The 57,671-nt window shown below is 44.8% G+C and carries 52 protein-coding genes and 1 pseudogene (1 of these 53 running past the window's edge); 32 read left to right on the top strand and 21 right to left on the bottom strand.

What is annotated here, in order from left to right; translation table 11 throughout:
• A partial coding sequence (locus tag ACVA53_RS16550; protein ID WP_446505695.1) for a TIM barrel protein occupies positions 1-521 on the bottom strand: 521 nt, incomplete at its 3' end.
• 568 nt (positions 522-1,089) lie between these two features.
• Here ACVA53_RS16550 and ACVA53_RS16555 point away from each other — a divergent pair.
• The 4 genes from ACVA53_RS16555 to ACVA53_RS16570 all read left to right on the top strand — a co-directional run bounded on the left by ACVA53_RS16555 (position 1,090) and on the right by ACVA53_RS16570 (position 4,669).
• Complete coding sequence (locus tag ACVA53_RS16555; RefSeq protein ID WP_446505696.1) at positions 1,090-2,541, top strand: sugar porter family MFS transporter; 1,452 nt, start codon at positions 1,090-1,092, stop codon at positions 2,539-2,541.
• 69 nt (positions 2,542-2,610) lie between these two features.
• On the top strand, positions 2,611-3,498 hold the full coding sequence (locus ACVA53_RS16560) for a LysR family transcriptional regulator (protein ID WP_255045339.1): 888 nt from the start codon (positions 2,611-2,613) through the stop codon (positions 3,496-3,498).
• A 260-nt stretch (positions 3,499-3,758) separates the two neighbouring features.
• Positions 3,759-4,238: a hypothetical protein gene (locus ACVA53_RS16565; protein WP_446505697.1), complete on the top strand. Its 480-nt coding sequence runs from the start codon at positions 3,759-3,761 to the stop codon at positions 4,236-4,238.
• On the top strand, positions 4,202-4,669 hold the full coding sequence (locus ACVA53_RS16570) for a GGDEF domain-containing protein (RefSeq protein WP_446505698.1): 468 nt from the start codon (positions 4,202-4,204) through the stop codon (positions 4,667-4,669). Before ACVA53_RS16565 ends, ACVA53_RS16570 begins: the two co-directional genes overlap by 37 nt.
• Positions 4,670-4,763: 94 nt before the next feature.
• Here the strand turns inward: ACVA53_RS16570 and ACVA53_RS16575 are convergent.
• Positions 4,764-4,899 (bottom strand): annotated as a pseudogene (locus tag ACVA53_RS16575) (IS6 family transposase); the annotation flags it as partial.
• Positions 4,900-5,882: 983 nt separating this feature from the next.
• On the opposite strand from ACVA53_RS16575, the gene mbhE reads away from it, so the two are divergent.
• From mbhE to mnhG, 6 genes are read left to right on the top strand one after another with little or no spacing between them, the layout of a single operon-like run.
• Positions 5,883-8,513 (top strand): hydrogen gas-evolving membrane-bound hydrogenase subunit E, encoded by a 2,631-nt coding sequence (mbhE, locus tag ACVA53_RS16580; protein ID WP_446505725.1) that lies wholly within the window; start codon positions 5,883-5,885, stop codon positions 8,511-8,513.
• Complete coding sequence (locus tag ACVA53_RS16585; RefSeq protein ID WP_446505699.1) at positions 8,513-8,866, top strand: Na+/H+ antiporter subunit C; 354 nt, start codon at positions 8,513-8,515, stop codon at positions 8,864-8,866. Before mbhE ends, ACVA53_RS16585 begins: the two co-directional genes overlap by 1 nt.
• Positions 8,863-10,356 (top strand): proton-conducting transporter transmembrane domain-containing protein, encoded by a 1,494-nt coding sequence (locus ACVA53_RS16590; protein ID WP_446505700.1) that lies wholly within the window; start codon positions 8,863-8,865, stop codon positions 10,354-10,356. The genes ACVA53_RS16585 and ACVA53_RS16590 overlap by 4 nt, the downstream gene beginning before the upstream one ends.
• 18 nt (positions 10,357-10,374) lie before the next feature.
• Entirely contained in the window at positions 10,375-10,851 is a 477-nt protein-coding gene (locus tag ACVA53_RS16595; protein ID WP_255045333.1) for a Na+/H+ antiporter subunit E, read from the top strand.
• Complete coding sequence (locus ACVA53_RS16600; RefSeq protein ID WP_373689596.1) at positions 10,802-11,125, top strand: cation:proton antiporter; 324 nt, start codon at positions 10,802-10,804, stop codon at positions 11,123-11,125. Before ACVA53_RS16595 ends, ACVA53_RS16600 begins: the two co-directional genes overlap by 50 nt.
• A 2-nt stretch (positions 11,126-11,127) precedes the next feature.
• The gene (mnhG, locus tag ACVA53_RS16605; protein ID WP_446505701.1) at positions 11,128-11,424 is read left to right on the top strand and encodes a monovalent cation/H(+) antiporter subunit G; all 297 of its coding nucleotides are present in this window, start codon (positions 11,128-11,130) and stop codon (positions 11,422-11,424) included.
• Positions 11,425-11,541: 117 nt separating this feature from the next.
• Here mnhG and ACVA53_RS16610 read toward each other — a convergent pair whose 3' ends face one another.
• Positions 11,542-11,991, bottom strand: coding sequence for a hypothetical protein (locus ACVA53_RS16610; protein WP_446505702.1), 450 nt, complete (start codon positions 11,989-11,991; stop codon positions 11,542-11,544).
• A 362-nt stretch (positions 11,992-12,353) separates the two neighbouring features.
• Between ACVA53_RS16610 and ACVA53_RS16615 the strand changes: the two genes are divergently transcribed.
• Together ACVA53_RS16615 and arsB are read left to right on the top strand one after the other, a co-directional pair.
• Positions 12,354-12,665, top strand: coding sequence for an ArsR/SmtB family transcription factor (locus tag ACVA53_RS16615; RefSeq protein WP_255045489.1), 312 nt, complete (start codon positions 12,354-12,356; stop codon positions 12,663-12,665).
• A 95-nt stretch (positions 12,666-12,760) separates the two neighbouring features.
• On the top strand, positions 12,761-13,792 hold the full coding sequence (arsB, locus tag ACVA53_RS16620; protein WP_255045488.1) for an ACR3 family arsenite efflux transporter: 1,032 nt from the start codon (positions 12,761-12,763) through the stop codon (positions 13,790-13,792).
• Between the two features lie 121 nt (positions 13,793-13,913).
• Here the strand turns inward: arsB and ACVA53_RS16625 are convergent, their stop codons facing one another.
• The 3 genes from ACVA53_RS16625 to ACVA53_RS16635 all read right to left on the bottom strand — a co-directional run bounded on the left by ACVA53_RS16625 (position 13,914) and on the right by ACVA53_RS16635 (position 16,516).
• Positions 13,914-14,654, bottom strand: a complete 741-nt coding sequence (locus tag ACVA53_RS16625) for a sulfite exporter TauE/SafE family protein (protein ID WP_255043293.1) — start codon at positions 14,652-14,654, stop codon at positions 13,914-13,916.
• An 8-nt stretch (positions 14,655-14,662) separates the two neighbouring features.
• A complete protein-coding gene (locus ACVA53_RS16630) occupies positions 14,663-15,550 on the bottom strand; it encodes a sugar phosphate isomerase/epimerase family protein (protein ID WP_446505703.1) in 888 nt (295 codons plus the stop codon).
• Between the two features lie 72 nt (positions 15,551-15,622).
• Entirely contained in the window at positions 15,623-16,516 is an 894-nt protein-coding gene (locus ACVA53_RS16635; RefSeq protein WP_255043291.1) for a TIM barrel protein, read from the bottom strand.
• A 199-nt stretch (positions 16,517-16,715) separates the two neighbouring features.
• Here ACVA53_RS16635 and ACVA53_RS16640 point away from each other — a divergent pair, with 199 nt between their 5' ends.
• Genes ACVA53_RS16640 through ACVA53_RS16650 form a run of 3 tightly spaced genes read left to right on the top strand, consistent with a single transcriptional unit; the run spans position 16,716 to position 19,279 of the window.
• Positions 16,716-17,930, top strand: a complete 1,215-nt coding sequence (locus tag ACVA53_RS16640) for an acetyl-CoA C-acetyltransferase (RefSeq protein WP_255043290.1) — start codon at positions 16,716-16,718, stop codon at positions 17,928-17,930.
• A gap of 12 nt (positions 17,931-17,942) precedes the next feature.
• Positions 17,943-18,593: a CoA transferase subunit A gene (locus tag ACVA53_RS16645; RefSeq protein WP_255043289.1), complete on the top strand. Its 651-nt coding sequence runs from the start codon at positions 17,943-17,945 to the stop codon at positions 18,591-18,593.
• A 2-nt stretch (positions 18,594-18,595) separates the two neighbouring features.
• Positions 18,596-19,279: a 3-oxoacid CoA-transferase subunit B gene (locus tag ACVA53_RS16650; RefSeq protein ID WP_255043288.1), complete on the top strand. Its 684-nt coding sequence runs from the start codon at positions 18,596-18,598 to the stop codon at positions 19,277-19,279.
• Between the two features lie 87 nt (positions 19,280-19,366).
• Here ACVA53_RS16650 and phaC read toward each other — a convergent pair whose 3' ends face one another.
• From phaC to ACVA53_RS16670, 4 genes are all read right to left on the bottom strand, one after another.
• Positions 19,367-21,184 (bottom strand): class I poly(R)-hydroxyalkanoic acid synthase, encoded by a 1,818-nt coding sequence (gene phaC / locus ACVA53_RS16655; RefSeq protein WP_255043287.1) that lies wholly within the window; start codon positions 21,182-21,184, stop codon positions 19,367-19,369.
• Positions 21,185-21,252: 68 nt separating this feature from the next.
• Positions 21,253-21,600 (bottom strand): phasin family protein, encoded by a 348-nt coding sequence (locus ACVA53_RS16660; RefSeq protein WP_255043286.1) that lies wholly within the window; start codon positions 21,598-21,600, stop codon positions 21,253-21,255.
• Positions 21,601-21,678: 78 nt separating this feature from the next.
• Positions 21,679-22,887 carry an acetyl-CoA C-acetyltransferase gene (locus ACVA53_RS16665; protein WP_255043285.1) on the bottom strand — a complete coding sequence of 403 codons (1,209 nt, stop codon included), beginning with the start codon at positions 22,885-22,887 and terminating at the stop codon, positions 21,679-21,681.
• Positions 22,888-22,925: 38 nt separating this feature from the next.
• Positions 22,926-23,666 carry an SDR family oxidoreductase gene (locus ACVA53_RS16670; protein ID WP_446505704.1) on the bottom strand — a complete coding sequence of 247 codons (741 nt, stop codon included), beginning with the start codon at positions 23,664-23,666 and terminating at the stop codon, positions 22,926-22,928.
• Positions 23,667-24,234: 568 nt separating this feature from the next.
• On the opposite strand from ACVA53_RS16670, the gene ACVA53_RS16675 reads away from it, so the two are divergent.
• The 7 genes from ACVA53_RS16675 (at position 24,235) to sstT (ending at position 32,761) form a co-directional block, all read left to right on the top strand.
• Positions 24,235-25,191, top strand: a complete 957-nt coding sequence (locus tag ACVA53_RS16675; protein WP_255043283.1) for an AAA family ATPase — start codon at positions 24,235-24,237, stop codon at positions 25,189-25,191.
• Positions 25,188-26,156 carry a DUF58 domain-containing protein gene (locus ACVA53_RS16680; protein ID WP_255043282.1) on the top strand — a complete coding sequence of 323 codons (969 nt, stop codon included), beginning with the start codon at positions 25,188-25,190 and terminating at the stop codon, positions 26,154-26,156. The genes ACVA53_RS16675 and ACVA53_RS16680 overlap by 4 nt, the downstream gene beginning before the upstream one ends.
• Entirely contained in the window at positions 26,149-26,652 is a 504-nt protein-coding gene (locus tag ACVA53_RS16685; RefSeq protein ID WP_255043281.1) for a DUF4381 domain-containing protein, read from the top strand. Before ACVA53_RS16680 ends, ACVA53_RS16685 begins: the two co-directional genes overlap by 8 nt.
• Positions 26,645-27,610 (top strand): vWA domain-containing protein, encoded by a 966-nt coding sequence (locus tag ACVA53_RS16690; protein WP_255043280.1) that lies wholly within the window; start codon positions 26,645-26,647, stop codon positions 27,608-27,610. Before ACVA53_RS16685 ends, ACVA53_RS16690 begins: the two co-directional genes overlap by 8 nt.
• Positions 27,603-29,555, top strand: a complete 1,953-nt coding sequence (locus ACVA53_RS16695) for a vWA domain-containing protein (RefSeq protein ID WP_255043279.1) — start codon at positions 27,603-27,605, stop codon at positions 29,553-29,555. Before ACVA53_RS16690 ends, ACVA53_RS16695 begins: the two co-directional genes overlap by 8 nt.
• Before the next feature lie 4 nt (positions 29,556-29,559).
• Positions 29,560-31,254 carry a BatD family protein gene (locus tag ACVA53_RS16700; protein ID WP_446505705.1) on the top strand — a complete coding sequence of 565 codons (1,695 nt, stop codon included), beginning with the start codon at positions 29,560-29,562 and terminating at the stop codon, positions 31,252-31,254.
• 265 nt (positions 31,255-31,519) lie between these two features.
• Positions 31,520-32,761 carry a serine/threonine transporter SstT gene (sstT, locus tag ACVA53_RS16705; protein ID WP_255043276.1) on the top strand — a complete coding sequence of 414 codons (1,242 nt, stop codon included), beginning with the start codon at positions 31,520-31,522 and terminating at the stop codon, positions 32,759-32,761.
• Positions 32,762-32,831: 70 nt separating this feature from the next.
• On the opposite strand, the gene ACVA53_RS16710 is transcribed toward sstT, so the two are convergent.
• Positions 32,832-33,806 carry an OmpA family protein gene (locus tag ACVA53_RS16710; protein WP_255043275.1) on the bottom strand — a complete coding sequence of 325 codons (975 nt, stop codon included), beginning with the start codon at positions 33,804-33,806 and terminating at the stop codon, positions 32,832-32,834.
• 335 nt (positions 33,807-34,141) lie between these two features.
• Between ACVA53_RS16710 and ACVA53_RS16715 the strand changes: the two genes are divergently transcribed.
• Positions 34,142-35,635 carry an FAD-dependent oxidoreductase gene (locus ACVA53_RS16715; protein ID WP_446505706.1) on the top strand — a complete coding sequence of 498 codons (1,494 nt, stop codon included), beginning with the start codon at positions 34,142-34,144 and terminating at the stop codon, positions 35,633-35,635.
• 107 nt (positions 35,636-35,742) lie between these two features.
• Here ACVA53_RS16715 and ACVA53_RS16720 read toward each other — a convergent pair whose 3' ends face one another.
• The 3 genes from ACVA53_RS16720 to ACVA53_RS16730 all read right to left on the bottom strand — a co-directional run bounded on the left by ACVA53_RS16720 (position 35,743) and on the right by ACVA53_RS16730 (position 38,059).
• On the bottom strand, positions 35,743-36,066 hold the full coding sequence (locus tag ACVA53_RS16720; protein ID WP_255043273.1) for a cupin domain-containing protein: 324 nt from the start codon (positions 36,064-36,066) through the stop codon (positions 35,743-35,745).
• Positions 36,067-36,114: 48 nt separating this feature from the next.
• Positions 36,115-36,777 (bottom strand): chromosome segregation ATPase, encoded by a 663-nt coding sequence (locus ACVA53_RS16725; protein ID WP_446505707.1) that lies wholly within the window; start codon positions 36,775-36,777, stop codon positions 36,115-36,117.
• A 220-nt stretch (positions 36,778-36,997) separates the two neighbouring features.
• A complete protein-coding gene (locus tag ACVA53_RS16730) occupies positions 36,998-38,059 on the bottom strand; it encodes a PTS transporter subunit IIC (RefSeq protein ID WP_446505708.1) in 1,062 nt (353 codons plus the stop codon).
• A 273-nt stretch (positions 38,060-38,332) separates the two neighbouring features.
• Between ACVA53_RS16730 and ACVA53_RS16735 the strand changes: the two genes are divergently transcribed.
• Together ACVA53_RS16735 and ACVA53_RS16740 are read left to right on the top strand one after the other, a co-directional pair.
• Positions 38,333-39,244, top strand: a complete 912-nt coding sequence (locus ACVA53_RS16735; RefSeq protein WP_255043270.1) for a DNA ligase — start codon at positions 38,333-38,335, stop codon at positions 39,242-39,244.
• Between the two features lie 754 nt (positions 39,245-39,998).
• Positions 39,999-41,159 carry an MFS transporter gene (locus tag ACVA53_RS16740; protein WP_446505709.1) on the top strand — a complete coding sequence of 387 codons (1,161 nt, stop codon included), beginning with the start codon at positions 39,999-40,001 and terminating at the stop codon, positions 41,157-41,159.
• Positions 41,160-41,781: 622 nt separating this feature from the next.
• Here the strand turns inward: ACVA53_RS16740 and ACVA53_RS16745 are convergent.
• Positions 41,782-44,544 (bottom strand): ATP-binding protein, encoded by a 2,763-nt coding sequence (locus ACVA53_RS16745; RefSeq protein ID WP_446505710.1) that lies wholly within the window; start codon positions 44,542-44,544, stop codon positions 41,782-41,784.
• Positions 44,545-44,646: 102 nt separating this feature from the next.
• Between ACVA53_RS16745 and ACVA53_RS16750 the strand changes: the two genes are divergently transcribed.
• A complete protein-coding gene (locus tag ACVA53_RS16750) occupies positions 44,647-45,126 on the top strand; it encodes a hypothetical protein (protein ID WP_446505711.1) in 480 nt (159 codons plus the stop codon).
• A 3-nt stretch (positions 45,127-45,129) separates the two neighbouring features.
• Positions 45,130-46,182 (top strand): porin, encoded by a 1,053-nt coding sequence (locus ACVA53_RS16755; protein ID WP_446505712.1) that lies wholly within the window; start codon positions 45,130-45,132, stop codon positions 46,180-46,182.
• A gap of 116 nt (positions 46,183-46,298) precedes the next feature.
• Here ACVA53_RS16755 and ACVA53_RS16760 read toward each other — a convergent pair whose 3' ends face one another.
• Positions 46,299-47,216: an ROK family protein gene (locus tag ACVA53_RS16760; RefSeq protein WP_446505713.1), complete on the bottom strand. Its 918-nt coding sequence runs from the start codon at positions 47,214-47,216 to the stop codon at positions 46,299-46,301.
• 131 nt (positions 47,217-47,347) lie between these two features.
• Here ACVA53_RS16760 and ACVA53_RS16765 point away from each other — a divergent pair, with 131 nt between their 5' ends.
• A complete protein-coding gene (locus ACVA53_RS16765; protein ID WP_255043264.1) occupies positions 47,348-47,563 on the top strand; it encodes an acetyltransferase in 216 nt (71 codons plus the stop codon).
• A gap of 95 nt (positions 47,564-47,658) precedes the next feature.
• Here ACVA53_RS16765 and ACVA53_RS16770 read toward each other — a convergent pair whose 3' ends face one another.
• The 5 genes from ACVA53_RS16770 to ACVA53_RS16790 all read right to left on the bottom strand — a co-directional run bounded on the left by ACVA53_RS16770 (position 47,659) and on the right by ACVA53_RS16790 (position 52,620).
• Positions 47,659-48,246, bottom strand: coding sequence for a PqiC family protein (locus ACVA53_RS16770; RefSeq protein ID WP_446505714.1), 588 nt, complete (start codon positions 48,244-48,246; stop codon positions 47,659-47,661).
• Complete coding sequence (gene pqiB, locus ACVA53_RS16775; RefSeq protein ID WP_446505715.1) at positions 48,246-49,892, bottom strand: intermembrane transport protein PqiB; 1,647 nt, start codon at positions 49,890-49,892, stop codon at positions 48,246-48,248. Before pqiB ends, ACVA53_RS16770 begins: the two co-directional genes overlap by 1 nt.
• Positions 49,885-51,219, bottom strand: coding sequence for a PqiA/YebS family transporter subunit (locus ACVA53_RS16780; protein WP_446505716.1), 1,335 nt, complete (start codon positions 51,217-51,219; stop codon positions 49,885-49,887). Before ACVA53_RS16780 ends, pqiB begins: the two co-directional genes overlap by 8 nt.
• A 192-nt stretch (positions 51,220-51,411) precedes the next feature.
• The gene (locus ACVA53_RS16785; protein WP_255043260.1) at positions 51,412-51,756 is read right to left on the bottom strand and encodes a 4a-hydroxytetrahydrobiopterin dehydratase; all 345 of its coding nucleotides are present in this window, start codon (positions 51,754-51,756) and stop codon (positions 51,412-51,414) included.
• Positions 51,757-51,765: 9 nt separating this feature from the next.
• On the bottom strand, positions 51,766-52,620 hold the full coding sequence (locus ACVA53_RS16790; protein WP_255043259.1) for a phenylalanine 4-monooxygenase: 855 nt from the start codon (positions 52,618-52,620) through the stop codon (positions 51,766-51,768).
• Between the two features lie 392 nt (positions 52,621-53,012).
• On the opposite strand from ACVA53_RS16790, the gene ACVA53_RS16795 reads away from it, so the two are divergent.
• The 4 genes from ACVA53_RS16795 to ACVA53_RS16810 form a co-directional block, all read left to right on the top strand.
• Positions 53,013-54,149, top strand: a complete 1,137-nt coding sequence (locus tag ACVA53_RS16795; RefSeq protein ID WP_446505717.1) for a homogentisate 1,2-dioxygenase — start codon at positions 53,013-53,015, stop codon at positions 54,147-54,149.
• A 30-nt stretch (positions 54,150-54,179) separates the two neighbouring features.
• Complete coding sequence (locus ACVA53_RS16800) at positions 54,180-55,211, top strand: fumarylacetoacetate hydrolase family protein (RefSeq protein ID WP_446505718.1); 1,032 nt, start codon at positions 54,180-54,182, stop codon at positions 55,209-55,211.
• Between the two features lie 101 nt (positions 55,212-55,312).
• Entirely contained in the window at positions 55,313-55,966 is a 654-nt protein-coding gene (gene maiA, locus ACVA53_RS16805) for a maleylacetoacetate isomerase (RefSeq protein ID WP_255043256.1), read from the top strand.
• Between the two features lie 26 nt (positions 55,967-55,992).
• Positions 55,993-57,671: the 5' portion of an acetoacetate--CoA ligase gene (locus ACVA53_RS16810; protein ID WP_446505719.1), read on the top strand. It continues 355 nt past the right edge of the window; the window shows 1,679 of its 2,034 coding nt (coding positions 1-1,679); its start codon is at positions 55,993-55,995; its stop codon lies off the right edge, out of view.

Here is a 57,671-nt window from a genome sequence, read left to right on the forward strand (position 1 = left end):
AGCTCCATCATGATGTTGATGTCGTCTTCAGTTTCACAGATAGTGCCCACGTGGTGGTGGAAAGACAGCTTGATGTCGTGCTCGTTTAGTAGGTATTCAGCAACAGTTGTAAGCTTCTCGCAGTAAGTTTTCCACTCATCCATAGTCAGGATGACGCGCTGAGACAATGGTGTGTTGATGTCGCCGTGAACTGTGTTGCTCACCTCACCAAATACCATCGCTTTACAACCAGCCGCTTTAAGTAGCTTGATGTGATCCTGCATAGCCGCAATTTCTTCTTCAGCGGTTAGCGTCATCAAATTACCGCTATACCAGCCAGAAGCGAGAACCAGACCGTGTTGCTCTAGAAGTGGAATTAGTACTTCTGGCTCACGAGGGTATTTAGTACCTAGCTCAGTACCAGTAAAGCCAGCTTCTGCCATCTCACTCAAACATGTTTCCAATGGGATTTCGCCGCCAAGTTCTGGCATATCATCGTTAGTCCAGGTCAGTGGGCTGATTCCATATTGAACATTGCTCATGTTTGTACTCCAATTTTATGATTATTAAATTCCGGGTCGGTGACGATTGTGATCAGTCCAGTGGAATATGTTCTTTTGGAATCTCTGAACCGTTTTTTAATCTGCACCATTTGCTTCACTGGAATTCACTATAACCGAAAAAAATAAAACGAAAAATATTTTTCATCGCTTGCAATCGATTCAATATTTTTCATTAAAAATGAAAAAAGCCCAGTAATAACGGGGCTCAGAAGAAATTTATGAGCAAGATCACACTTAGATAAGCTACTGAAATAAAAGAATTTATACCAAATAATTTTTCCGGAAAATATTTTTCGCAATTTGACGGAAGTATCATTTTTCGACAAAACACCCGATAGGCTATAGCCGTAAAATTTCTGAGGGCATATGATTTAGGCCGTCACCAAGTGGAAAATTATTACCAAAGCAGTAAATTACAATTATAAATGTTGGTGAATAAATAATGCCGATGCAAATATCCTACAGTAAATAACGCATTGGAAAGCTACCCAACTCAAACTTATTCGATGGTTGAGTAAGAGACGGGGATCTCATGAAGGAGTAGAACATGTCACCCACAACCGCGGCCGAGGCCCGAAAACATAATTTTGCCTACATTATTAGAATTTGTTGTATTGCAGCCCTAGGGGGAATTTTATTAGGTTACGATACAGCCGTTATTTCCGGCGCTATTGGTCCTATCAGAGAGCACTTCGGATTAACCTCTGCACAAACTGGCTGGGCAGTATCAAGTGTTGTTCTAGGTAGTATTATCGGTGCCGTCAGCGCTGGTTGGGCAGCCCTCAAATATGGCCGTCGTAAAACCCTCTTCATCGGTGCTATCCTCTTCATGATCTCCGCCATCGGTTCAGCACTTGCCACTACCTTCACGTTCTATGTTCTACTTCGCATTGTTGGTGGTGTCGCTGTTGGTTTGGCCTGTGTCGTTTCACCTATGTACATGTCTGAAGTGGCGCCGAAAGACTTCCGTGGCCGTGCCGTCAGTATGTTCCAACAATCTGCTGTTATCGGTCAGACTGGGGTGTTCTACGTTAACTACTTAATTGCCAAAGGCATGAGTGAAACGTGGTTAGTTGATATGGGCTGGCGCTGGATGCTGGGCTCAGAAGTGCTTCCAGCCGCACTATTTGCTGGCCTGTTGTTCCTTATTCCTGAATCACCACGCTGGCTGGTACTAAAAGGTAAAGTTGACGAAGCCAAAGATACCCTGTCGCGAATTTCTAATCCTAAGCATGCTGATCAGCTAATTGGTGAAATCCAAGCCTCACTGGCTGACTCCAATGCGCCGGGCAAGAAAAAAGTCAGCCTGCGTTCGCCACTACTGTTCTCTATCTTGGTGATCGGTACCTTCGTTGCTGCTGCCCAGCAGCTAACTGGTATCAACGTGATTATGTATTACACGCCGGAAATCCTAAGACCGATTACCGGTAGTACTGAAAACGCCCTATTCCAGACGACTTTTGTCGGTATTGTCTTCATCCTGGGTAACGCACTGGGTATGTATCTCATCGATAAAGTAGGTCGTTTGCCACTGATGAAATACGGTACATTCGGTTGTGCGGTGGGTATGACGGTTGTCGGTTACGTACTTTACACTGGCACTGAAGGCTACGCAGCATTGTTCGCACTGTGTCTGTACGTTGTTTCTTACGCGACATCGTGGGGTTGTGCTTGCTGGACCATGATTTCGGAAATCTTCCCGAACAGCATTCGCTCTCGTGCAATGTCTATAGCAGTGGGTGCACAGTGGTTCACCGGTTTCATCGTCACCCAGTCGTTCCCAATGCTGAATGACAATGCCTTCCTAAGAGAGCATTTCAACGGTGCATTCAGCTTCTGGTTGTTCGCCATCCTGTCACTGATTTGTATGTTTGTTGTGGTCAGGTTCGTTCCAGAAACCAAAGGTGTCAGCCTGGAGAAAATGGAAGAAGTGATGGCCAAAAAACTTGGCAAGAAAGTACCAGCACCAGCTGCTACTGAAGCGCAAGCAAACGCTTAATCACACGTTGTAATACCCAACAGGCTTGTCATTGATAAGCCTGTTTTTTCGATTAAAAAAGGCAACACTATGCTCGATAAAATGGCTTTCTTTGTTTACGTTATCCGAACCGGTTCAATTTCTGCCGCAGCACGAAAATTCAATGTTTCAGTCTCTGCAGGTAGCCGCTGGTTGCAAGATCTCGAACAAAGCTTCGGCATTACCCTATGCCGCCGAACTAATCGTTTATTAACCGCCACCCCTGCAGGTCAAAAGCTGGTTGATGAGTTTTCACCTTTGGTTGATAGCGCCGAACAACTATGTCGTAGCTTGCAAGACTACCAAGAGCAAGATAAAGGCCATATCAATATCGTTTGTACCCCGGTGTATGCCAACAACTTCTTAATGGATAAAATAAGCAGCTACCTCGTATCGCACCCCAATGTCACGTTTAACCTCAATGTCACGCCATGGGCGCTTGATCATGCCGCAGAAGCCGACTTGGTTATCAGTGCCAACGCTTGCTATCAAGGCTATCAAGAGAAAGACCTTCATCTTGTTCGTCGCGAACTGATGCAAAGCCCTTTTGTTGCCGTCGCCTCTCCGGAGTATCTAGAACAAAACTCAGCACCCGAATTTCCAACCGAGTTGTCACAACACCAATGTTTATTTGCTACCACCCTGACTGGCAGTAATGATTGGATTTTCGAACGCAATGGCGAAACCCAAATGATAAAAGTGCCTAAGTCACTAGAGGTTAACGACAGTGATTTGTTACTGCAAAGCGCAATCAAAGGGGCTGGTATTGCCTATTTGCCGTCCTTCATCCTTGATAAACCGCTATCTGATGGGCAACTCACCCCTATTTTGGAAGACTACGAAACCAGTATCTGGAGCCTCAACCTGTATTATCATCCACCGACAAAAGCGTCAGCCGTTGCCAGTCACTTCAAGAGCTTTTTATTGGAGGGCTCTTAAGCCATGGCTAGCACCAGATAATTTCAATACCAATAGCGTACAATAGCAACGTCTGGCTGAGCTATATTCCATGGCCATTGCCTAAGCTGTAGCAACCACTCTAATCAGCACGAGCACAAAAGCGCTCATCCATTCAAGGTGCGAGGATTATATCATTTGTGGAACGTGAACATCATCACCTAAAAAAAATCGACTGGACATTGCTTAAAAAATCAGGGGGAATTATAGTTTAATCAGGTTCATTTATTATAAGTGACATGATGGATAATAATAAATTTGAAGAATATGAAGCAATAATTTCTTCATTACCAGATTTGGTTTTTGTTATTACTGAATCAGGTCGAATTGTCGCTGTTTTGGGAGGCGATAGCTTAGAGCAGTATCATAATTGCAGTGTTCTTGAAAATTTCAGCATACTTGAAATCTTGCCCGATGAACAAGCCCGTTGGTTTATAGATAAAATCAAAGAGACACTATCAAAAAATAAATTGATGATTTTTGAGTATTCTTTCTTACCCAAAAACATGTCCTACATCAACCATTCTCATGGTCCAGGTGGTGAGTTAAGATTGGAAGGGCGAGTTACCCCATTAAAGTCTTATCGATACGGAGAACGTGCTGTTGTTTGGGTAGTAAGAAACATAACTGAGAGTTATAAATTAAAACAACAATTAATACATCAAGCTGAAACAGACCCCTCTCAATGGTTTATAACAGAAGAAAATTATTTAAAGCTTTAGATGAGTCTTATTACAATTTCAAAAGATATAAAGAAAACATTGTTTTCTTTCTTATCGACATTGATAACTTTAAGCAAATTAATGATAAACATGGTCATCAAGCTGGGGATTCAGTTATACGAAATATAGCACAAAAATGCAAAGCAGAGCTAAGAAAAACGGATTTAATAAGTCGTATAGGCGGAGATGAATTTGGAATAATATATAGAGGAACCACAGAAAAATCATACTCAGCATTATCTAAACGCTTAAATAAAGCAGCCCAATCAATTACGATCGATGATAAAAACTTTGATTTAACTATATCTATTAGTATCGGGATAAGTCAATTTAAAGAAAGTGATAATAGTGTTGACGATATATATAATCGCGCTGACATAGCTTTATATAAGTCAAAGCTAAATGGAAAAAACATGTTCTCTTTAGTATAAAAGATACTATATCGGTGCAGGGAAATACTAAAAGCATTACGGGCTTGTTGAACTCATTCACTAGACCCACTTTTGCCATCGAAGTTCGAGATAATCACAGGTCAACATACTCAACATTGAACAACCGGTTCATAAAGGCGGAGCTTTCCCACACCCTTGCCTTCGATTGTTGACCAAGCTCGCTTGCGTATCTTAAACTCGCCAGTGGCCACAATCAGCTTCTTGATGGGGCATGGGCATACGAGGAATGCTTATCTGAATTTAACCTATTATACCAACCTACATAAATATTTGATCAGTCTTGCTGGTTAAAACCGCTGTTCTCTGCGTTAGATATTTTGTAATTAGAGCCACTAGTTACTGCAATATCTGCCTTGATAACAACGATTTTTCCAGTGCAAATACTTGATCAACGACTTATCCAGATTGGTATTAGGCTGCTTCTTTGAAAACCTTATGCCTTGGTATGCGTGAAGAAAGAACTACGCGGAATGAGTACTGATGGCATAACGTCAAGAAAGCTTTTGCCACTAAGGAAGAAAAGCCTGCCAAAAATCATCGACATGACAAAACAAGCCCACTAACTTACGCATAGCTGGTTCTTACTATTTTTATCCCGAGCTTAGGTTATTTATTATATTTCATGTAATTAGAGCTAACCTTTCACTTTATCTCAAATCGACCAACTTGTCTTACCAGTGCGACCTTTGTAATAGATTGTAAATAGCTGTAAATCACATTTAAGGCTGTCATCGAATTTCAACATTCCCGTCTACATTATATTCAGAAGGAATCATTACAACAGAATACATACTTTGTATATGGAGAGAATTGTGAAAAAGTACTGTCCTTACTGCAGCACCGAAATGCTTGAACACTGCAATGTTTTTGTTTGTCCAAGAAACAATATTGGCGAGTGCACATATGATGGTTATGAGGTGTTTCGGCTTCACACAGAGACACACAACCTCAAGGAAAGGCACAACCACACATTCAATGGCGGTGAATATTCCGAACGCAACTAACTGAGGCGTGAGACCATCTTCAACGCAAGAGCCTAGGACGTGAGTACCTTGGACGCAAAATAAGGTTTATGGATTAGCCTTATTAGCACTAAGTACATTTATAAGCATATCTTAAGGGATGAATATAATTAGTGGCAGGTAACCGAGATAAAACAAAGCCCTTACTAGATAGCGGTAAACACCATTACATGCTTCTGGGGTTTGTGGTGTTTCCTGCAATCCTTTTTCTGACATCGATTTATTACTATCAATCGTCTTCGACAGGCCTACGATGGTCAACAGCATGGGTGCCTAGTCTCGATATTAACCTTAGCCTACAGCTTGATGCCCTCTCTTTTGTCTTCGTCGGCTTAATCAGTTGTATTGGTTTTTTTGTCCAGCTCTACGCATTAGCCTATATGAAAGGGAAAGCCGAGCGCTTTTCTTTTCACCTCTATCTCACGCTATTCATGTTATCCATGCTCGGGCTTGTTCTGAGTGACAACATAATCTTGCTGTTTGTGTTCTGGGAACTCACGACAATCACCTCCTACCTGCTTATCGGTTTCAATCATGAAAATGAAAAATCTCGCAAGAATGCACTGCAATCATTAGTCGTTACAGGTGCCGGAGGATTAGCCTTATTAGCCGGGTTAATATTACTGGGACAAATAACGGGTAGCTACGAGCTCAGTACGATCATTGATAAGGCAGTTTCCACTAAAGACAGCGTGACTCAACACCCGTATTTTGTGCCATCTTTAGTATTGATCCTCCTTGGCGCTTTTACTAAATCGGCGCAATTCCCCTTTCATTTCTGGCTACCGGGTGCCATGGCCGCCCCAACACCAGTCAGTGCATTTTTGCACTCAGCGACGATGGTCAAAGCGGGAATTTATCTACTGGCTAGGCTTTCGCCGGTGTATGCCAGCAGTGATATTTGGTTTTATTGCCTAATCACGGTCGGTGGCTTTACCGCCTTGTGGTCAGCGATAATCGCGCTGATGCAAAAAGATCTCAAGCTTATGCTAGCGTTCAGCACCAATACTATACTCGGCATCCTGACGTTGCTGCTCGGCATCGGCACTGAAACCGCACTCGCAGCCGCTATCCTGTTCATTCTTGCTCACGCCTTTTATAAAGCCTCTTTGTTTATGGTGGTCGGGAATATCGACAAAGCAACGGGTACGCGTGATATCAGGGTACTCTATGGTTTAAAGGCCGTACTGATATTCAGTTTCGCCTCTGGGCTTATTGCCGCCCTCTCCAAAGCAGGAATCCCGCCGTTGCTCGGTTTCCTAAGTAAAGAATACACATACAAAGCTGGTCTGGAAGTCCATGGCATCGTTATGTTCGCTTTAGTGATGATCAATGCCATCATGGTCGCCCTCGCAATTGCGGTGATTTCACAGCCTTTCTTACGGGAAATAGTCGAAGATAACCCGACCGTTAAATCTATCGAGGCTGAAATCGGCTTCTGGATCCCCCCTTTGGTACTGGCTTGCTGCAGTGTGATCGTTCCCACCCTCGGATTGGGCTGGTTGAATGAATACATTCTCTCCACCGTTATTTTTGAGATCAATCAAGTAGAGCAATCTAGCCCAGTAAAATTGTGGCAAGGGATCAATCTGCCTTTAATCATGAGTGGCGTTACTTTAGCTTTAGGGCTCCTCATTTATAAAAACATGTCGTCCGTTACTCTGATATTAAATAAGTTACTTGGCCCTCTTCCAGTGGCAAGCGACGTGTTTGAAAAGTGCATGACATTCATGTTATCTGTTGCCACTTGGCAAACCAACCGCTTGCAACACCGTCGTCTTAGCCTCTACGCCCTACTCTTTTTCTCGGTACTTGCTACGATATTATTGTTAAATCCAATTAAGGTTTCCGGTGACGTCCTTGAACGGATTAGGACTATCCAGCTCTACGAAATTGCCATTGCGGTGCTGTTAATGGTCGCCGCTTTGCTCTGTGTAATCTCGGCTTCACGCCTGTTATCCATTGCAGGGCTGGGTGCTATCGGCTTTCTGATGACATTGGTCTTCATGATCTATAGCGCACCCGATGTGGCCAAGACACTACTCTTGGTTGAAACACTGATGGTGGTATTCGTTGCGTTACTCATTAGCCATCTTCCTCATTTCAGTACAGTCAAACAACACTCTATTGCACGGCGAAGCTTTCATGGCTTCATTGCCGTGGTGATAGGTCTTTCCATTACTGCGTTACTACTCACTATCACCAAGGGACCACTGGACTCACCACTCGCCGATTTCTTTGCCCAAAACAGCGTGCCTGGTGGTCATGGACGAAACATTGTCAACGTCATTCTGGTTGACTTCAGAGCTTTCGATACCCTGGGAGAAGCCATTGTTGTGGTAGTAGCAGCAATCGCTGCAATCAGCTTGTTCCAGACTCATTCTCAGCAGCAAAACCGGATACAATCGCTGATTTTCTGCACCACGGCCCACATCGTTGCCGTACTAATGATGGTTTTTTCCTTGTATTTACTCCTTCGCGGACACAATTCTCCTGGTGGTGGATTCATTGGTGCACTCATCGCCGTCATCGGCTTAACATTACTTATCTTTGCGGAATCGCCGCAGTATGTCAGGGAGCGGATGAGCTATAGACCGATGAATATCGCAATGTTTGGTGTTTTCTTAAGCCTGTTGGCAGGTGGGATCGGCTTTGTTATGGGAGCACCTTTCTTAACCGGGATGTGGTGGAAGCAGGTATTACCGTTAGGCACTCCACTCATTTTCGATGTTGGCATATACCTCGCGGTTATCGGCGGAGTGCTTGAGGTCTTGCTAAGAGTGAATGAGGAGCTCGATTAATGGAAGTACTATGGAGCATAGTCGTTGGTTTTTTTGTGACTGCCGGGGTTTACCTCATGCTTGAGCGTCATATTCTCCGCATTTTACTGGGCCTAATTTTGATCAGTAATGCTGTCAATTTGGCCATTTTCACCGCCGGTCGTTTAACACCGGGTAATCCCCCTCTTATTAATACTAACGCTGTGCTTCCTCCTGATGGCGCTGCCGATCCTCTGCCACAAGCGCTTATTCTGACAGCAATTGTTATTGGCTTTGGGTTATTGGTTTTTGCATTAATGTTGTTATATAGAGCCTATATGGAAACAGGTTCGGCTGATATCGATGACATGCAACACTCTGAGGAGGATCAATGACCTCAGTTTGGCTCACTCTGCCCGTCGTTTTATCGTTACTCACTGCTACCGGTGCTTTTTTTGTTCGCCATAGGCCAAATGCCATCAATTGGGTTAGTGGTTCCAGCGTGATCATAACTGTTTTTTGTAGTATGCAGTTACTGGGAAAGATCCTTGAAAATGGTCCGTACGCCGTTGCATTTGGTAACTGGATGGCACCATTTGGGATTGTCTTTGTTGCCGACTTCCTCGGTGTAGCGATGACAGTCATTACCGCCATTATTGGTGCAGTTACTGTGTTTTATGCCATGGCGGATTTAAGACATAAACCATCTTATGGCCTCTACCACGTCTTATTCCATGTGCTGCTAGCTGGGGTTTACGGGGCATTCTTAACCGGTGATATCTTCAACCTGTATGTGTGGTTTGAAGTAATGCTCATTGCTTCATTTGGCTTGATGATAGCTGATGCTGGTCGAAGGCAAATTGATGGTGCGGTAAAATACGTTTTGCTCAACTTGATATCGACATTGGTATTCTTACTGGCCATCGGCCTAACCTATGGTGCAACGGGGACGCTTAACTTGGCTGATCTCCATTTGAAGATCCCATATATAGAACCTCAAACCTCAACTCTATTATCAGCCCTGTTTCTGTTTACTTTTGCCATCAAATCAGCATTGTTTCCGTTGTTTGCATGGCTACCTGCCTCATACCATACGTTACCAAATGCCGTCGTTGCACTGTTTGCCGCCCTACTGACAAAAGTCGGCGTTTATGCCCTGCTAAGAATCTTCACCTTGGTCTTTCCCCTTACCGAGACCAACTGGCAGCCGCTGCTCATTTGGGTTAGCGGCTTAACTATGCTGACTGGCGTATTAGGTGCTGCCAGTCAGTTTGACATCAAGAAAATACTCTCTTTCCACATTATCAGCCAAATTGGCTACATGATAATGGGATTGGCTTTGTATACCCCTATAGCTATTGCTGGTGCGATTTTTTATATCATTCACCACATCATCGTAAAAGCAAATTTGTTCTTGATTGGCGGTTTTATAGAAAGCAATTATGGTACAAGCCAACTCCGCCATTTAGGTGGTGTTTACAAAGCCATGCCATGGCTTGCTTTTTTATTTCTTATTCCCGCCTTTTCATTGGCAGGCTTCCCACCTCTTTCTGGCTTCTGGGGAAAATTCCTGGTCATTAAAGCCAGTATTATCAATGACTATAATCTACTAGCAGCAACAGCACTTGTGGTAGGGCTATTAACTATATTCTCGATGACTAAGATTTGGAGCGAAGCCTTCTGGAAAGCACCGGTATCCAACCAAACTGAGAGAGATTTTCCACTGTCAATCAACCTTCTCTACTGTTTGCCCATTACGGTTTTAACACTAATGACGATAACAATCGGGTTAGTGGCTCAGCCTGTTTTCGAATTTGCAAACGAAGCTGCAGAACAATTATTAAACCCAGTTTTGTACATACGCGCTGTGTTGGGAGCACCATAATATAATGGGAGAGAAGGCATGAGTTACTTTATCCTAAACCTGCTTCTTGCCATGGCTTGGATGTTACTAAATGGGCAATACGGCAGCCTCGATTTTACTGTCGGGTTTGTCGTCGGGTATTTCACCCTAAGCCTTTGCCAACCATTTGGCTTAAAAACAGGCTATTTCAAGAAGTTCAGAGCCTTTTTGGCGCTAGTGATTTATTTTTGCTACGAGATGATCGTGTCTGTCACTCGAGTCGTCTGGGATGTCATCACACCCACACATTTGAGCCAACCGGATATTGTATATGTACCACTTGATGCTGAAACAGACCTTGAAATAACCCTATTAGCCAATATGGTGTCATTAACCCCAGGCAGCTTAAGTTTAGATGTTACACCTGATAAGAAGTACCTTGTACTACACGTAATGTTCGCCCCTGACCACGAGCGTGTAAAGCAGGATGTCAAACAAGGTTTGGAAGCGAGAATATTGGAGGTTACACGTGGGTGATCTACTTCAGATTAGTATCCAGCTCTCCTATATTGGCTTGATTATCAGCTTGATACTTGCATTTATTCGCCTAATACTTGGTCCAACATTGGCAGACCGTGTTGTCGCGTTAGATTTAATTTCTTTTATCACTATCGGCTTTATTGCTGTTTATACGTTGGATAGCGGTCAGAAGTCGCTGCTTGATGTTGCCATTACACTTGCTCTGGTGGCCTTCCTTGGCACTATTGCCTTTGCAAGGCTAATTGCCAAACAAAAGCTGGATAAGGGCTAGTCATGGATATCTTGATAAGCATACTTTTGTTCTTCGGTACTTTTTTTACGTTTGTAGCCAGCCTAGGTATTGTAAGAATGCCAGATCTCTATACCCGGATGCATGCTGCAACAAAAGCCGGCACCGTAGGAATTTATTTTCTGTTATTGGCAGTCGCATTTTCAATGCCTGAAAGCACTGTTATATCAAGGGTTATTGGTACCATACTCTTTCTTTTCATCACCGCCCCTATTGCTGCACATCTACTCGGTAAAGCCATGCAGCAAAGAGGCTATAAGATTTGGCGGAATGACAAGTAAATAGTCAGGTGTTCTTTGCTGTGAGGCAGACACCTTCACCATTGCTCCGGCCTATCCGTTCAGGGTTTAGTGGACTCCTCAAGCGTACCTTATGGAAAATAGCGTATTCAAAAACGTTTATTTCCAGATAGATGCTTGTTGCTGCGCTTCTAATTCTCGGTATTTAGCCTCATTGATAAGCATATTTATCGCAGAGCTCGTAACACCCGCTTCCCCAGATTGAAAATAGAGGCTGCGTAAATCATCAATGGCACTATCAACCTGCGCCAAAGGAACAGAATCATTAAGCTTTTCTACAGCTTCCCTTACCGAATCAACAAACCTAACGGCATCCTGCCAATCAGCTTCATCAGAAACTATTGAAGGGTCACAAGCCATTTTATCATCATGAGTCGATGTTTTAAGATCGTCAACAGGAGGTAGAAAAGCAGCGAGAACCCCTGCCCCCAAAGGAGAAATTAGCAGAGCAATAATAAAAAAATCAGTTCCAGAATGATATTTGCTCGTCGCATAAACAGCGGCAACCACAGACAATAACAACCATACAAAAGCAAAAATAATGCACATAACAGCCCCTTAGTGAATCGATTATCACTCATGCCATATATGTCGTAGCAACCTATTGAACGATCAATAATAATGAAATTCTTATATTGAAAAGGCGCAAAAGCAAAAGCGAACAACATTTGCTTAATATTCATACAACAAATCTTTACAAACTGTGATCTTTCTCGAAAATGCTCATATAACCATATGTTCTTTTGTAAATAATTGATCTAGAGAGAAATGATATTGAGACTGCACTTTTATGGGGGATAAGGCTGAAAATATGGGTTTACTTAATAGCTTAATAAAATCTGCTTGCATTACCCAAAACATGGGCATACCATTAATCGTAATTTAACGATGAATGGTAATAACGTCTAACTATGGCTGAATGCTTAACTAACCTTGATCCGATAGACTTGGATGAAGCGACTGAAAAAGAAATCGCTGCGTATGCGAAGGCCATGAGCCATCCTGCACGAGTTCGGTTGCTAAAAATTCTCGCAAGTGGTCAATGCTTAGGATCAGACCTTGTTGATCAGCTCGATCTTGCACAGTCGACCATTTCAGAGCACCTTCGGGTGCTCAAACAGGCAGGCTTGATTCACGCCGAGGTACAGCACCCGCGCACATGTTTCAGCATAAAACCAGAAGCTTTAAAAAGAATGAAAGACTTACTTGGCTATTTAGCCTAAGCGTCATAAATGCCTGAATGGGGTTGCTATCAGGCATTTTTTGTTACTAACATAATCGTTATTCGACGATAACCGATAATATTAAGGTACTTGTAATGGGTATATTTGAACGTTACCTCAGTGTCTGGGTAGGCCTGGCTATGGTTGCCGGGCTGTTAGGTGGCACCGCATTTCCTGCACTATTCACCTTCATGGGTGGATTAGAGTACGCCAATATTAACTTCATCATCGCTGTTCTCATTTGGCTGATGATATACCCAATGATGATGCAGATAGACTTTTCTTCTATCAAAAATATACACCGCCGTCCCAAAGGGCTAATCATTACTCTCACTGTGAATTGGTTAATCAAGCCTTTTACAATGGCGCTTCTGGCTATTCTTTTCATCAAACACCTTTTCGGTGGTTTTATGGGGTTGATTACGCCTGATCTGGCCAATGAATATATTGCCGGTATGATCCTATTAGGTGTTGCGCCTTGCACCGCTATGGTTTTTGTTTGGAGCCAATTAACCAAAGGTGACGCCAACTACACGCTTGTCCAAGTTGCGGTCAATGACTTGATTATGGTTGTAGCATTTGCACCGCTTGCCGCCTTCCTATTAGGTGTAACAGACGTCACAGTACCTTGGAGTACTTTAATCATTGCTGTGGTTTTGTACATTGTCATTCCGCTCGTTGCTGGACTGTTGACCCGAAAAGTTCTTCGTTCAGAGGAAGCATTACAGCGGCTCGGAAACAGGGTCAAGCCGCTTTCAATCCTTGGCTTAATCAGTACCGTTGTTTTGTTATTTGGCTTCCAAGCTCCTCAGATCCTGGCAAACCCACTTGATATCGTGTTAATTGCTATCCCCTTGATCATCCAAACATTCCTGATCTTTGCTATCGCTTACTACTGGATGTTCAAGTGGAAAGAACCGCATCGTGTTGCTGCCCCCGGCGGCATGATTGGTGCCTCTAACTTCTTTGAGCTAGCCGTGGCTGTAGCTATCAGTTTATTCGGCCTACATTCAGGCGCAGCACTCGCAACCGTTGTCGGTGTACTGGTAGAAGTACCGGTCATGCTCGCGCTTGTAGCCTATGCCAATAAAACCCGCGACAAATTTCCCGTCGCTCACGCCTACTAATACCAATCTGGATAAATAGTTAATCAAATATTTATGTAGGTTGGTATAACGCATAAAGAAAAAGCCACAGTGTATTTACACTGTGGCTCATATCTAACAATGCTCATCCAAAGACGATGCACTACAGAACATCAGTAACCAACTTCACCCCTGATATGAACAAGAACAAATAGCATAAACGGTAAACCACCTCTTGACTGACTCGATGAAGTAACCACACCCCCATATGCACCCCGATAGGAGCCAGTGGCATAAGCACTAACGCCGTCATCAAATTAGTGGTATCAAACTCTCCAAGCAGGCTATAGGGAATAAGCTTCACTAAATTGATAATGGCAAATAACACTGCCATAGTGGCAATCAATGTCACTTTCTCAAGCCGCAGGGGTAACAAGTAAATACTGGCTGGGCCACCACCGGCATGAATTGCGGTGCTGGAAAAACCACTCAAGCTACTCCACAACCATGCACTCACCTTACCGGGCTTCTTGTCCTGCTTAACTCCACCGAACACATATTGCAGGCTAAATAACAGCGATAAAACACCAATCAATAATTTAAACCCTGACTCCGGTGTCACGCTGAGAAACAAACCAGCCAACAATATTCCCAATAAAGAGCCTGGCAACATCTGCCGTAGAATCGAATAATCGGCACTACGGTAGTGTTGCTTAACAGCAAATGCATCCATAACGCAAAGTATAGGAAGCAAGATAGCGGCAGCTTGTGTTGGCGAAACCACTAGGGCCATCAAAGGAACAGCAATGATCCCTAGTGCGCCGCCCAAACCGCCTTTACCAATCCCGTAAATTAATACAGCTGGAACGGCAGTAATATAAAACCAAGGATCAGTAACTATCATCTCAATCCTTACAAGCAGTGTTCAGTTAGATAACCACGGCTCTTCGCCATATCCAGTTTCACATGGTCTAGCTGATGCACTGCGCGCTCTTGCTCAACGACAATCCAACCTTGGTAATCAATATCTTTTAAAACTTGGAAGACTCTTGAGAAATTGATACTGCCCTCGCCAAGTGGCCGGGTTAGCCCTTGGCTAAAGGCATTTGTCATCCCACAACGGCTACGCATCGCATTATGTAATTGCTGGCCATCAACATCCTTCAAATGCAGATGTTCTAACCGGTTCGCATACCGGCGGATAAACTCTTCGGGTTTCATACCATCAATGAACAGGTGACCGATATCTAAACACAAACCAAGGCGCTCAGCCGGAATGGCATGCATAACTGTTGCAATCTCATCGGAAAAAGCAACATAACCACCGGAGCTCGGGTGCAATAATGTCCGAATTCCTCTATTAGCTGCGATTTCCGCAACAGCAGAAATAGTATTGATCATCGCCTCCAGCTGGTCTTTCTTGAGCCTCGGTGCAATCACACCATGGCCAACATAGGAGTCCCTGTCTGCATTGGCGCGATCCATAATAATTAGCTTATCGACCCCTATCGCGACGAGCAGCTCAACAACGCGATGAGCGTTAGCAAGAATTTCGTCTTTTGACTCAGGACAACTAAAGTCCCCATGCAAGTTCCCTGCGCACACTTTCATGCCCCTGATCCGTAGTGAACTTGCAAGAATAGAAGGGTCTTCAGGGAAATACCCGACAGGCCCAAGTTCAATCCCCTCATAACCAGCTTCACGGGCTTCAACAAGCACTTTACCCCAACTAGGGTTATCGCCTTGTATAGAGTTCTCTACTCCCCAGCTGCAAGGTGCACACGCTATTTTCATTGCCATAATTACATCCTCTACATGACAAATTTCTTGAAATAATTCTTTGGCAGATCGTCTGCGTTGTTATTTGAACGCTTATTGAATAAGTCCTTTTTCAACCAAGAACTGACGGCTCTTTTTAATATCGGGTAATGTGGTGTCGGAATGCCGTGGATCGCGTTCTTGTTCAATTGTGATCCAACCGTGGTAGCCAATGGATTCAAGTGCTCGGGCTACTTCATCATAGTCCACCGCCCCTTCACCTAATGGGCACATCACACCATCAGCACAAGCTTGCCAAAAACCCACTTGATCCTTAATGGCTCGCTGTAACCTGTGCTGGTTTACATCTTTAAAATGCACATACTCTAGCCTATCGGCGTATTCAATCAGGCTCTTTGCAGGATCCATGGTGGCGTAATACAAATGTCCGGTATCAAGACAAAGCCCGACATTTTCTGACGGTAAATCAGCTAACATAAGATCTATTTCATCTTGATATTCGATATACCCACCAGCATGAGGATGAACAACCGTCCTAATTTCATGACGCTTGGCAATCTCAGCGATATCTCTAACAGTGCTCATCATGTGAGCCCAACGCTCTGCGTCCAACCTTGGGGCCTGATCGGGCATCCCCGCATAGCGGCTTCTGATGTCATTGACACAATCGATAACCACCAGTTTTTCGCAACCAACCTTCTGCAAAAAGTCACATAGCCGTTTGGTTTTATTGATTATATCTTCATAACTACCCGGCTCGGACAGCGGTTCGAAAATAGTACCTGCGCAAATTTCAAGTTCTTTAACGTACAACGCAGTGTTTACCGTATCCGCATCGAGCGGCAAAAAACCATAAGGTCCCAGCTCTGTACCGGAAAACCGGCCTAACCTCGTTTCAGACAACACCGTCATCCAATTCGGATTATGTGGATTGTCTGAAGATTCAACACCCCAGCAACAAGGTGCGCATGCAATTGAATAACTCATAGTTCCACCCTCAAGTGACCAATTAACTGGACAAAGTAAATTACAGTCAGACTAATCACTCTCAAGCCAAAATGACGTGACCAAGCACGCATCTTATTTTTGCATTTTCGCAAATCAGATTTGAATCTATGTCTATAACACCCAAACGCCAGTCCCTCATAAGATGTGGTTAACAAATCAAACTGAAACAGGAAGTTGTATGGAACCCGTTTACATTGTTGCCGCAAAACGTACCCCTATTGGCAGTTTCAACGGCGCACTTGCCCCCGTGTCAGCCCCTCAGCTAGGCGCGACCGCGATTAAAGGCGCACTAGAGCAATGTCACCTTGATCCAAGCCTGATTGATGAAGTAATTGCAGGAAATGTATTAAGTGCAGGTATTGGGATGGGACCAGGCCGTCAAGCGGCTATTCTCGCCGGCATCCCTGAGACTGTCCCAGCCTACACCTTGAATATGATCTGTGGCTCCGGTATGAAAACCGTGATGGATGGCGTTAGCCATATCCGAGCAGGTGACGCTGAGATCATTGTTGCTTGCGGTATGGAGAGCATGTCTCAGGCCCCTTTTATCTCTGCCAACCCAATACGTGATGGCGTCAAAATGGGCCAACTAACGCTCGACGACTCCATTATCAAAGATGGTTTAACTGATGTTTTCAATCAGTACCACATGGGGCTAACAGCAGAGAATATCGCGGAATTACATCAATTAAGCCGTGAAGAACAAGATCAATTCGCGCTTTCCAGCCAACAAAAAGCCACTGCAGCGCTTAAAGAACATGGCTTTAGTGATGAAATTGAACCAGTCAATGTTTCCCACCGCCGTAAGCAATATACGGTTAGCCTTGATGAGTACCCGAAAGCGGATGCCAGTTTTGAAAAACTGCAAGCCCTTCGCCCGGCCTTCAAGAAGGAAGGTACGGTAACCGCTGGTAACGCATCGGGGATCAATGATGGTGGTTCGGCCATTATCCTTGCTTCAAAAGCGGCGATTCAACGTTACAACCTCACACCTCTCGCTGAAGTTATCGCCTGCGGTCAAGCCGGGCTATCACCAAAAGTGATGGGATTAGGCCCTGTGCCCGCTATCGCCAATGCACTTGATAAAGCCAAACTGACACTGGCCGATATCGAATACTTTGAGCTTAACGAGGCATTTGCCGCACAAGCCCTCGGGGTAATGAAAGAGTTATGTGAAAAGCATAGCGTCGATCAATCTTGGCTCGAGTCACGCACCAACCTCAATGGTGGTGCCATTGCCCTCGGTCACCCACTCGGTGCTTCAGGCAACCGAATATTGACCTCATTGATTTACCAACTAGAACGTTCACAGCAGACCTATGGCTTGGCCTCCCTCTGTATCGGTGGTGGTATGGGAACAGCCGTGATCATCCGTCGATGCCAGGCGAACTAATAGGAGTACATTATGAAAAAATCTATCTCAAAAAAAGAGATCGCCAGCCTTCTTCGCGATGATATGACTATCATGATCGGCGGCTTCATGGCCAACGGTGCACCTGAAGGATTAATTGATATCATCCTTGAGTCTAACATCAAAAACATCACCCTAATCACTACAGATACTGGTACACCCGAATCCGGTTCAGGTCGACTGATCAAAGCAAAGCGTATCAGCAAACTCTATGCCTCTCACATTGGCACGAACCCTGAAACCGGGGCGCAGATGAACAGAGACGAATTAGACGTAGAGTTAGTTCCACAAGGCACATTAGCTGAGCGGATCCGCGCAGCAGGTGCAGGTCTGGGGGGCGTATTAACCCCTACCGGACTTGGCACCTTAGTAGCTGAATCAAAACAGGTTATTCAGGTTGATGGCAAAGACTTCCTGCTAGAAAAACCATTACGCGCTGATCTTGCCCTGATCCGTGGCTCTATTGTTGATACCAAAGGCAACACGGTTTACAAAGGTACGACACAGAACTTCAATCCGTTAATGGCGACAGCCGCTGACACCGTAATCATCGAAGCTGCTAGCTTGGTCGACATTGGTGACATCGCCCCAGAAGCGGTACACACACCGGGCTTGTTTATTGATCACATTTACCAAGGAGCTTAATCATGGCCATTCAACGAGAAAAACATCAAATTCGCCGTATGATTGCTTGGCGTGTTGCACAAGAGCTTCATGATGGTGATGTGGTTAACCTTGGGATTGGGTTACCAAGCCTTGTGGCCAATGAAACCTCTTCAGACATCGAAATTCTACTTCAAGCTGAAAATGGCCTAATTGGTATTGGAGAAATGCCGGATGAAGCCAATATTGACCCGGATCTGGTCAATGCCGGTGGGCAACCAATAACAGCAACGACTGGTGCATGTACTTTCCATAGTGCAGACTCGTTCACTATTATCCGTGGCGGGCATGTTGATGCGACGGTACTGGGCGCATTGCAGGTCGACCAGTTTGGTAACCTTGCTAACTGGATTATTCCTGGAAAAATGGTCCCAGGTATGGGCGGTGCAATGGATCTCGTGGTGGGTGCGAAGAATGTCATTGTAGCCATGGAGCATACAGTCAAGGGTAAACCCAAACTGCTCAAGCATTGTTCATTACCTCTTACTGCCGCTAATCAAGTTGACCTCATTATCACTGAACTTGGCGTTATCAAAATCACTGAGCAAGGAATGATGTTGACCGAACTTGCTCCTGGTACGACGATTGATGAAATTCAGGCAGCAACTGAAGCAGAGTTAATCATTTCGCCAGATTTAAAGGCAATGCCGATCCCTAGCGATTTGTAATAGCAAACAGACACCGTTACGCTAGCGCATATTTAAGCCAAAAAAAAAGCCAACGTATAAACGTTGGCTTTCTTATTATCGTAGATGTTACGCTTCCTGTTGTTCTTCCGGTTGCCCTTGCAACACGTTAGATACTTCAATTGGCAACTTCTGCATCACGTAGTTTCCAGGCGCTGGACCCGTAGCAGGATATGTATTACTACCTGCATTTCGAGCATCAATCGCCTCTGCCTCTTCAAAGCCTCCCATCCACTTGTTCCAGTGGGTCCACCAAGAGCCATCTTGGCGTTTAGCCCCTTCTAGCCAGGTTTCAGGATCAGCCGAGGATTTAGAGTTCGTCCAGAAGCCATATTTGTTCTTTGCAGGGTGGTTTACGATACCTGCAATATGACCTGACTCACCCAATACAAACGTAGACTTTCCACCTAGCTTGCTAGCACCACGATAGGTACCCTGCCAAAGCGCAATATGATCTTCCTGAGTTGAGATGAAGTAAGTTGGGATCTTGATCTTAGCCAGATCAATATACACACCACCCACCTTATACCCTTTAGGATCGATAAGACGGTTTTCAAGGTAGAACTGACGCAACAATGTACTGTGGCAGGCTACTGCAACATTGGTACTATCACCGTTCCAGTACAACAAATCGAAGTCGATCGGGCTGTTACCTTTAAGGTAATTGTTGATGTAGTAATTCCAGTACAAGCTGTTTTCACGTAGCAGGCTGAATGTCACACTCAACGAGCGACCATCCATGTAGCCTTTCGCTTCATTCTGTGCTTCGATGGCTGAAATGATTGGGTCATTGACGTATGCACCAATCTCACCAGGCTGAGAGAAGTCAAGTAATGTGGTGAAGAACGTTGCAGATTTAATGCGATTACGCATTCGTTTGGCGGAATAGTAAGCCAACGTTGTAGCTAGCAGCGTACCACCAATACAGTAACCAGCGGCATTGATTTGCTTTTCACCTGTAATCTCTTCAACAACATCAACGGCTTTAACGACACCATCAACAACGTAGTCGTCAAAATCAACGTCAAACATGCTGGCATCAGGATTACGCCAAGACATCATGAATACAGTATGTCCTTGCTCAACCAACCAACGTACCATTGAATTCTTCTCTCGAAGATCCAAGATATAGTACTTATTGATAAATGGCGGCACGATCAGCAACGGCGTTGCATTCACTTTATCAGTCAGTGGCTTATATTGAATAAGCTCAAACAGGTGATTCTTGTAAACAACATCACCGGCGGTATTCGCCACATTTTCACCCAATTGGAAAGCCGCATCATTGGTCATGCGGATCTTCAGCACATCGGCACTAGATTGCAAATCTTGCTGAAGAAGCTCCATTCCCTTCACTAAGTTTTCACCATTAGTTTCAACGGTTAGCTTAGCTAATTCCGGGTTTGTGGTGACAAAGTTCGTTGGAGACATAGCGTTGATTGCCTGACGAGAAAAAAAGCTTAAACGCTCTTTCGCTTTATCGTCTAGCCCTTCCATCGAGTCTATTGTCTCTTTCATCGTATTACTGAACAGTAAATACGATTGCTTTATATAATTGTAAAACGTTTCATTTTCCCATGCAGGATCAATAAAGCGTTTATCATCTTTTTCAGGCTTAACAAAATCGTCTTCGTCACCCGTTTTCATGGTGACATTTTGCCAGATCTTCATCTGGTTCTCCCACCAGTCCATTTGCACTTTGGCAATAACGGCTGGTTGCGCTGATGCTTGTTCGATCAACTTAGTCGTATCTTCTAAGCTAATTTCATTGAGCGCTTTATTTAAGGGAGTATTCATGGCTGCTTTGCCGGATTCCAGCTCCTTCCACCACATCTGGTTCATATCTTGGAGCTTGGCAAAGTAGTCCGTAAAGAAGTTATGATTCATTGCAATGACCTCTATATCAGGACTAAAAATGCCGCCCACGAATGGGGCGGCAGAATTGGTCATGCAACTTAAGCAGGTGTTGCTTGCTTTACATTTTCAGCGACTAGCTCTTCAACTTCAGTTTTGAAACTTTGAGCTACAGCATTAAATTTATTGCTGTCGTCAATTAGCTGCTGAGAAAGCTTAGTTAGCGTTTCTAGCTGTTGGCTATTGAATTCAGCGAAAGACTGAACATCTTTTACTTCGCTTACTGCTTTAAGTTGATTAAGACCAAGATCGCTGTATGCGCGAACAGCAGCAAGTTGAAGCTCTGTTAGTTCTTCAACGTTCTTAGTGAACATTTTGTTGAACTTAACGTACGGTGCTAGTGATTTTTCAGTCTGCTCAGAGAAAGACTTAAACATTTCCGTATACATAGGTATTTCCTTCATTTAAAGATTGATTAAGTACCTGTGCCATGGTGAATACAGATACTGGCTAGCTATACAACTGAATTAAACGCTCTTCAGAACAATTGCTGTACCCATGCCACCACCTACACACAAGGTAGCTAGGCCATGCTCCGTTCCGCGACGACGCATTTCGTGAAGAAGGCTGACAATAATACGGTTACCTGAAGCACCTAATGGGTGACCCAGTGCAATCGCACCACCATTTACATTGGAACGCTCGGCCAGATCTTCTACTTGAGACCCTAGTTCATCGGCCAATTCATGAAGTACACCGAGAGCCTGACCAGCAAATGCTTCGTTGAATTCGAACAGGCCCACTTCGCTGATATTAAGCTTTGCTTTATCAAGCGCTTTAACCACCGCTGGAACTGGACCTAGGCCCATAATTTCTGGAGCAATACCCGCCTGGGCATAACTTTCAATTTCAGCAAGTGGCGTTAGGCCGTATTTCTCTACTGCTGCTTCTGACGCAACAATAATGGCACTAGCGCCGTCATTGATTCCTGATGCGTTACCTGCTGTTACTGAGCCGCCTTCTTTCTTGAATGCAGCACGTAATTTAGCTAAGCCTTCAATACTCGCATCAGCTTTCGGGTATTCATCCGTGTCAACAACACTGGTTTTCCGGCGAACAGTCACTTCAACAGGTGCAATTTCACCAACGAACTTGCCCTGCTCAATCGCGGCAACCGCTTTTTGCTGGCTTGCCAATGCAAAATTATCTTGCTGCTCACGGGTAAGACCCACTTTAGCAACAACATTTTCAGCGGTTACACCCATGTGGTACTGATTGAAAACATCAGTCAGACCATCAGTAATCAGTAGATCATCAAGACTGAGTGACCCCATCTTCTGACCGTCACGGATAGTCGCTGGTGCACAGAATGGAATCTGTGACATGTTTTCTGCACCCGCAGCAACAACCAATTCAGCATCACCAGCTTTAATATGCGCAGCAGCATCCATTACCGCTTTCATACCCGAGCCACATACCATGTTGAGGCTATATGCAGGTACTTCCTGAGGAACGCCAGCATAAATGGCAGCCTGACGGCCTGGCCCCATACCTTGTCCAGCACCCACAACATTACCTAGGATAACTTCATCAAGATTTGCTGGGTTAACGTTGGCTTCTTCCAACGCTGCTTTAATTGCTACAGCAGCCAGTTGAGAAGCAGGAACTGATTTCAACGCGCCGCTGAAACTACCGATAGGCGTACGTTTAGCCGCAACGATATATACTTTTGACATGATTTTTTGCGTCCTTTCAAACTTCAGAAATTAACCCATTAGTGCATGTATAAGCCGCCGTTCACAGACAGTGTTTCGCCTGTGATATATGCCGCAGCATCGCTTGCCAAGAAAGTTACCGCAGCCGCGACTTCAGCAGGAGCAGCAAGGCGCTTCATTGGGATTTCAGCTTTAATGCTATCTAAAACTTCTGGCTTAATAGCCTCCACCATAGGTGTGCCGGTATAACCCGGAGCGATTGCGTTAACCGTTACGCCTGAACGCGCACCTTCTGCAGCCAGTGCTTTAGTAAAGCCAATCATGCCAGCTTTAGCTGCTGAGTAATTAGCCTGACCAAACTGACCCTTGAGCCCATTAACTGAAGAAATATTGATAACACGTGAGTTACCGTGTTCGCACATGGAAGCGAATAGTGGCTGGGTGACATTAAACAAACTGTTTAGGTTTGTCGTAATAACATCGCCCCATTGCTCTTTAGACATACGCTTGAACGTCGTATCACGTGTTATGCCAGCATTATTGACAAGAACGTCAATGTTACCTTCTTCTTGCAGTAATGTTGCCAGAGCTTCTGCACAATAATCAGCATCCGTAACATCCAGCGGGAACAAACGGACCTGCCCTTCTGAATAATTATTCTCTTTAAACCATTCTTTTGCTTTTGCTTCACCGCTCGGGAAATACGTGGCAATTACACGAAAACCCGCATCAACTAATCCTTTAGTAATCGATGAACCAATACCACCTTTTGCACCAGTCACTAATGCTTTCTTACTCATTACAGAAGACTCCATTCCATCTTTATGATGACATACCATCCTTAAATTCATGCACTTATATGCAATCTATCAATAAGGACCACTAACCAACGCAGACTGTTTATCAGTCTTATTATTTATCTTATTGCATCCTAGCGAGTGAAAAAGACACTTAGGTGACTTTTACATTGCACGAATATTATAAGAACACATGCACATAACAATATCAACACGGGGCATCAATGGTCGTACCAATATTCCCGCATAGAATCGTGCTAATCCTAGAATCCATGGCAAACCTCCAAATGTGTCAATAGTGTTAATTAACCCAAGCATGATATGTGCCATGTTTTATATGAGCAAAAACAATGGTATAGATTGCGTTTACAGCTAGACTTGGTGTGTTATCAGTGCAAACTCGCACTGATGAAGTGCATCAATAATCATCAGCAACAAGAGGTCAGACCTATTTAAATGACGACACCAGAGGCCAATAAATCACCAACCGAACCGTACAGATGAACTTAAACGGTCAATTTGAGTCTTAATGTTCATATTTAACTGTTTCATTTAAGGAAAATAACACCCCATGTTGACAGCAACTTTCCAACGTCTTCAATCACACCTGAATACTCAGGTCATTGGTCAACCGAATCTTGTTAAACAGTTAATGATCGCACTTCTTGCCGATGGCCATATATTGGTTGAAGGCCCGCCCGGGTTGGCAAAAACACGCGCTGTAAAAGTGCTGTCTGATAGCATTGAGGGAAACTTCCATCGCATTCAATTTACTCCCGATCTATTGCCTGCTGATTTAACCGGTACCGACATTTTTCGTCCTGAAACTGGCGACTTTACCTTTCAGCCAGGTCCCATTTTTAATGCCTTATTGCTAGCCGATGAAATCAACCGCGCACCGGCTAAAGTACAAGCCGCAATGCTAGAAGCAATGGCAGAGAAGCAAATTACGGCAGGTCGTAAAACTTATCGCCTCCCTGAGCTCTTTTTGGTCATGGCGACTCAGAACCCTATTGAACAAGAAGGGACCTACCCCCTACCTGAAGCGCAGCTTGACCGTTTCCTACTACAACTTAATGTCGATTACCCTGACGAAAGCAGCGAGCTGGAAATCCTAAGGCTAAACAGAGGCGAAGCTTTGGGGGTTACCGTCGATGAAACGGTACAGGTTACCCAAGCAGAGATTTTTGATGCACGTAAAGAAGTGCTCAACATCCATATGGCTGAAGAAGTAGAGCAATACATTATTCGTTTGATTATGGCTACCCGCCATCCCCATCGTTATAGCGAGCAACTAGCTAACTGGTTGCAAATGGGTGTCAGCCCACGCGCTACCCTTGCGCTTGATCGTTGCGCACGCTCTCATGCGTGGTTAAATGGTAGGGACTTTGTCACACCTGAAGATGTACAACTAATGGCGTACCCTGTACTCCGCCACCGTTTACTACTTAGTTACGAAGCGCAAGCTGAAGCCGTATCGCCCGATACCATCGTCGAACAATTAATTTCACAGGTTGCCTGCGCATGAATTCACAGGAATTAACACCAACACTTCCTGCACACAGTGATGGCGTTAACCTTTGTCTGGCTGAGCTTCTGCAATACAAAAACCAGTCAGTACGATGGTTGCCGCCCGCCCAAAGTGTTTGGTCACAGCTTAACGGCCAGCACCAGAGCCGTCATAAAGGGCGCGGCATGAACTTTGCCGAAGTTCGTCCTTATCAAGCAGGCGATGATATACGCGCTATTGACTGGCGCGTGACGGCACGAACAGGTAAAACCCACACCAAGCTTTTTACTGAAGAACGTGAACAGCCCGTTATGCTGTTGATCGATATCAGCCCCAGTATGAAGTTTGGTACGCAACTATTGTTAAAATCAGTGCAAGCGGCCCATTTTTCAAGCTTGCTGAGCTGGTTAGCCGTCAGTGTGCAAGATAGGATCGGCGCTATCGTATTCAATGGAAACCGATTGTACGAGTGTAAACCGACAGCACGCCAGCAAGGGCCACTAACGGTGATTAACGCCATGATTGATGCGCATAAAGATTGTGGGGATGACAGCGTTAATGAAAAGCGCCTGAGCTTTTCTGATGCACTCAAACATCTCCATCACCTTTGCCCAAAAGGGAGTGAAATTGTCGTTCTGAGTGATTTTTATCAACTGCAACAAAGTGACAAAAGACGGTTAAGTCAGCTCAGACAGCATAACCGGGTACAGTTCGTTCAGCTCTTTGACCCACTTGAATTTGGTCATACTACATTCAATGGCATCGAGTTTGTTACCGATGACCAGCAGGCAACTTGGCTAGATTTTTCAGCCCAAAACACCCGCGATAGCCTTAACCAGCAGTATCAAGAACACCAAGATTTCATACAAGAACTGTGTAAAAGCTTAGCCATTCCGTTACATCACCTCTCTGCCGCTCAGACACTGATGGAGCAACTCGGCCATTCAGGATTTAAAGGGAATAAAGGAGGGACACATGGCTGAAACAACAATGCCTGCGTTACCACTTGCCGATATCCACCTACCACAAACACCGGGTGTATGGCCTCTAGCTTGGGGATGGTGGGTCGCAATCCTACTGACTGTCATCGCACTAACATGCTTGATATTGGCCATTCTCAAACGTCGTCGTCAAAACTTAGCCAGACGAGAGGCCTTAATCCGGTTAGCTGCATTGAAATCACCTAATGATTTCAATCAACTCAACCTGTTATTACGTCAAGTCGCGATGTCATACCATTCCAGAGCTAAGGTCGCAGGCTTAACAGGGCAATCATGGCTTTCGTTTCTCGATCTCCACTTAAAAGAAAAGGACCAAGGCTTCATCAGATTGTCTGATGTTTGGCAGCAAGGACTGTTTTCCCCTTCCCCACTAGAAAAAGAACAGTTTGCTATGTGTTATCAACAAGCAAAAAAATGGATTCGTAAAGCCAACTTCCAAAGTATGCCAGGCGTATCCAAGGAGTCTGGCAATGTTTGAATTTACTTGGCTTTGGGCTTTTTTGCTGCTCCCACTGCCTATCGCCGTTTATTTCTTGAGTAAGCCTCATGCGCAGCCTTCTGCAATTAGGCTGCCCAAGCTACCAGCAGGCCTAGGGCAAAAAGCAATAATTAGCCGTTGGTTAGTTGTTTTAATGGCCACCGCTTGGATTAGCTTGATCACCGCACTTTCTCGGCCCGTTTGGTACGGAGATCCAATTGAGATCAACCCTGATCACCGCGATATGATGCTTGCTGTCGATTTGTCCGGCTCTATGTCGATCAAAGATATGATCACTGAAGACGATGAGGCCATTGACCGATTAACGGCCGTCAAGAATGTACTTCATCAGTTCATTGGTAAACGCAGTGGAGATCGCATCGGATTAGTCTTATTTGCCAACCATGCCTACTTACAGACGCCACTCACGTTTGACCGTGACACCGTCCAGCAACAGCTTAACCGAACCGTATTAGGGCTCATTGGTCAAAGTACAGCAATTGGTGAAGGGCTAGGGATCGCAACTAAAACCTTCATTGATAGCGAAGCACCTCAGCGAGTCATTGTCTTACTCAGTGATGGTGCCAATACCGCTGGGGTGATTGAACCTTTGGAGGCAGCGGAGCTTGCGGCAAGAAGTGACGTCACTATCTATACCGTTGGTGTGGGTGCAGAAGAGATGGAGCAACGTACCTTCTTTTCAACCCGTACCGTTAACCCTTCCCAAGATCTCGATGAGAGGATGCTAACCCGTATTGCGGAAATGACCGGAGGGCAATACTTCCGAGCTCGAAACCCGCAGGAGTTAGAACAAATTTACCAGATGATTGATCAGCTGGAGCCAATTAATACCGCACAACAAACGTGGCGACCTCGTCAGGAATTATTCCGTTTTCCTTTGGCTCTTTCGCTACTACTTTCAGTCATCATCGTTGTTATGAGAAAGCGTAATGGTTAGTTTTACTTTCCTATATCCCTATTGGTTGATCGCACTGATCCCGCTAGGGCTACTACTTCCGTGGTTAGCTAAAAAGCGTCATAAGCAAGGACTTATCGCCCCCCATTTGGCCGAAAAACTCGGTTTATCAAATAAATCGCAAACCCGAATAGCCTTACCCGCTATCGGCACATTGTGGATTCTGACTGTTCTGTCACTTGCAGGGCCAAGTTGGCAAAAGTCTCCACTTCCCGCGTTTAGCTTATCAGGGGCGCGCGTTTTGGTCATGGATATGTCACGCTCAATGTATGCCGACGACATCGTACCAAATCGCCTTAGCCAAGCACGGTTTAAAGCCCTTGACCTGTTACCAGGCTGGAAAGAAGGTAGCACAGGTTTGGTTGCGTATGCCGCTGATGGCTACATTGTCAGTCCACTGACAAAAGACAGTTCGACACTTGCAAGTTTAATCCCCCACCTGTCGCCTGAAATTATGCCAATTCAAGGCAGCAATGCAGCAACGGGTATTCAGGAGGCAATCAACTTGCTGAAGCAAGCGGGCCACCAGCAAGGTGATATTATTCTTATCACCGATGGTCTAAGCAATACAGAAAGTAAAGAAGCTCAAAAACTTCTCGATGAAAACCAATATAGGCTTTCTATATTAGCTGTTGGTACGACCCAAGGTGCCCCGATCAGGCTACCTGATGGCACACTACTGGCTAACAGCAAAGGTAAAACCGTGATAGATAAACTGGAAGTATCCCCATTACGAGAGTTGACACACAGGACTGGTGGCCTATTTCAGATTTCTCAGCCAACAGACCGCGATATTGATAGCCTCATCAAAGCGACTGAAAAACCGATCAGCAATCACGATACCGATGCGAGTAAAGAGCTAGAGGAGCGAATCAACGGTGGCTTTTGGCTGTTAATTCCTATTGCGCTTCTGGCGTTACTCGGTTTCCGTCGGGGAATTATTTTTGCAGCTGTATTAATGGTGACACCCGTTGATCACGCCTTTGCGGCCAGTTGGTCTGCACCCTTTACCAACAGTGATAATTTAGGGTATGAATTGTTCGAGCAAGAGAGCTATGCGGAAGCCGCTGAACAATTTTCTTCACCAGCCTGGAAAGGGGCAGCTCAATATCGTGCAGGTGATTATGAAAATGCCATAGACACTCTTTCGCCTCTTTCGGATCAACAATCTCAATACAACCTTGCTAATGCTTATGCACAAACTGGACAGTTAGATAAGGCAGAATCACTTTATCAATCAATCTTGGAACAGAACCCAGATCATCAGGATGCTAAAAAGAACTTATCCTTGGTTAAAGCACTAAAACAGCAACAAGAGAAGCAGCAACAAGATAGTAACTCGCAACAAGACGGCCAACAATCGCAGTCAGATCAAAACCAATCTCAGCAGCAAAACCAACAAGAACAGTCACCAAACAGCCAACAAGATAAGCAAGAAGGAAATCAGAATACGGATCAACAGGATCAACAACATTCGGATTCTGGAGACAATCAAGAGCAACATTCAAACCAGCCCAATAGTTCCCAGCAGGATAGTCAGCAGCAGCAAGGTAGCCAGCAGGATCGACAAGATCGGGAACAGGAACAAAGTCAATCTCAGCAAGGGCAAGAGCAATCACAGCAGAATCAAAATAATGAGCTCAATCAGCAACATGCACAACCCTCTGGTTCACAGGAACAGTCCGAAGAACAACCAGTACAAGCTGAGCATAATTCCAAAGGCGATCAAAAAGAGAATGGTGACAATCCAAGCTCAATTTCAGCTTCGACATCAAATGAGGGGACGCCAGAAAGCGTCACCGCCAGCGATCCCGTATTGAAAAAATTAGAACAGGTGCCCAACGATACCAGCGCACTGATTCGTGCTCAGCTCATCTTGCAAGCTAGAGAAAAACAAGCACCTGACGCAACAGAAAACTCATGGTAAATATATGATCATTAAAAATATGTTTAACAATTATCGATATTCATCCCTTTGCTGGCAGCATTGGTCAAAAGGGTTATTTCTGGGCTGGCTTCTGGCCTTTTCATCACCTTCATTCGCAGCTCAAGCTATTGCAACAGTTTCCAAGAATATTGTTGGTGTTAACGAAGTGTTCCAGCTCACTATCAATGTTGATGACAACGTCAATACTAACGCGCTCGATCTCAGTAATCTTGATGTTCATTTCAATTACGGCACACCGTCTGTAAGCAGCGGTACCAGCTTTGTTAATGGTGTTGTGACGAGGCAGACGGAGTGGAAGATAGCGGTTGCGGCAAAGGAAATTGGTGAGTTTACCATTCCCAGCTTTCGTATTGGCGCCAGCCAAACTGATCCGATTACGATGACAGTAATGAAGTCTACCAACAAGTCAGCAAGTACACCGTCAAAGCCTGAGATAAAGATTGATGCTGAAAGTAACAAAAACCAACTCTATGTCGGTGAAAGTTTTCGCTATACAGTAAGAATTCGAATTGGTGAGCAGATGAGCCAAGCGGCACTGCAAGCACCTTCAGGTGATGGCCTCAATGTTAAGCAGGTTGGAGAGGACAGACAGGTAGAAACCGTACTCAATGGTCGCCGTTATCTCATTATTACTCGTGATTATCAAATTACGGCCAACAAAGACGGTGATATCTTACTGCGTGGTGCAAAGTTTACCGGGAACCTTATCAAGGGCAACCGAGGATTTGGATCCACACTTCAAATCCCATTCGAGCAACAAGCAGATGACTTGAGCCTATCGGTTTTAGCTAAGCCAGCTGACTACAAAGGGCTATGGCTGCCGACTGAGGCACTTGAATTGGATCAGCAATGGCAACCAGATGTCAACGAAATGAAAGTCGGCGAGCCAATCAGCCGAACCATTACATTGCGAATCAAAAATGCCGAGCAAAGCACCCTACCCAACCTCAACTTGCAATACCCAGATTCTGTTCGTGTTTATGATGAAAACCCTGTGTATGGCAGTGACAATGAATTTACTTCGATGACCATAAAACAAGTCATTATTCCTCGTCAGGCTGGTGAAATCACGCTGCCAGCTTTATCAATCAACTGGTGGAACACAGAGGCGTCAAAACAAGAAACGAGCAAGATTGATGGTTTAGTGCTAAATGTGCAACCCGGAGACCCAAGCACCCAAGCTTTTTTACCGCCACAAGCTTTGCAATCAGATAACGCGGCACCTAAAAAAAACACCGTTCAAACAGAAATCATTCGAGACAGTGGTTGGTGGCCATGGCTGAGCTTGTGTTTAGCCATACTGTGGCTTACTACGCTAATATTGTTGCTCTTTGAAAAATACAAGCGTAAACAGCAACCTCGCAATATTACATCTGGTCAGGCTAAACAGCCACTTTCGCCTGTGGATGGCATGATTCAAGCGTTAGAGCAAGATCAACCCATTCAATTGCAAAGCTACTACCAGCAATGGTTAAAGCACTCCCCTAACCATCCATTACATGACGAGCTGCACAAGGCCATACAAAATGTCATGCGGCGAGAGTACAGCAAAGATAAAAGCCAGAAAAAAGAAGCCAGCAAGATGGATGCACTATTAATCATGCAAAAACTGAATAAAAATACCATTGAAAATGTAAACGATAAGTCAAGTGCTCTTGCACCAATAACCCCGCAATAACAGCACTTTATTACCCTCACGGCCCACCTTACGGTGGGCTTTTTAACATCCAGAGCAAGCTTGAAACTCCCATTCTTAACAACCCACCTTTTAGGCCCCTAATAGAATTAAAGACTTCACAATAAGCGGAAACAAGTTGTTAAAATCAAGTAAAGCAAAAGTTTCTTCAATAGATAGTGGAAATGTGCAAGAATTCCTGTTACAAAAAGTATCGCTAACGAGATTTAATGCTTAGCGTCAAAACTATAAATATGCAGGATGTATTATGAATCAAACACAACCCTTTCTAGCCCGAGTTGCAAATGGAAGCCTGGTCGTACAAATACTTATTGGTATTGTCGCCGGTGTTCTTCTTGCACTCCTCGCCCCCGCTTCAGCCGTTAAAGCCGGCTTACTCGGCGGTTTATTCGTCAGCGCCCTAAAGGCTGTTGCTCCAATCTTGGTCTTCATTCTGGTTGCTTCTTCTATTGCTAATCAGAAGAAAGGTGCACATACCAACATGAAGCCAATCATTGTGCTGTACCTCTTCGGTACTTTAATGGCTTCACTGACAGCTGTAACCATGAGTTTCCTTTTCCCGACCACTTTAACTCTGGTAACAGGCGCAACGGGCGCAACACCACCAGAAGGTATTGCCGAAGTATTGAATACGTTGTTGTTCAAGATTGTTGATAACCCAGTCAATGCCCTTATGTCTGGTAACTTTATTGGTATCTTGGCATGGGCCATTGCCCTTGGCTTTGCCCTTCACCAAGCCAGCGATGCAACCAAACAGGTTTTCCACGATGTGTCTAACGGCATTACCCTTATCGTTCGCTTTGTGATCCGTCTGGCGCCTATCGGTATTTTCGGTTTAGTTGCCAATACCTTCGCTGAAACAGGATTTGACGCGCTGTTCGGCTACGGACACCTACTTGCCGTGCTATTGGGCTCGATGGCCGTGATTGCCTTTGTTGTTAACCCAATCATTGTTTTTGTAAAAACCAAACAAAACCCATACCCGCTGGTTCTTCGCTGTATCCGCGAAAGCGGTATTACGGCATTCTTCACCCGTAGTTCAGCGGCAAACATCCCTGTAAACATGCAACTTTGTAAAGATATGGATTTGCATGAAGACACTTACTCTGTGTCAATTCCTCTGGGCGCTACCATCAACATGGCTGGTGCGGCAATCACGATTACCGTACTAACGCTCGCCGCTGTCCACACTATGGGAATTGAGGTTGATGTTGCAACAGCGATTCTACTAAGTGTTGTTGCGGCGGTATCAGCTTGCGGAGCATCTGGTGTTGCCGGTGGCTCACTACTTCTTATTCCATTGGCATGTAGCTTGTTCGGTATTCCAAACGATGTTGCGATGCAGGTTGTTGCTGTAGGCTTCATCATCGGTGTTATCCAAGACTCGGCTGAAACAGCTCTGAACAGCTCAACCGATGTTATCTTTACTGCAGCTGCTTGTAAGGCCGCAGAAGCTAAATTAGAAGCCGCTGATATGAAGGCGGTATAATACCAATAGTTAAAAACTAAAAATCCAGCATCGAAAGATGCTGGATTTTTTATTAAAACCTTGTGCGAGGTTATTGGTTCATTTCGAACCCAGGAACAAACACTTCCACACGACGGTTTTGTGCACGCCCCTCATCAGTATCATTGCTGGCTACAGGCTCTAGCTCACCACGGCCCTGGGCAACAATTCGGTTCTTATCGATACCGAAATACTGACCAACATAGCCTGCAACAACCGCTGCACGCTCTTCAGACAGCTTCTGGTTGTACTCTAATGTACCTCGGCTATCGGTATGACCGACTACATACAGTTGAGTATCAGGGTATTTCACCAGCTGTTGAGCAACAGGCTGCAGTAAGTCGATATCTTCCTGAGTCAGATCATCACTGTCAAAGGCAAACGGAAGGGCAGCGCCAACCGCTTCAACTTTAACCACTTCTGGAACAGGTTCAGGCATTGGCTCTGGTTCAGGCTCGATGACAGGAACAGGAGCTGGCGCACCCCAATGGTAAACCAGGCTCAAACCATAAAAATGCACATCACTTTGACCAGGGGATTCCGTTTTGCCTACCTGGTTATAGTACTGGTATTCTGCACGAGCCGATAAGTCATTATTGAAGAAGTACTCGACACCGACACCTGCCGTCCCTGCCAAGTTGTTATTGTCGTCATTAACATTGTCATTATCGACAAATGCGACAAAACCACCCAATTTACCGTATAAATCAAACGATTCAGTCATCTCGTAGGTAAACTTACCTACTAAGTCTATACCTTGAACTTCAAACCCATCACTGCCATAGTCGGCTTGACCTAAGTAGGTATAACCACCTTCTAACCCAAACCAAGAGTTGAAGTTATAACCAACAAATACACCACCACCCCAATCATCTTTATCGGCGTTTTGGCCTTTAATGACCCCGTCAAGATTATCGAACGTTGTACCACCGACCCGTGCGCCCACATACCAAGGGTTGTCTGTGGCAGCGTGAACAGCGCCGGATATCAATAGTGCAAGCGGGAGAACTTTGAAGACTTTATTCATAACTAACTGTCCTTATTTTATTATTACCACTACCACATTATGTGTAGAACAAAGAACAGCTTTTGTACAAATTTAGATAACAAAATTCTTCAATGAAAAGAGCAGATAACGTGCTTTTTATCGTTATTCATCACCTCATAACACTATAACTCTTTGATAAAATGCTCGTGTCCATACGCCTGTTTAAAATGGTGTTGCTAAGTACAGGTTAACCATAGAAAAGTACCACAAAAAACATCAATCCTAATGACCCTATTCTTTTTCGGTTTTCAATGTGATCTATGCACAGTAGAATCGGGGAACTTACACATTGTATTTTAACGAAGCGCATTTATATGAAAGAACAAGCTAATCCGCACATTCATCGCACCTCTTTTTCGGTAGGCATTATTGGCGGTGGCATAGCAGGCTCAACTATTGCGCTCCGTTTAGCTGAGTTGGGAGTCAATGTAGAGATCTTCGAGGAAGGTATCAGTCTTGTTAATGGCCCTCCTATCTGCCACCTTCATGCTGGTGGTAATCTATACCGTGAAATATCAGACGAACAATGTACCGCCCTACTTCAGCAGTCAATTGATTCACTAAAAGTGTTTCCCCATACGGTGAATATCCGCCCAACAGTAATAGCAGTGCCTAAACATGATAACGGCGAGCCAAATGCCTTGTTGCCTCGCTTAAGCAAATTAAAACAAGTGTACAGCCAGTTAGTCAAAGAAGATCCCACCAACCGGGTTATCGGTAACCCTGATCAGTATTTCAAACTCTATGACAAAGAAGATTTACAGGCTTTATCATCGCAACCAATGCCCGCTCAACCGATACGCTTTGATGATTGGATGATCCCAGTCGCTAAAAACCTCGAACTAGACCAGTTTAAGTACCCATTGGTTTTGGTACAGGAATACGGTTGGAGTGTCTTCCGTTTAGCGGCAACAGCTAACCTTGCATTAGACAAATTAAACACTAGCCAAGTACATACCCAAAGCAAGGTGACTCATGTAGAGCAGCAAGCCGATCAATCTTGGCTAATTGAATACCAGCAGTACGACAATTCTCAGCAGGATCACATCACTCGCCGTAGCCAAGTCGACTACCTAGTCAATGCGTGTGGTTTTCAAACTGGTGAAATTGATGACATGGCAAAACAAAAACGAAATCGCTTGGTAGAATTCAAAGCCGCCTATGTAACCCAATGGCCGGATAGCCAAGGTTTTTGGCCTGAAGTGATCTTCCATGGTGAGCGAGGTACACCGGACGGTATGGCGCAGCTTACTCCATATCCTGATGGGTATTTTCAGCTACATGGCATGACTGAAGAGATCACCCTATTTAAGCAAGGCCTCGCAAAGAGTACACCTAGCAGCGCGCAACCAAAACTTGCAAATACCTTCATCCGAAGAATAAAGTCTGGTTGGGACAAAAGCGAAATCGACATCCGCTCATCCCGTGCGATTAAACACATGTCACGTTTTGTCCCTAACTACAAAACAGCCAGCGTAGGTGGGAAACCACTTTTTGGTGCTCAGCAAATACCCGGGGACGACATCACCCTACGCGCCGCTGATGTCTCCTTTGCAGGTCAGCGTTATGCCCGCGCCGAGATTGTCAAAGCCTCTTCAGCACTTTCAGCTGCAAACAGTATTGTTGAGAAATTACAATCTGAAGAGCTGCTTCGCTCACAAAGTAACGAAGTAGTCATTGAGCAGTGCTTCCCTGTGACACGGTCACTTTCTGCAATAGATGTCGAACGATATGCTATACAGCTCGCCCATGAGCGAGACTATCCAGAAGCATTAGCAAAAACATTTTCATTTGAATTGAGCGATTAAGCGCAATTAAAACTAAAAATTAACTCGGGGTATTTCGATGCCCCATTATTAACTTACACAGTCATGGCCGAATATCATCACAGATGACTATCCCGCTTATAGTGATATCAATGCCCTGAATAAAACACCGCAAGCCATATTGTATCCTGAGCTGGGTCAGTCCATGATACTCGGTGACGTTGGTGGGCCGGGATATTAAGGTGATCACCGGGCTCCATGCGAACCTCACGCATCCCCTCTTCAAACAAGATTGTAGCGCCCCCCTTCATCACCATAACCCATTCACATTCCTCTTGATCGTACCAATCCCCTTCGGGAGTCACATGGCCACGCGAGACTATACGCTCAACCCTCACCGAATCCGTATTAACAATATCTTCAAACAACTCATCAGGTAACGATGACGGAATTGCGGCAAAAAGATTATCCATAGACACTCCAAAAAAAGAGGCGAGCCTTAGCTCGCCTCTTTCTATACATTATTTTGGTCTTGGGATTTCGATTTCAATCCGCTGATTCAATGAATCCAGCTCTTGCTCAAGTGCGGCAAGCTGGGCTTGCTCATCTTCAACGACTTTAAGCCTGGCATCGTACTTATCACAATCAGCTTGCGATACCCAATTCCAACTGGTTCCTGATTTAAACTCATCACAAGCTTGTTTAAACTCAGCCGCTACCTGCTGTGCTTTCTTGACGTCGAGCTTGGCCGCATTGATTTGCTTCTGCAGCTCCAACTGCTGCTGATACAAAACCTTGGAATTATTCAACACCGCTTTTTGTTGTTCAGCAGTACTGGTGAGCTTAACAACCTGGGTATCAAGTTTTTTCTTCTTCACCACCAGCGTTTTCTGTTCAGTTGTTAGCGCCGCGATTTGCTTCTCGAATTGTATTTTCTGATCGTCAATCACTTGCTGTGTTGCTTTCAATTCGGTGCGTAACTGCTCAATCTCAAGAGCGCTTTGTGTTTGATGCTGCTCTAGCTTCAATTCAACGGCCGCTTTTTCAGTCGTCAATTGTTTGTTTTTTATTTGAAGTTCTGCGAACTCTTCTGGGCTCGGGCTAGGCGAGCGGTGCCAAACAGCGGTTGTCAACAACCCGCCAACCACCAACCCTGCGACTAATGATAATTTCCAAGATGCCATATCACAATATCCATAAAGTTCGGTAAATATTCCCTTTACTGAGTAGCAATACAGCCTTGTACGCCATCAACCTATAGACTAGGGGGAAGTAAGCCCCTTTAGTACTAAGAGGTAAACTACCAGTATAGAGAAAACCAATGTCAGACTTAAATCAAATTTTAACAAATTTATATATACCTAAATAACTTGGGTGCTGTTAAGTTACTTGAGATATATAGGACTATTGTAAATTCAACGTCAGATCACCAGGTTTGATCCATCCCGCCTTTCTGAACAACTCAGAAAATGCCAATGTCAGTATCGCAGGGAGCACAAAGTGCATCAATAGTATAACGCTGTACATCGTCATGCTGTCCCAGTTAGCCCCTTCAAGGGCAATAAAACTCTGTATTTGACCAACAAAACCAGATGTTCCCATACCGGCGCCGAGAGGTGTATTCTCTAATTCAAATATAGTCGTTGCGATTGGCCCAAGAATAGCTGAAGTCAAAATAGTTGGGATCCATACTTTATAATTCTTAATAATATTCGGCATTTGCAGCATAGAGGTTCCTAACCCCTGCGCCATTACTCCAGCCCAACGGTTTTCCCGGAAACTCATGACCGCAAACCCAACCATTTGAGCACAGCATCCGACCGTCGCCGCTCCAGCGGCAAGGCCGTTTAGGCTTAGCATAATGGCGATTGCAGCACTGCTGATCGGGAGAGTTAACGCCATCCCCATCAAAACAGCCACAGCGACTCCCATCAAAAATGGCTGTAAAAGTGTGGCTGACATGATGAGATCACCAAGCGAAGTCATGAACTGTCCGATATATGGCCCAATTAAGGTTCCGACCATGACGCCACTCACCATGGTAATCGCGGGCGTAACCAGTATATCGACTTTGGTTTCATTCGCGACCAATTTACCAAGCTCAGTTGCAATCAATGCCGACACAAATGCCCCGACAGGGCCACCTAGCATTGCCCCAGCGGCTCCAACCGTTGTTACAGAAAACATTACCAACGGTGGCGCTTTTAGGGCATAGGCCACAGCAACAGCGATTGCTGGTCCTGTCATTTGCTGCGCCAATTGCCAAAGGGTATCTGTAAACAAAGGGATGGCAAATTTGATCCCAACTGTATTCAATATCGAGCCGATGAGAAGTGAGGAAAACAAACCCAACGCCATAAAGCTCATTGCATGGATGAAATAGGTTCGTGGTGAAAGTGTCACCCCTTTTCGAAGGAAAAAAGCATGGCACTGGAAAGAGAAAGTCGTAGGCTGGATATTTGACATGGCTAAGTCGTAATTCTTTATCAAAAAGCACAAACGTCCAATTCTATTCCTACCATGTCAGGATGCAACAAAATATCACAAAACAGCAAATAATGATCGGCATACCCAAACAGGGTGGCACTTCACAAAAAAACTGACACCTCTACTTTGGGGGTGTCAAAAATGCTTGATGCGTCGTATATCAAAGCGCCTATCACCAATGATATTTTTGTCAGTGCACTATCCACCTCTATTGTTTCGGTTATTATTTCGCACTTAATAAGGCCACAAACAATGAATCCTCCTCTTTTCCCGCCACGCATACAACTGAGCTCTTTGTCATCAATGATCTTATTTGCAATCAGCCCTTTTAATCCGGTGTTCGCTTCAACCGCAATAAGCCAAGAGCTAATGCACGCTAGCAGTATGAATATAGAAACCTTAGCGTTTAATAATGACATCAAAGATCAGCTACAACATTACTTTGCCAGTGAGAAACTGGATGGGATAAGAGCCATTTGGACCGGTACATCACTGGTCACCCGCCAAGGTAACCCAATCATTGCCCCACTGTGGTTTATTGATGCCTTACCCAATAACATATGGTTAGAAGGAGAACTATGGGTTGGCCATCAGCAGTTTCAATTGGTCAGCAGTATCGTTCGCGACCAGCAACCCAACGAGAAAGAATGGCAGAAAGTAAAATTCATGGTTTTTGATTCTCCTTCCATGACCACACCATTTGAAGCTAGGCTGAAAACCCTTGAGATGCATATCCAATCCATAAATCAACCACACATACAATTGGTACCACAATACGAAATCACCCATGTCTCTGAATTAGAGCACCTGCAAGATACTATCGAGGCCAAAAATGGTGAAGGTGTTATGCTGCACCGCAAAGACAACCTGTACCAGCCGGGACGTAATAACCAACTCATAAAACTGAAAACCTACCAAGATAGTGAAGCTGTCGTTGTAGGGTACGAACCAGGCAAAGGTAAATATCATGGGCAGATGGGAGCAGTCTGGGTCGTTACACCTGAAAATAAGAAATTTAAAATTGGTACAGGCTTTAGCGACCATGACAGGCAGTCGCCACCTCCTCTGGGTTCAATTATTCATTACCGTTTCAATGGTTTTACTGACAGTGGGATTCCTCGCTTTGCACGGTATCTACGAGTACGCAACAGCCCAGATTCATAAAAACTCAAGACGTCAAACAAAAAAAGTACTACTCCCCCGCTACTGAGAGTAGTACCTGAAAAGATGTGATATACCCAAGCACCTTGACGCTCCATGGGTATATGTACCATCGGCAGCAACCATCCTCATTATAAATAGTTTCAGATTGCCTGTTAGATAAAGCACAATTCTTGCCATTTTTTGGCCTATTTAAAATCAATACTTTATGTATACGAAGTCACTATCGTTGCCCCAGTAATGTGAAGACTTGCACCAAGCTGTAACATAGCCTCAAACCGCTAAAGAGCGACATATTCACCTAGACAATAAAAATATCATCTTTTAATCATTCAAATACGTAATAAAATGGTTAACATCGAATTAGTTAGCACTCTAATGATTTAGCGATTCATACTGACAATTAAACTTTGAAAACTAAACATTAAAATCAAATTTTTTCAATAAATTAAAAATAAAACAAATGATTATAAAGAGTTCACTTAACATTACCAAACAAAGTAATAAATACCCCGCATTAGCCAGATGAATCTGAGTGGCTTTTCACATTAGAATTAGTCATTTTACTCATTGGCCTTTTATCGCCATATTCCCGACCAACGAAAATTCTTGCGGCTTTTCTCTGCCGAGATCATTGCACGAACAGCTATAAACCCAACTGTTCCCAAATGTCTAAAAATCGCTTGGGTATTTCACCTTTCTGCCGTTTACCTCTTTTAAACGGTAAGTATTAACTTTGCTTTTGGAGATCACTGTAGTGATTGAGCACGCTACAACGCCTGTTAAGAGTCCAGTTTGGGTTCCAATATTAGGTCTGACTATTTTTGCCGTTGCCTCAGGGTATTTTATGAGTGTGTTGCCTCTAACTTTGGTTAACCACCACATACCGAATGCCGCAGCAGGTTGGCTAGCAAGCATATATTATTTCGGCTTGCTTGCTGGTGCCATGCTCATTGAACCCGTGATTAAAAAAGTAGGACACCGAATAGCATTTATGGGGTTCGTTGCAATCCTTGCTGCTTCTGTTGCTTTCATGGGGCTGACTTCAACGCTTGGCCTGTGGATGGCAAGCCGGTTTATCGCAGGTTTTGCGGTTGCCGGGATCTTTGTCGTCATTGAATCATGGCTACTGATTGGCGATAGCAAAGAAGAGCGGGCGAAGAACCTCGGCCTGTATATGACAGCATTGTATGGCGGTACCACGGTAGGTCAGTTCGGTATTGGTTTAATTGGTGCCAGTGGATCTTTGCCATTTATTGCTACGGTCACTTTACTTCTAGTCGCCATGATTCCAGCAATGACCGCCAAGCAAGCAAACCCAGCCCAAGAGGAGCATGTTAGCTTAAGCTTGCAGCAAATCCTGGCACTCAGCAAACCAGCATTAATTGGCTGTCTTGTGTCGGGTATTGTAATGGGCTCTATCTATGGTTTATTGCCACTAGCACTAAGAGCAGCAACCAGCAATCTAGAGCAGGTAGGTAGTTTGATGGCAGCAACAGTATTAGGTGGTATGAGTATTCAGCCTGTGCTTAGTAAGTTGTCCTGTCGAATACCGAAGACACTGCTGCTGGCATTGGTGAGCCTGTTAGGCGTATTTGCCATGGGCTTAGTTCACCTAGATAACAGCTACGGAGTTCAAGTGATGGCTTTGGCTCTGCTGGGTATGTCGGCATTTGCGCTATATCCGATTGCGATTACGCTAGCTTGTGACGGGTTAGAATCGGCTTCGATTGTGTCTGCTACGCAAATTATGCTGTTTAGTTACAGTGTGGGTTCGGCTTTTGGTCCAGTTGCGGCGAATTACTTGATGCATACAGAAACGGGGTTGACTGGTTTTTTCTTTGCGGTGCTACTTACAACAGCCATTTACATGTTGATGGTGAGTTTGCGAACCAAGCCAACAGCGCTGGCTCAATAGCATTTTTAGATACAAAAAAAAGAGCGGGCGCGACTTTCGTCGCGCCCTTTGGTCTTACATGCAGCAATCCGGCTACTATAGTGCTCCCTGCATCACTCCATGATAAAGCTGTATCCTTCAGCGCTTCCCTTTTATATCCGTCCTGGACATGTCCTATTGGTCTCGCCTTGACCCGTCGATTCTTCCTGTCTCGACTCTCTTCTCCATCCTGGAGGTGTCCCTAACTTCATCCTGAAGTGGTCCATTTCTGTCGTCCTGACTAGTAAGTATCCTACTTACTGTATCGTTTCCGTTCGATATTCCCTTCACAGTCCCTGTTCGATAAATCATCCTGATTCACCGCCCTCATCCTGAGGGTGCCAACATCCTTGGCCTCTTTCCTGTTCCGTTCCGTCAGTTCCTTCCGACGCAGTTAAGATTACGTGAACTGAGATTCTAAACAACCGTCAAAGATCACATTTTTTATGTCCACTTCATCCCTATACAACAAAACACCTATAAGGGCTTGATTTAAAAGTAATCAACAATTAGCAAAAAAAACGCTGGCATGCATAAATATAAAAATCTCACTACTTTGTGAGAGATCTCTTACAAGTCAGCGGGATAATTACGTCAAACTCAGTTATACCGCTTGGTCTTCAACCCCTTCAGTCTGTTTAAACGTCGCCAGTTTCTCTAACAAAGTGTCTTTTTTAAATGGTTTGGCAACATAATCATTCATGCCTACTTCATAACACTTCGAAATGTCGTCATCGAGCACACTGGCAGTAAGGGCGATAATATGCAGGCTTGGCTGGCCTGTTTCCTTTTCCAACTCACGGATAGCCTGTGTCGCGGTAAAGCCGTCCATAACAGGCATCATACAGTCCATTAAAATGGCATAGTATCTATTACCGTCTTTCACCTTATCCACGGCCTCTTGCCCGTTGTTTGCTATATCAAATTGATAACCCGCTTTCTTCAAAAACAAACTCGCGACTTTTTGGTTAACAGCGTTATCCTCAACGATCAGAACCCGAGGCTTATCAGAATCTGATGCCTCAACGGCGGGAGCTTGAACAGATTGAGTATGATTCGATGGAATGCTGCCAACTCCAAGTGTATTTGACGCCGTTTGTTCTTCTGCAACAAAGTCTGCTCGTTGGTTCGAAGAATCCGCTCTTTTCGCCACAAGGGCTCTGTTAATCGTCTTAACTAAACGCTTACCAAAGAAAGGCAGGGTTACAATACCCGATATCAGATTACCGAAATCATGTTGTTCATCACGGTGGTCTATGCACAGTATGATATTCAATTTCGGCATCAGTGATTTAATCAAGCCAAGATCATACGTGGTTTGCTTAATATTCTGCTGACAGTAAAAAATGACATCAAAATCGTTTTCCTGCTTGTCTGATAGATCAGCAACATCAGCTGACTGCACTTGCATCCCCAATGCTTTACACTCACTATCCACTCGGTACTTCGCGATCTTATTAGCCCCAAGTACTAACCCCCTTCGGGCTTTCAAGGCATTCAACGAACTATCATGTGTTTCGCATACTTCTACGTCTAGGCTGAAGTAAAAGCGACTACCAACCCCTTTTTCTGACTCTAGGGCTAATTGCCCCCCCATGAGTTCCACTAATTGACGACAGATAGCTAAACCTAACCCTGTACCTCCGAATTGACGTGTAATGGAGCTATCTTCCTGAATAAATGGTGCAAACACCTGCGCTTGCTTGTCTTTCTCAATACCAATACCTGTATCTATCATGGAGAAGTTAAGCTGAGCACGACCATTCTGGTGCTGGATACAATCGATCTCTAGAGTCACCCCACCCTCTTGGGTAAACTTCACGGCATTCGACGCCAAGTTCATCAATACTTGCCGTAAACGGTGTTCATCCAAAATAACCATCGACGGCAAGCCTGGGGCTAATTTCACGTCGAGGTTAAGTTTGCTGGCTGCAGCCTTAGCAAGTACAACGGTCATCGTATCGTATGCAACCTCATCAACCCTGCTTTCGCTCGCAGCCAAGATCAAGTTACCCGATTCTATTTTTGATAAATCCAAAATATCATTGATAAGTAACAGCAAGGTCTGAGAAGACGTTTCAATGGTCTGTAAGTACTCGATTTGTGAGGGTGACAAGTCTGTATCGGCTAAAATACCGGACATACCAATAATGCCGTTAAGCGGAGTGCGTATTTCATGAGACATATTCGCCAAAAAAGAACTTTTCGCTAAGTTGGCTTTTTCAGCTTCGTCTTTGGCAACAATCAGCTTGTTATGATTTTCAATTCGCTCCTCAATCATGCCATTTAACTGATGACTGAAGATCGTAAACTCATCCTTCCCATCAACCTTAATTTTGGCAGTGGAATGATCATTGCTGCTGGTTTCCAACAATGACATTGATTTGAGAACCCGGTGTAGATATGAGCCTATGCGTCTGATTAAGTTTACCCCAAGCCAAATCATCATTACGACAGAAAGCGAAATCACAAAAGAATATAACCAAATCAGCCTCTTAGATTGAATGATACTGTTCTGTATATCTTGGGCTAATTCGCGACTAATACTAGTCACCACAAACTGAATCAATGTATATCGTTGATCCAATGCGGAAAACGAATCGCTTTGGGTAAATCCAGAAAATGAATTTGAAAAGATACTTGCGCGTAATTGGTAACTTGTGGCAAAAACGGGGTTTGCAAATATTGTTCGGAGTAGTTCAATCTGTGTTGGCGTGGCGTTGACGGATAAATACCTTTCGATGATCAATTGCTGCCTTTCGATTATCGTATCTAATTGTTCCTTGTACTCTTCCGCTTGTTCTGGTTGATTGGCAATGATACGGATATACCAGTTTTCCTGCTGAGCCCAAAGTTGTAACCATTGAAGTTGGTACAAAACTGATAGCTTTTGCTCAATATTGGGATCAGCCACATTCAGCGGCGCCCTTTCAAGCGATACCAAATTATGTATAAGGAGATCAAACCCCCAGTCAGACCAATCATTAATATCTAGCGGTTCGACAAATTCATACTCGGCGATCAAATCTTTCATTTCAGCACTGGAAGATAGTTGCTCGGTGGAATCAACATTTGGGAATGCTTTTGGAATTAACGCTGAATAGTGTGATACCTGTTCAAGAGAAAGCTTTGCTGTTTCATTATTTTCAGTATCAGAAAGCTTATTTATTTTTAATTCATGGATTACATTCGAAAACTGTGAATTCGCTTTCAGCAATTCCATCCTTGCCATTAATGTATTTAATGAAGAGACCTTATCAAATAAGCCTGAAATCTCTATCACAGCAAACAAACCAGAAAATGTAAGTGGCAGAACAACAAGAGAAATCAGCCTAAATTTTATCGAAAACCGATTAAGCAGCCCCATAACCTCACCTTGATCAAAAAATCCAATTTTGTATATTTGTACTAACGTCAATGTCTACTAACATTTATAGCAGGTATGGGAACGAATGATGGAACTAAATCAATGATCAAAGGATTGACTCTAAAAAGCTTATTGTCTTTCACATTATTATTGACACTATTGCCAATAATAACATTGCCAGCATATGGCGACGACAATACTAAAGATATCGAGTTTGCTGTTTTTTCATTAAATAGTGATATCCCTGCACTTACCAAAAGTAAGGCTAGGATGCTGTATAAGGGAAAAACCAAAAAACTTAACGGTAGCATCAAAATTGTATTAGTGGATTTACCAGAAAGATCGATACACCGGGAAGAGTTCTACAATATGTTATTGGGAAAGTCGGTGTCGCAGATGAATGGCTATTGGGCAAGCCTATCATTTTCAGGGAAAGGCACCCCACCAGAAGAGCTTAGCAGCGACGACATCCGAGATATCATTGAGTGGCTAAATGATAACCCTAACGGGATAGCGTACGCGCCTGTTAGTGCCGTTCCTGAAAATGCCAACATACTCATTACCGTCTTACAAGGAGAGTAAGGTATGACTCAGAAATCATTACTCGCAGTCGCTCTGCTTGTATCCCCTTTAACCAGTATGGCTACAATACAAGTAACGGATAACTTCTCAATCAGTGGTTTTGGCTCAACCTCAATCACAAAGTCGGATAACAGTACTCCTTTATTTGTAAACCGCGAAATAACCGATGACACCTGTTATGACTGCGATACCATCTTCGGACTACAAGCCGACCTATCCATCATTGATGATTTAAAAGCCTCTGTTCAAGTCGTTAAGCGCCCTCAAGATCATTGGTCCAGTCCTGAGTTGGAGTGGGCTTACTTAAATTACGAATTCAGCCAGTTCTCTGTACGGGCAGGAAAATTACGTATTCCTCTTTTCCTTGTTTCAGAGTACTTCTATGTTGGTCAGGCTTACCCATGGGCACGCCCACCACAAGAGGTGTATGACAGTATTCTTGGCTTTACATCCTTTGAAGGGGCGAGTGCTTCATGGCTATGGGAGTTAAATGACGAGACCGTGGTGAGGTTTAGCCCTTTCTATGGTTTAGAAAACGACAGCACACTTAATATCAGTGGCCGTCGATTAACGTTCAAGTCTGACTATATGGCAGGCTTATCTGCCGAAGTTAGCGGCTTTAACTATCGTGTTCATTTTGGCTATATGAACTCAAAATACATAGTGTCTCCTAGCCAAAATCCAGGCAAGGAAACACTAAACATTTACACCCTAGGTGGTGAATATTCGATGGATGACTGGCTGTTTATGTCAGAAGTGCAAACAGACGATTTACAAACCAACTGGTACGTCAGTGCAGCATATAACATCAACAAGTTCACGCCTTACTTAGTTTATGGGGAAAGCCACGACCGCAGAAAGGCCAATAGTGTCACGGCAGGGGTTCGTTATGATTTAACCCACACGGTGTCACTCAACGCCGAATGGCAGGGTATCTATATGGACCGTAAAGACTATGACGATGGAAATAGTGGGCAATTTGTCACATCTCCTACTTTCTACAATGAAGACAAAGACGCTCAGCTTTATACCTTGATGCTCAATTTCATCTTCTAACTGCCACTAAGCCCATTTGGGCAACCCGAAAAAACGTAAGCGTCTCCGGTTCTTAGCCTGAGACGCTTCTTCTTTCTTCCCTACAAGAAAAAGTACTTTGATCGAGTTGCGTAGCACTACTTTACGAGCATCGCTGCACCAAAGACCCCCGCACTGTCGCCCAACGCCGGTTTAGCCAACACCGTGTTTAGTTCGGGGTTAAACAGATGAGGTAAAATCGCATCTCTACCTTTAGTATAAAGAGAGTCTATATTACCCACTCCGCCCCCCACTACGATCACATCCGGATCCAACACATTGATAATCGAAGCAACAGCAAGACCAAAATAATTATGTAACCGCTCCAGTGTTGTTTGTGCCAACCCATTTCCCTGCTCTGCCAGTACCACAATTTCAGGTAAACTCAATGAACACTTATCGCCTGAATCACTTTGCTCCCGATAGAAGCGCTCCAACCCTTTTCCTGACATAACCGTTTCGACACATCCTTGCTTGCCGCAATAACAAGGGGCACCATTTACCTCCAGCACATTATGCCCCCACTCGCCGGCAATACCGTGGCAACCATTAAGCACCTTACCGTTAACGACGATACCGCTTCCGACCCCTGTTCCCATGATGATCCCGAATACAACCTCAGCATCAGGTTTTATATCTTGAACGACACCTAGCCTTGCTTCAGCCAAAGCAAAACAGTTAGCATCATTGGCTAGACGCACAGGGAAGCCGAGTAAAGATTCCAAGTCTTTATCCAGAGCTTGACCATTTAGGTGAGTCGAGTTGCAGTTTTTCATGGTACCGGTCGCCGGGTCTAAGGTACCGGGCGTACCGAAGCCGACCGTTTGGGGGGATTCACCAACGTCTTGAACGCATAGATCAATCAGCTTTCTGATCTGCCCCAATACATGCTGGTACCCTTTCTCGCCTTCGGTGGGGAGACGTTTGCGCAGCACACAGTGGTCATCATCATATTGCATTACAGCACACTCAATCTTCGTGCCGCCAAGGTCAACGCCCCAATAATACTTGCTCATAGCTATCCCCATCAGTCTGGTTTTCACACATGCTCTGCAAAGCGCGTAAAATCAGCCATACTTATACCAAAACATAATGGCTACTGATGGTTATTTATCGTCATTAATTCAATATATTTTGGAGATTTGTGATGTTTCTAAAAGAGTCACGCACTGGTGATTTAGTTGACGTCATCGACATGTCTTCTTTGGTCAACCCATTTTCCTCGCATGTCAAAGTGCAATATCAATCAGGTGAAGACTTGGCTGATCCTGTCGCCATCGACAAACAGAGCTTGGCCTTCCCTTCCGGTGAAGAATTACCAGAGTGCTGGATCAACGGCTATTACCGACATGGTCAGCGTTAAGCTCACTGAGAATAGGACCACAACTGCAATAGAGCCCTCATTGTGAGGGCTCTTTTCTACCGATAAAAAATAATCCTAACACTGATCAAACAGGCTTAAAATGTAAGCCCATTAATACTTTGGCTGATCTGGTTAGTTAATCGCGCCACCCCTTCAGAAAGCGCCGTTACTTGAGCATCATAACCATCTTGCTCTAAAGGCACTTGGATGAAAAATGGCTGCCTAGCCAAAGCTTCACCTTGTTTATCAATTAACAACCATTGTCCGCTCAGCTGTGCTAACCCCGTATAATGCCCGTTGAACTGGGTAAATTTCACCTGAAGCTTGGGCAACGTACTACTGTTAACCGCAGGCGTTAACTCATCAAACCAATACTTGGATTGCTTCTGCCGTAAGTCTTCGGTAATGATACGGGTTAACTGGCGAGAAAGACTCTCAGCCCATAGATTCTGCTGCGCCTGTACCACCTCCGTTGCACTGGTTTGATAAACCAACCCAGTTCCCGCTAAGTGCTCTGCAACCTCAACAGGTCGAACAATCACCACTGGTTGATGCTTGTTGGCAAACGCCATGGTTAACTCGCTGTTTTGATCAGGGAGCAGATACGTTTTCGTCACCGGCTCCGTTGAACTACACCCAGCCCCCGCCGTCAGGACTAGCGCCATAAAAATTCCTTTGTACATTATTGACGTCCTCCGACTGGGATTGGATCGGCAACTTTTTCACCACTAAAAATAAGTGAATTGGGCTTCTCGTTTATCTGTCGCAATACGGGCTGCAGCTCGGTCATGACTTGCTCGAACTGTATTAATGCCTGATCCAAATTCTGATAGGTTGTTCCATCAGTACCATAACTGTCGAGGGTATCTTGGATTTGCTGCAAACTTTCTCGAATTTCTCCTGGAATTGCCTTGGTATCTTTCTGTGCAAGCAGGCTATTGAGCTCTGTTGCTACTTTTTCTGCCGCTCGCAACGTCTGCTGCGACGTTTCCAGAGTTTTGTTCAGAGTTAGCAAGGTATCTTCAACAGGCAGCTCATTGAGCTTTTTCAACATTGAAGCTATTTCTTTTTGAATTTGGGCAAAGCCTCCCGCTTTCGTCGGAAATACGTCGTAGTCACCATAGCGCTGGCGTATATAGCGTTTCTCGTCAGCAAAAAGACTGACATCAATTAACAATGCACCAGTCAACAAGTTCGCAGTTTTCAAGGATGCACGTAAACCATATTCGAATTCCTCTTTTAGGCTCGATTTTAACATGTCGAGATTGTCGTAATGCACATGCGACTTCACCCTGTCCAACTCAATACGCACCAACACAGGAATTTCTTTGTTGGAGAAATTTTTATCACTATGAAGCATATCGAGCGGCACTTTGTTAACTGTACCAATTCGTATACCGCGATACTCAACTGGAGCTCCCACTTGCAAGCCACGCACAGACTCATTAAACAACATCACATATTCGAGGTAGTCTTCATAAAAGCGCTCTCGTACTTGCTTAAGATTATTGTATAAGCGGAATTTGGATTTCTGCTTAGTGATGAGCTCACCTGCCTCTCGCCCTCTAGGCACTCTAAAGCTCACACCACCGGTGATTAACGATTCTATTGAGCCAATTTTCAAGCTGAAACCTTCTGCAGACATCTGAAGATCCACTCCGGATGTCAGCCAAAAACGGGTTTTCTTTCGAATAAGGCTGTTGTACGGCTCAAAAATAAATAATTGGTAATGGGCTTTTTTGCTTTCCGTATCAAAAGAAACGTTTTCAACCCGGCCTACCGTAAAGCCCTCATAAAGTACCGGATCACCGATGCCTAATTTACCCGCTTCATTGTGAGTGAGAACCAGACGTAGCCCTTTGGCATCTGGCGGTGCTACAGGCGGAATATCCAACACATCAAAAGTACGTTGCTCTTCATCACTTTTCCCCGGCTGCAGCTGTATATAAGCACCCGATAACAACGTATCTAACCCCGACACCCCTGATTTACCAATACGCGGTTTCACGACCCAAAACAGGGTATCAACCTTGAGCATACGGGCCGCGTCTTTGTCCATTTGGGCGGTAACCTCAATCGCACTGTAATCTTCATTCAATATCACGTCTGTCACTACACCGACTTTGACATTCAACGCTTTGATTTCAGTTTTACCGACTTCTATCCCTTCGGCGGTGTCGATTTTCAACACAATCTCAGGGCCTTGGCTGGTAATAAACTGGAACAACATCCAAATACCAATCCCAACAGCAATGACAGGTACCAACCATATAGAGGATATTTGCTTTATGGCTTCTTTCTTAGCCTGCGGAGGTGAGGGGTCACTCATAACTATTCTTCTCTTTTTTATCGTTCACATAGCCTGCGGGTGAGACAAACGCCGAATCCTTGGGCCAAAACACGCGTGGATCAAAAGTCATTGCCGACATCATGGTCAACAGAACAACACCGGCAAAAGATAAAGCCGCCGGGCCAGGATAGATCGCCATCAAGTTCTGAAGTTGAACCAAGGCCACCAAAATCGCCACAACAAAAATATCAATCATCGACCAACGGCCAATAAATTCTGTAATTCGATATACCTTCAGCTTTTGTACGGCTTTCTTTTCATCTGAACTACCGCCCTTTCCTGCCATAATATACAGCCAAGTTAGTGTTATAATCTTGGCCAGTGGGATCACGACACTCGCAATAAAAATCACCGCGGCAATCGGATAGGATTTTAATTGCCACAATAGCACTACCCCTCCAAGTATGGTCGAACCTTCCGCCTTGCCTAAACTGACCGTATACATCATGGGATATAGATTGGCTGGAATAAAAAAGATTGCCGACGCGATGAGTAATGCCCATGATCGCTGTAACATCTGTTGTGGTTCATAGGGGTGAAGACGACCATGGCAGCGAATGCAGCGCGCATGTTTCTCTTCAGTTAACGGATTCAATTGAGAGCAGACATGGCAGCTAATATGATTATGGCTGTTATGACAATCTCCAGCTTTAACACCATCATGTGGTTTAAGCGGTAAAAATTGCAACCACAGCCAAGTACGATCAGCCATCGACACACATTTCACTACCAGCATGGTGTACAAACAAAACGCCCAAAAGGACATGCCCAAACCAATATCAGCCAATGACGCAATTTTAATCAGGCTGACCAATACTCCAATCAGAAATACGTCGACCATCAACCATGGCTCAATACGTATCATTAACCGGCATAATCGCTTTTCCCACAACGCTATTGGTTTTTTGTCAGATTGTTTTAGCCTTTGATCTGCCAGGAAATATAAATAAAGCAGAGAAAGTAAATACAATGCCGGTAAAACCAATACCGTTAATAACAGCAATAAAGCCAGCAGGCTGTTTTGGAAAACACTGAGCATTTCGGCAGAGTGCATCAAGGTGATTTCCTGACTTATCCCCTGCACGCTGAAAGACATAAAAGGGAAACTGATGCTGGCAACCAGCATGACCAGGCTGGCCAAGCCATAAGACAAGGGTCTCTGAAATGGCTGAGCAATACGTTTAACCAATGTGTGGTGGCACCTTGGACAAACCGACTTCTCATCGTCTTTGAGCTCTGGCAACGCAACCACTAATCCACACTCTTCACAGCCGACTAGTGCTTGTCGTTGTTGTGGTTCACCCATTTGTACCTCAATCTGCCTTGTTGATTTGCAAGGCTGTCCTGTAAGAGAGCACTATATTACTCCACTTAAGTTCATATCTCATATTTAAGTTATTAGCACATAACAGAAAAAGCACCCGGTTTATTAAGGTGCTTCTCTGAAATAAGAGGGTTTATTGGGTCGTGTGACGTTCAACAGTCAACACTCCCTAGGCTAGTCTGCATTCAATAGCTGATCTGTTTTTGCCGCACAGATAAAATCATTCTTATGAAGCCCCTTGGCTGAGTGGCTCCACCAGCGAACTTTAACCTTGCCCCACTCCAGTGTGATTTCAGGATGATGGAATTCTTCTTCGGCCAGTGCCGCAACCTTGTCGGTAAACGCCCAAGCCAACTTGAAATTTTTGAAGGTAAATTGACGCTCCAACTGCTCGACACCAGCCACGTCGATCGCCTGCCACTCAGGCAAGGTTGCCAATAAAGCGATTTTTTCATTCTCTGTGACTTTTGGTGCCCCGGCATGACACGCTTCGCACTGTTGTTCAAATAGTTCTGTCATCAGTTCCCCTTAACTCACTTCCTTGATTTTTGTATCGAACAGAGGCGCATGTAACCCCAATTTTTGTGCTTGGGCCACCATTGACATAATATCTTGGTGCGCCAATTCGTAGAGCTTATTAATGTCTTCCAGAATAAAGTAGAGCGGCTGCATAATATCGATACGATAAGGTGTACGCATGATGTCAACCGGATCAAATGACTTATAGAGAGGCCTTGTTTCATCTATCGCCACACCTTGATCACTAGCCGAGCTTGCGCCTGATACCCTTTTTCCTGTTAGTGAGTATTGTGTCTCACCCGGCGATGATAGGATCCCACCACCATATATCCGCAAACCGTCTAGCTGCTCCAATAATCCAAATTCAACTGTAAACCAGTATAGCCTTGCTAAATACACCCTTTGTGCAGAATTTGCTTTTGCTCCCAAATTTCCGTAAGTATGAGTAAACGCAGCAAAAGCTGGGTTGGTCAACATCGCACAATGGCCGAAGATTTCGTGGAAGAAGTCGGGTTCTTGTAGGTAGTCAAACTCTTCTCTTCGGCGCAAAAAAGTAGCAACAGGAAATTGTTTATTGGCAAGCAGCGCAAAAAAACGATCAAAATTAATCAGCGCAGGCACAGCAACACATTTCCACCCCGTGGTTGACTGCAATACCTCATTAATATCCGATAGCTGAGGGGGACGCTCCTGAGGTAAATCCAACAATTCCAACCCATCAATGTAAGCTTGGCATGCACGACCTTCTATACACGCCAATTGCCGTTGTATCAAATCGTGCCAAACTAAGTCCTCTGAACAATCCCAGTGAACCACGCCCTTTTCATCTGGCTTATTAGAGACATATTTCGTTCCGCTACCCATAAGAGACCTTCATATTTAATCCTGCCTCGCCTTGGCAAATGATCAATCCACTTATTTCATGTTCGTTTCCTTTAGATTAGGCCGATTAGCGAAGACACTGATAGTGGTTCTCAGTAATGAAAACACCCACAAACGTAACAATTATTTTACACGCGGCATTTCAGCTAAAACCTTATGGGGTTGTCCAACTCAATTCATTCAACTGGTTAAAAAGAACCAATAAACAAGTAACTTAAACCCTAGACTTTGTAAAACATAAAGGACACCCTTACCGCGATTCCGTTCAAGTTATAAGTTGCCTTGCTTACAGGAGTGCACCAGAGTTAAATCACCAAACTAACATTTCATTAACAGGCACTATTGGAAATGACTGTGATAGAGAGGGATGTGTAATGCGGCAATGGTTCCAGTTTCCGATCACCGAAGGAGAAGCTTCTCGACAGGCACATTGTGACCTACCTGAAGGGACGTTCGAGCGCGAATGTGGCAGGGAAGGTTTTTTTGGTCCAGCAAGTCATATGTACCACCGCCACCCACCAACAGGTTGGATAGACTGGGACGGCCCACTTCGCCCAAGAGCCATAGACACCAACCAAATGCCCTCCGAAGGCTTATCCCCCTGGGATGCATCGCTGATTCTATTCAACAATAACCTCAAACTCCGAGTATGGCATTGTGATCATGCCATGGGAGCCCTTGCACGAAATGGCGATGGTGATGAAGTATTGTTCATCCATCAGGGAAGTGGAGACTTGTTTTGCGACTACGGTCATATGACCTTCCGAGATGGCGATTATATCGTGTTGCCAAGGGCAACAAGTTGGCGTATAGAGCCCAAGGAACCTGTCACCATGCTGCTCATCGAGGCATCAAACAGTGCCTACCAAATGGCTGAACGCGGCATTGTCGGCCAGCATGCGGTATATGACCCAGCGGTGTTGGAATACGCAAGAATCAACGATACCTTCCTTCAACAGCAGAGTGACCATCAGCAGTGGAAGGTACAACTTAAAGCCCGTAACCAGCTCAACATGATTACCTATCCTTATAACCCGCTTGATGCCCAGGGATGGAAGGGGAACCTAACCGCATTCAAGCTGAACTGGCGGGATATCCGGCCGCTGATGAGTCATCGCTACCACCTACCCCCTTCAGCACATACCACCTTTGTTGCTGATGGCTTTGTAATTTGTACTTTTGTGCCAAGGCCTATCGAAAGCGACCCAGACGCATTGAAAGTGCCCTTCTATCATAACAACGATGACTTCGATGAAGTGCTGTTCTACCACAAGGGGAACTTCTTTAGCAGGGACAATATTGAAGCAGGCATGATCACTCTTCACCCTTGCGGATTCTCCCATGGCCCCCACCCTAAGGCCTTGGCTGCCAGCATGAGTTCACCGAAAAAGGAAACGGATGAGGTCGCGGTCATGATTGATGCCCGCTGGCCACTCGACGTTGCCCCTTTGCCCGAAGGCGCTGAAAACAAAAACTATGTATTTTCATGGCGGGGCAATAACGCTGAGTAGCCAAATAAGAGATAGACTAAGGAGGCAAACGTGAAACTTGCATCACTTAACCATGGCCGAGACGGCCAACTCATTGTTGTTTCCCGTGACCTACAAACAGCAGTCCATGCCCACGATATCGCCCCGACGTTGCAGTTTGCCCTTGATAACTGGCACGAAGTGGAAGCGGATCTACAGCATTTATACCGCAACCTCAATGATGCTGTTGCACAGCACAGCTTTCCATTTAACCCAGCATTATGCAGCTCACCGCTTCCACGCGCCTACCAATGGGCAGATGGTAGCGCTTACGTCAACCATGTTGAATTAGTACGCAAAGCCAGAGGGGCAGAAATGCCCGAAAGCTTCTGGACCGATCCCTTGATGTACCAGGGTATGTCGGATGGTTTCTTGACCCCCACTGAAGACATCAAGGTTGCTGAGGAGCAATGGGGGATCGACTTTGAAGGTGAAATTGCCATCATTACCAACGATGTTGATATGGGAACCCGCACTGAAGAGGTCCATGGCCACATCAAGCTTCTGATGTTGGTCAATGATGTCTCGCTGCGCAATCTGATCCCTAGTGAACTCGCTAAAGGCTTCGGTTTTTTCCAATCTAAACCCTCTTCTGCTTTCTCGCCTGTTGCCGTCACACCAGATGAACTGGGCGACAGTTGGCATGATTACAAGCTCCATCACCGCCTTACTGTTCATCTCAATGGAGAGTTATTTGGACAGCCCCACGCCGGCACAGACATGACGTTTAATTTTGCCGAACTTGTCCAACATGTGGCAAAGAGCCGAGACATTTGCGCTGGCACCATTATCGGCTCAGGTACTGTCTCTAATATTGATCGCAGCAGCGGATCTTGCTGTCTAGCGGAACGCCGGATGCTGGAGACCTTGGAGTATGGGCACCCGGAAACCCCTTTTATGAAATTTGGCGATACCGTCAAAATTGAAATGTTCGATGATAACGGCCATTCCATTTTCGGGGCAATTGAACAGACCGTGGTCAAATATAAGCATCAATATCACGATGAGGATTTAAACCACCATAACCCGCATCATCAACAATAATTAGAAATACGATACCCAAGTCAGTTCAAGATACTTGGTTCAGCAAGAATGGCTTGGGTATAAGGCTGGACCTTGAATATTGAGCCTAAGGATACAATACTGTGAAACTGTATGACTATTATCGCTCTTCGGCGTCGTACCGGGTGCGAATTGCGCTAAACATGAAAGGATTGAGTTATGAGCAGGTGGTTATCTCCCTATTAGACAAAGAACAAAACAGTGCCGCCTACTCTGCGCTAAACCCCAATCAATTAGTTCCCGGGTTTTGTCGTAACACTGACAACTCAGAGAAAAGCTCGTCAGAAGATACAGCCGTTCTGGGACAATCTTTGGCTATCATCGAATATATTGATGAGTGTTATCCCGAGCCCCCCTTGCTACCTAGCGACCCATGGCACAAAGCCCAATGCCGAGAGATTGCCCTTATTGTTGCCTGTGATATCCACCCTCTAAATAACCTAAGAGTACTTAACTATTTAAATAGTGATTTTGGGGTCAATCAAAACGAAAAAATGATTTGGTATCACCACTGGCTAAAGCAAGGCCTTCAAAGCCTTGAGAACCTTTCTAATCGGTATAATACCCTGTTCACTTGTACTGACACCCCCTCTCTGGCCGATATCTGCTTAATACCTCAACTGTACAACGCTAAACGATTTGGCTTTGAAACCAATAATTACCCAAGGTTGCTTGAAGTCGAGCAACGTTGTTTAGCTCTAGCCGCCTTCCAAAAAGCCCATCCTGATAACCAATGAATCACAGCTCAATGAAGGAAAAAATGATGACAACCACAGAATCTTCTAATATTGGTTATCCCGCAGACAGTCAGCCTCAGTTGCTGTGGATGCCGGAGAAAGATCGCATTCACGACAGTAAGCTTTATCAATTCATGGTTGCGCTAAGTGAGAAAAAGAACACCCTTTATCATGACTACAATCAGCTGCATCATTGGAGTGTTAGCCATAGTGAAGAGTTCTGGACTATGGTGTGGGACTTTTGCCAGGTCGAAGGAGCAAAAAAGCCCCCTGTAACATTTTGCCCACCAGATAGTACTGCACCAGCGAAAGATACCCAGTGGTTCCCCCATGCCAAGCTCAATTATGCTGAGAACCTATTACGTAACTGGCGTACCCATGCTGCAGCAGATGCCATTATTTTTCACTGCGAAGGTGATCCTCAGCAACGCCAGCACCTTAGCTGGCAGCAACTCTATCGACAAACCTCGCAGGTCGCGAGCTTTCTACACCAGCTTGGGGTCAAAAAAGGGGATGTTGTCGCTGGATATCTACCTAATGTCCCCCAAACCGTCGTGGCTATGCTGGCCATCACTTCATTAGGAGCGATTTGGACCTCCACCTCACCGGATTTCGGCGCCGAGAGTGTGATAGAGCGCTTTGGCCAAACTAAACCGAAGGTGATGTTTTTCACCAAGTGCTATCAGTACAACGGCAAGGCTATTTCTTATGTCGACAAAGTCGCTGCAGTCAGTGCCAAGATTCCGGAACTCGCACATCTAGTCGAAATCCCAGCAACGCCAGAACAGATTCCACAGGACGCGGTTTCTATTCCTGATACCATCAATTATCACTACTGGACCGATATACTCGATAGCACAGTACCCTGTGAACTTGGCTTTACCCCTGTGCCGTTTAGTCATCCGCTCTATATCCTGTATTCATCGGGCACAACAGGAAAGCCCAAGTGCATCGTTCACAGTGTCGGCGGTACGTTACTCAATCACCTCAAAGAGCATCAACTACAAACGGATATTCGCACCGGTGACAAGGTTTTCTATTTCACAACCTGTGGCTGGATGATGTGGAATTGGCTGGTCTCTGGACTGGCCTCCGGCGCAACCCTAGTTCTGTATGACGGATCCCCTTTCTATCCCGATGGCAATGTTTTGTGGCAATTGGCCGAACAAGAGCAGGTAACATTGTTTGGCACCTCAGCCAAATACCTCGAGGCCTTAGAAAAGCAAGGCTATCACCCGAAGGACAATACTGACTTATCATCACTTCGTACCTTGTGCTCTACCGGCTCTGTGCTTTCGCCTGAGCAGTTTGATTATGTTTATGATTCAATTCATAACAATATCCAACTTGCCAGCATTTCAGGCGGTACCGACATCTGCGGCTGCTTTGCCATTGGCAACCCCATTAACCCGGTTTACCGAGGGGAGTGCCAAGGGCTCGCGCTTGGTATGGATGTTCAGGTATTCAATGAACAAGGCCAATCCGTGCTACAACAACACGGAGAGCTCGTCTGCCGCAACAGTTTCCCCAACCAACCAATTGGCTTTTGGAACGATCCAGATGGCAGCAAGTACCATGATGCCTATTGGAATATCTTCCCCGGAACCTGGCACCACGGTGATTATGTCAGCGTATCGAATACCGGCGGTATGGTGTTTTATGGCCGCTCCGACGCCGTACTTAACCCCGGCGGGGTAAGAATTGG

The organism is Photobacterium sp. DNB23_23_1 (assembly GCF_052873815.1).

Bases quoted from the DNA above. Each gene is read 5' to 3' on its own strand.
- ACVA53_RS16795 (WP_446505717.1), top strand. From the start codon at position 53,013: ATGCGGCAATGGTTCCAGTTTCCGATCACCGAAGGAGAAGCTTCTCGA.
- ACVA53_RS16680 (WP_255043282.1), top strand. From the start codon at position 25,188: ATGAATTCACAGGAATTAACACCAACACTTCCTGCACACAGTGATGGC.
- ACVA53_RS16665 (WP_255043285.1), bottom strand. From the start codon at position 22,887: ATGTCAAAAGTATATATCGTTGCGGCTAAACGTACGCCTATCGGTAGT.
- ACVA53_RS16735 (WP_255043270.1), top strand. From the start codon at position 38,333: ATGAATCCTCCTCTTTTCCCGCCACGCATACAACTGAGCTCTTTGTCA.
- ACVA53_RS16595 (WP_255045333.1), top strand. From the start codon at position 10,375: ATGAGTTACTTTATCCTAAACCTGCTTCTTGCCATGGCTTGGATGTTA.
- ACVA53_RS16670 (WP_446505704.1), bottom strand. From the start codon at position 23,666: ATGAGTAAGAAAGCATTAGTGACTGGTGCAAAAGGTGGTATTGGTTCA.
- ACVA53_RS16710 (WP_255043275.1), bottom strand. From the start codon at position 33,806: ATGAATAAAGTCTTCAAAGTTCTCCCGCTTGCACTATTGATATCCGGC.
- ACVA53_RS16700 (WP_446505705.1), top strand. From the start codon at position 29,560: ATGATCATTAAAAATATGTTTAACAATTATCGATATTCATCCCTTTGC.
- ACVA53_RS16650 (WP_255043288.1), top strand. From the start codon at position 18,596: ATGGCCATTCAACGAGAAAAACATCAAATTCGCCGTATGATTGCTTGG.
- ACVA53_RS16590 (WP_446505700.1), top strand. From the start codon at position 8,863: ATGACCTCAGTTTGGCTCACTCTGCCCGTCGTTTTATCGTTACTCACT.
- ACVA53_RS16720 (WP_255043273.1), bottom strand. From the start codon at position 36,066: ATGGATAATCTTTTTGCCGCAATTCCGTCATCGTTACCTGATGAGTTG.
- ACVA53_RS16560 (WP_255045339.1), top strand. From the start codon at position 2,611: ATGCTCGATAAAATGGCTTTCTTTGTTTACGTTATCCGAACCGGTTCA.
- ACVA53_RS16725 (WP_446505707.1), bottom strand. From the start codon at position 36,777: ATGGCATCTTGGAAATTATCATTAGTCGCAGGGTTGGTGGTTGGCGGG.
- ACVA53_RS16755 (WP_446505712.1), top strand. From the start codon at position 45,130: ATGACTCAGAAATCATTACTCGCAGTCGCTCTGCTTGTATCCCCTTTA.
- ACVA53_RS16640 (WP_255043290.1), top strand. From the start codon at position 16,716: ATGGAACCCGTTTACATTGTTGCCGCAAAACGTACCCCTATTGGCAGT.
- ACVA53_RS16675 (WP_255043283.1), top strand. From the start codon at position 24,235: ATGTTGACAGCAACTTTCCAACGTCTTCAATCACACCTGAATACTCAG.
- ACVA53_RS16600 (WP_373689596.1), top strand. From the start codon at position 10,802: ATGTCAAACAAGGTTTGGAAGCGAGAATATTGGAGGTTACACGTGGGT.
- ACVA53_RS16570 (WP_446505698.1), top strand. From the start codon at position 4,202: ATGGTTTATAACAGAAGAAAATTATTTAAAGCTTTAGATGAGTCTTAT.
- ACVA53_RS16730 (WP_446505708.1), bottom strand. From the start codon at position 38,059: ATGTCAAATATCCAGCCTACGACTTTCTCTTTCCAGTGCCATGCTTTT.
- ACVA53_RS16635 (WP_255043291.1), bottom strand. From the start codon at position 16,516: ATGAGTTATTCAATTGCATGCGCACCTTGTTGCTGGGGTGTTGAATCT.
- ACVA53_RS16765 (WP_255043264.1), top strand. From the start codon at position 47,348: ATGTTTCTAAAAGAGTCACGCACTGGTGATTTAGTTGACGTCATCGAC.
- ACVA53_RS16715 (WP_446505706.1), top strand. From the start codon at position 34,142: ATGAAAGAACAAGCTAATCCGCACATTCATCGCACCTCTTTTTCGGTA.
- ACVA53_RS16565 (WP_446505697.1), top strand. From the start codon at position 3,759: ATGGATAATAATAAATTTGAAGAATATGAAGCAATAATTTCTTCATTA.
- ACVA53_RS16625 (WP_255043293.1), bottom strand. From the start codon at position 14,654: ATGATAGTTACTGATCCTTGGTTTTATATTACTGCCGTTCCAGCTGTA.
- sstT (WP_255043276.1), top strand. From the start codon at position 31,520: ATGAATCAAACACAACCCTTTCTAGCCCGAGTTGCAAATGGAAGCCTG.
- ACVA53_RS16790 (WP_255043259.1), bottom strand. From the start codon at position 52,620: ATGGGTAGCGGAACGAAATATGTCTCTAATAAGCCAGATGAAAAGGGC.
- ACVA53_RS16630 (WP_446505703.1), bottom strand. From the start codon at position 15,550: ATGGCAATGAAAATAGCGTGTGCACCTTGCAGCTGGGGAGTAGAGAAC.
- ACVA53_RS16615 (WP_255045489.1), top strand. From the start codon at position 12,354: ATGGCTGAATGCTTAACTAACCTTGATCCGATAGACTTGGATGAAGCG.
- ACVA53_RS16770 (WP_446505714.1), bottom strand. From the start codon at position 48,246: ATGTACAAAGGAATTTTTATGGCGCTAGTCCTGACGGCGGGGGCTGGG.
- ACVA53_RS16660 (WP_255043286.1), bottom strand. From the start codon at position 21,600: ATGTATACGGAAATGTTTAAGTCTTTCTCTGAGCAGACTGAAAAATCA.
- ACVA53_RS16780 (WP_446505716.1), bottom strand. From the start codon at position 51,219: ATGGGTGAACCACAACAACGACAAGCACTAGTCGGCTGTGAAGAGTGT.
- ACVA53_RS16690 (WP_255043280.1), top strand. From the start codon at position 26,645: ATGTTTGAATTTACTTGGCTTTGGGCTTTTTTGCTGCTCCCACTGCCT.
- ACVA53_RS16685 (WP_255043281.1), top strand. From the start codon at position 26,149: ATGGCTGAAACAACAATGCCTGCGTTACCACTTGCCGATATCCACCTA.
- ACVA53_RS16695 (WP_255043279.1), top strand. From the start codon at position 27,603: ATGGTTAGTTTTACTTTCCTATATCCCTATTGGTTGATCGCACTGATC.
- mbhE (WP_446505725.1), top strand. From the start codon at position 5,883: ATGCTTCTGGGGTTTGTGGTGTTTCCTGCAATCCTTTTTCTGACATCG.
- ACVA53_RS16555 (WP_446505696.1), top strand. From the start codon at position 1,090: ATGTCACCCACAACCGCGGCCGAGGCCCGAAAACATAATTTTGCCTAC.
- ACVA53_RS16745 (WP_446505710.1), bottom strand. From the start codon at position 44,544: ATGGGGCTGCTTAATCGGTTTTCGATAAAATTTAGGCTGATTTCTCTT.
- ACVA53_RS16750 (WP_446505711.1), top strand. From the start codon at position 44,647: ATGATCAAAGGATTGACTCTAAAAAGCTTATTGTCTTTCACATTATTA.
- ACVA53_RS16760 (WP_446505713.1), bottom strand. From the start codon at position 47,216: ATGAGCAAGTATTATTGGGGCGTTGACCTTGGCGGCACGAAGATTGAG.
- phaC (WP_255043287.1), bottom strand. From the start codon at position 21,184: ATGAATCATAACTTCTTTACGGACTACTTTGCCAAGCTCCAAGATATG.
- arsB (WP_255045488.1), top strand. From the start codon at position 12,761: ATGGGTATATTTGAACGTTACCTCAGTGTCTGGGTAGGCCTGGCTATG.
- mnhG (WP_446505701.1), top strand. From the start codon at position 11,128: ATGGATATCTTGATAAGCATACTTTTGTTCTTCGGTACTTTTTTTACG.
- pqiB (WP_446505715.1), bottom strand. From the start codon at position 49,892: ATGAGTGACCCCTCACCTCCGCAGGCTAAGAAAGAAGCCATAAAGCAA.
- ACVA53_RS16645 (WP_255043289.1), top strand. From the start codon at position 17,943: ATGAAAAAATCTATCTCAAAAAAAGAGATCGCCAGCCTTCTTCGCGAT.
- ACVA53_RS16610 (WP_446505702.1), bottom strand. From the start codon at position 11,991: ATGTGCATTATTTTTGCTTTTGTATGGTTGTTATTGTCTGTGGTTGCC.
- ACVA53_RS16585 (WP_446505699.1), top strand. From the start codon at position 8,513: ATGGAAGTACTATGGAGCATAGTCGTTGGTTTTTTTGTGACTGCCGGG.
- ACVA53_RS16785 (WP_255043260.1), bottom strand. From the start codon at position 51,756: ATGACAGAACTATTTGAACAACAGTGCGAAGCGTGTCATGCCGGGGCA.